At 45.2% G+C, this 57,067-nt stretch carries 64 protein-coding genes, 1 pseudogene and 1 riboswitch (2 of these 66 only partly in view); of the genes and pseudogenes, 9 read left to right on the top strand and 56 right to left on the bottom strand.

Annotation, left to right across the window (positions count from 1 at the left end; genetic code table 11):
* Together sleB and prsW are read right to left on the bottom strand one after the other, a co-directional pair.
* Positions 1–390 carry the 5' end (the start) of a spore cortex-lytic enzyme gene (gene sleB, locus ACXADE_RS10550; protein WP_474980427.1) on the bottom strand. 450 nt of this gene lie to the left of the window's left edge, so the window shows 390 of its 840 coding nt (coding positions 1–390); the start codon lies at positions 388–390; the stop codon falls past the left edge of the window.
* A gap of 181 nt (positions 391–571) precedes the next feature.
* Positions 572–1,231, bottom strand: coding sequence for a glutamic-type intramembrane protease PrsW (prsW, locus tag ACXADE_RS10555; RefSeq protein WP_474980428.1), 660 nt, complete (start codon positions 1,229–1,231; stop codon positions 572–574).
* Positions 1,232–1,322: 91 nt separating this feature from the next.
* Between prsW and ACXADE_RS10560 the strand changes: the two genes are divergently transcribed.
* Positions 1,323–2,291 (top strand): asparaginase, encoded by a 969-nt coding sequence (locus ACXADE_RS10560; RefSeq protein ID WP_474980429.1) that lies wholly within the window; start codon positions 1,323–1,325, stop codon positions 2,289–2,291.
* Positions 2,292–2,347: 56 nt separating this feature from the next.
* Here ACXADE_RS10560 and ACXADE_RS10565 read toward each other — a convergent pair whose 3' ends face one another.
* The 7 genes from ACXADE_RS10565 to ACXADE_RS10595 all read right to left on the bottom strand — a co-directional run bounded on the left by ACXADE_RS10565 (position 2,348) and on the right by ACXADE_RS10595 (position 9,785).
* Positions 2,348–3,322, bottom strand: coding sequence for a YpdA family putative bacillithiol disulfide reductase (locus tag ACXADE_RS10565; RefSeq protein WP_474980430.1), 975 nt, complete (start codon positions 3,320–3,322; stop codon positions 2,348–2,350).
* Between the two features lie 238 nt (positions 3,323–3,560).
* Positions 3,561–4,847 carry a Glu/Leu/Phe/Val family dehydrogenase gene (locus tag ACXADE_RS10570; protein WP_474980431.1) on the bottom strand — a complete coding sequence of 429 codons (1,287 nt, stop codon included), beginning with the start codon at positions 4,845–4,847 and terminating at the stop codon, positions 3,561–3,563.
* A gap of 129 nt (positions 4,848–4,976) precedes the next feature.
* Positions 4,977–5,921: a D-alanine--D-alanine ligase gene (locus ACXADE_RS10575; RefSeq protein WP_474980432.1), complete on the bottom strand. Its 945-nt coding sequence runs from the start codon at positions 5,919–5,921 to the stop codon at positions 4,977–4,979.
* A gap of 280 nt (positions 5,922–6,201) precedes the next feature.
* Entirely contained in the window at positions 6,202–6,783 is a 582-nt protein-coding gene (locus ACXADE_RS10580) for a genetic competence negative regulator (protein ID WP_474980433.1), read from the bottom strand.
* Positions 6,784–7,206: 423 nt separating this feature from the next.
* Entirely contained in the window at positions 7,207–8,106 is a 900-nt protein-coding gene (locus ACXADE_RS10585) for a MerR family transcriptional regulator (protein WP_474980434.1), read from the bottom strand.
* A 64-nt stretch (positions 8,107–8,170) separates the two neighbouring features.
* A complete protein-coding gene (locus ACXADE_RS10590) occupies positions 8,171–8,956 on the bottom strand; it encodes a metallophosphoesterase (RefSeq protein ID WP_474980435.1) in 786 nt (261 codons plus the stop codon).
* A gap of 190 nt (positions 8,957–9,146) precedes the next feature.
* Positions 9,147–9,785, bottom strand: coding sequence for a CBS domain-containing protein (locus ACXADE_RS10595; protein ID WP_474980436.1), 639 nt, complete (start codon positions 9,783–9,785; stop codon positions 9,147–9,149).
* 125 nt (positions 9,786–9,910) lie between these two features.
* Between ACXADE_RS10595 and ACXADE_RS10600 the strand changes: the two genes are divergently transcribed.
* From ACXADE_RS10600 to ACXADE_RS10610, 3 genes are read left to right on the top strand one after another with little or no spacing between them, the layout of a single operon-like run.
* Complete coding sequence (locus ACXADE_RS10600) at positions 9,911–10,132, top strand: spore coat associated protein CotJA (RefSeq protein WP_474980437.1); 222 nt, start codon at positions 9,911–9,913, stop codon at positions 10,130–10,132.
* Positions 10,129–10,398 (top strand): spore coat protein CotJB, encoded by a 270-nt coding sequence (locus ACXADE_RS10605; protein ID WP_474980438.1) that lies wholly within the window; start codon positions 10,129–10,131, stop codon positions 10,396–10,398. The genes ACXADE_RS10600 and ACXADE_RS10605 overlap by 4 nt, the downstream gene beginning before the upstream one ends.
* Positions 10,399–10,431: 33 nt before the next feature.
* Positions 10,432–11,001 carry a manganese catalase family protein gene (locus ACXADE_RS10610; protein ID WP_474980439.1) on the top strand — a complete coding sequence of 190 codons (570 nt, stop codon included), beginning with the start codon at positions 10,432–10,434 and terminating at the stop codon, positions 10,999–11,001.
* A 3-nt stretch (positions 11,002–11,004) separates the two neighbouring features.
* On the opposite strand, the gene ACXADE_RS10615 is transcribed toward ACXADE_RS10610, so the two are convergent.
* Genes ACXADE_RS10615 through ACXADE_RS10630 form a run of 4 tightly spaced genes read right to left on the bottom strand, consistent with a single transcriptional unit; the run spans position 11,005 to position 14,479 of the window.
* Positions 11,005–11,322: a hypothetical protein gene (locus ACXADE_RS10615; protein ID WP_474980440.1), complete on the bottom strand. Its 318-nt coding sequence runs from the start codon at positions 11,320–11,322 to the stop codon at positions 11,005–11,007.
* On the bottom strand, positions 11,315–11,911 hold the full coding sequence (locus ACXADE_RS10620) for a lysostaphin resistance A-like protein (RefSeq protein WP_474980441.1): 597 nt from the start codon (positions 11,909–11,911) through the stop codon (positions 11,315–11,317). The genes ACXADE_RS10615 and ACXADE_RS10620 overlap by 8 nt, the downstream gene beginning before the upstream one ends.
* Positions 11,908–13,419: a RecQ family ATP-dependent DNA helicase gene (locus tag ACXADE_RS10625; RefSeq protein WP_474980442.1), complete on the bottom strand. Its 1,512-nt coding sequence runs from the start codon at positions 13,417–13,419 to the stop codon at positions 11,908–11,910. Before ACXADE_RS10625 ends, ACXADE_RS10620 begins: the two co-directional genes overlap by 4 nt.
* Positions 13,409–14,479 carry a YpbB family protein gene (locus ACXADE_RS10630; RefSeq protein ID WP_474980443.1) on the bottom strand — a complete coding sequence of 357 codons (1,071 nt, stop codon included), beginning with the start codon at positions 14,477–14,479 and terminating at the stop codon, positions 13,409–13,411. Before ACXADE_RS10630 ends, ACXADE_RS10625 begins: the two co-directional genes overlap by 11 nt.
* 133 nt (positions 14,480–14,612) lie before the next feature.
* On the opposite strand from ACXADE_RS10630, the gene ACXADE_RS10635 reads away from it, so the two are divergent.
* Positions 14,613–14,864 (top strand): ferredoxin, encoded by a 252-nt coding sequence (locus tag ACXADE_RS10635; RefSeq protein WP_474980444.1) that lies wholly within the window; start codon positions 14,613–14,615, stop codon positions 14,862–14,864.
* A gap of 40 nt (positions 14,865–14,904) precedes the next feature.
* Here ACXADE_RS10635 and ACXADE_RS10640 read toward each other — a convergent pair whose 3' ends face one another.
* From ACXADE_RS10640 to ACXADE_RS10715, 16 genes are all read right to left on the bottom strand, one after another.
* Positions 14,905–15,354 (bottom strand): helix-turn-helix transcriptional regulator, encoded by a 450-nt coding sequence (locus ACXADE_RS10640; RefSeq protein ID WP_474980445.1) that lies wholly within the window; start codon positions 15,352–15,354, stop codon positions 14,905–14,907.
* A 105-nt stretch (positions 15,355–15,459) separates the two neighbouring features.
* A complete protein-coding gene (locus ACXADE_RS10645) occupies positions 15,460–16,692 on the bottom strand; it encodes a hypothetical protein (RefSeq protein ID WP_474980446.1) in 1,233 nt (410 codons plus the stop codon).
* Positions 16,679–17,221, bottom strand: coding sequence for an RNA polymerase sigma factor SigX (gene sigX, locus ACXADE_RS10650; RefSeq protein WP_474980447.1), 543 nt, complete (start codon positions 17,219–17,221; stop codon positions 16,679–16,681). Before sigX ends, ACXADE_RS10645 begins: the two co-directional genes overlap by 14 nt.
* Before the next feature lie 186 nt (positions 17,222–17,407).
* Positions 17,408–17,920, bottom strand: a complete 513-nt coding sequence (locus tag ACXADE_RS10655; RefSeq protein WP_474980448.1) for an ECF transporter S component — start codon at positions 17,918–17,920, stop codon at positions 17,408–17,410.
* Between the two features lie 5 nt (positions 17,921–17,925).
* Positions 17,926–18,327 carry a DUF4430 domain-containing protein gene (locus ACXADE_RS10660; protein ID WP_474980449.1) on the bottom strand — a complete coding sequence of 134 codons (402 nt, stop codon included), beginning with the start codon at positions 18,325–18,327 and terminating at the stop codon, positions 17,926–17,928.
* 205 nt (positions 18,328–18,532) lie between these two features.
* Positions 18,533–18,713: riboswitch (cobalamin riboswitch) on the bottom strand.
* Between the two features lie 45 nt (positions 18,714–18,758).
* Positions 18,759–20,537: an ATP-binding protein gene (locus tag ACXADE_RS10665; protein ID WP_474980450.1), complete on the bottom strand. Its 1,779-nt coding sequence runs from the start codon at positions 20,535–20,537 to the stop codon at positions 18,759–18,761.
* Entirely contained in the window at positions 20,537–21,253 is a 717-nt protein-coding gene (locus tag ACXADE_RS10670) for a response regulator transcription factor (protein WP_474980451.1), read from the bottom strand. The genes ACXADE_RS10665 and ACXADE_RS10670 overlap by 1 nt, the downstream gene beginning before the upstream one ends.
* A 94-nt stretch (positions 21,254–21,347) precedes the next feature.
* Positions 21,348–22,535 (bottom strand): c-type cytochrome biogenesis protein CcsB, encoded by a 1,188-nt coding sequence (gene ccsB, locus ACXADE_RS10675; RefSeq protein WP_474980452.1) that lies wholly within the window; start codon positions 22,533–22,535, stop codon positions 21,348–21,350.
* A gap of 17 nt (positions 22,536–22,552) precedes the next feature.
* On the bottom strand, positions 22,553–24,184 hold the full coding sequence (gene resB / locus ACXADE_RS10680) for a cytochrome c biogenesis protein ResB (RefSeq protein ID WP_474980453.1): 1,632 nt from the start codon (positions 24,182–24,184) through the stop codon (positions 22,553–22,555).
* A 28-nt stretch (positions 24,185–24,212) separates the two neighbouring features.
* Positions 24,213–24,764 (bottom strand): thiol-disulfide oxidoreductase ResA, encoded by a 552-nt coding sequence (gene resA, locus ACXADE_RS10685; RefSeq protein ID WP_474980454.1) that lies wholly within the window; start codon positions 24,762–24,764, stop codon positions 24,213–24,215.
* Positions 24,765–24,818: 54 nt separating this feature from the next.
* Positions 24,819–25,547: a pseudouridine synthase gene (locus tag ACXADE_RS10690; RefSeq protein ID WP_474982221.1), complete on the bottom strand. Its 729-nt coding sequence runs from the start codon at positions 25,545–25,547 to the stop codon at positions 24,819–24,821.
* A gap of 139 nt (positions 25,548–25,686) precedes the next feature.
* A complete protein-coding gene (locus ACXADE_RS10695) occupies positions 25,687–26,202 on the bottom strand; it encodes a spore maturation protein (protein ID WP_474980455.1) in 516 nt (171 codons plus the stop codon).
* Positions 26,199–26,789 carry a nucleoside recognition domain-containing protein gene (locus ACXADE_RS10700; protein ID WP_474980456.1) on the bottom strand — a complete coding sequence of 197 codons (591 nt, stop codon included), beginning with the start codon at positions 26,787–26,789 and terminating at the stop codon, positions 26,199–26,201. The genes ACXADE_RS10695 and ACXADE_RS10700 overlap by 4 nt, the downstream gene beginning before the upstream one ends.
* Positions 26,777–27,838 (bottom strand): D-alanyl-D-alanine carboxypeptidase family protein, encoded by a 1,062-nt coding sequence (locus ACXADE_RS10705; RefSeq protein ID WP_474982222.1) that lies wholly within the window; start codon positions 27,836–27,838, stop codon positions 26,777–26,779. The genes ACXADE_RS10700 and ACXADE_RS10705 overlap by 13 nt, the downstream gene beginning before the upstream one ends.
* A 1,268-nt stretch (positions 27,839–29,106) precedes the next feature.
* On the bottom strand, positions 29,107–29,703 hold the full coding sequence (gene scpB / locus ACXADE_RS10710) for an SMC-Scp complex subunit ScpB (RefSeq protein WP_474980457.1): 597 nt from the start codon (positions 29,701–29,703) through the stop codon (positions 29,107–29,109).
* Positions 29,694–30,449 (bottom strand): segregation/condensation protein A, encoded by a 756-nt coding sequence (locus ACXADE_RS10715; protein ID WP_474980458.1) that lies wholly within the window; start codon positions 30,447–30,449, stop codon positions 29,694–29,696. The genes scpB and ACXADE_RS10715 overlap by 10 nt, the downstream gene beginning before the upstream one ends.
* Before the next feature lie 188 nt (positions 30,450–30,637).
* On the opposite strand from ACXADE_RS10715, the gene ACXADE_RS10720 reads away from it, so the two are divergent.
* Entirely contained in the window at positions 30,638–31,102 is a 465-nt protein-coding gene (locus ACXADE_RS10720; protein WP_474980459.1) for a DUF309 domain-containing protein, read from the top strand.
* Positions 31,103–31,156: 54 nt separating this feature from the next.
* On the opposite strand, the gene ACXADE_RS10725 is transcribed toward ACXADE_RS10720, so the two are convergent.
* The 25 genes and pseudogenes from ACXADE_RS10725 to ACXADE_RS10845 all read right to left on the bottom strand — a co-directional run bounded on the left by ACXADE_RS10725 (position 31,157) and on the right by ACXADE_RS10845 (position 51,424).
* Positions 31,157–31,522: a GNAT family N-acetyltransferase gene (locus ACXADE_RS10725; RefSeq protein WP_474980460.1), complete on the bottom strand. Its 366-nt coding sequence runs from the start codon at positions 31,520–31,522 to the stop codon at positions 31,157–31,159.
* Positions 31,523–31,788: 266 nt separating this feature from the next.
* Entirely contained in the window at positions 31,789–32,217 is a 429-nt protein-coding gene (locus ACXADE_RS10730; protein WP_474980461.1) for a M50 family metallopeptidase, read from the bottom strand.
* Positions 32,218–32,264: 47 nt separating this feature from the next.
* Positions 32,265–32,699: a peptidylprolyl isomerase gene (locus tag ACXADE_RS10735; protein ID WP_474980462.1), complete on the bottom strand. Its 435-nt coding sequence runs from the start codon at positions 32,697–32,699 to the stop codon at positions 32,265–32,267.
* Between the two features lie 14 nt (positions 32,700–32,713).
* Entirely contained in the window at positions 32,714–34,009 is a 1,296-nt protein-coding gene (gene lysA / locus ACXADE_RS10740; protein WP_474980463.1) for a diaminopimelate decarboxylase, read from the bottom strand.
* Positions 34,010–34,123: 114 nt separating this feature from the next.
* Positions 34,124–35,593, bottom strand: a complete 1,470-nt coding sequence (locus ACXADE_RS10745) for a spore germination protein (RefSeq protein WP_474980464.1) — start codon at positions 35,591–35,593, stop codon at positions 34,124–34,126.
* Between the two features lie 24 nt (positions 35,594–35,617).
* Positions 35,618–35,968 (bottom strand): stage V sporulation protein AE, encoded by a 351-nt coding sequence (gene spoVAE / locus ACXADE_RS10750; protein WP_474980465.1) that lies wholly within the window; start codon positions 35,966–35,968, stop codon positions 35,618–35,620.
* Positions 35,965–36,981, bottom strand: coding sequence for a stage V sporulation protein AD (gene spoVAD, locus ACXADE_RS10755; protein WP_474980466.1), 1,017 nt, complete (start codon positions 36,979–36,981; stop codon positions 35,965–35,967). Before spoVAD ends, spoVAE begins: the two co-directional genes overlap by 4 nt.
* 12 nt (positions 36,982–36,993) lie before the next feature.
* Positions 36,994–37,452, bottom strand: a complete 459-nt coding sequence (spoVAC, locus tag ACXADE_RS10760) for a stage V sporulation protein AC (RefSeq protein ID WP_474980467.1) — start codon at positions 37,450–37,452, stop codon at positions 36,994–36,996.
* Positions 37,453–37,464: 12 nt separating this feature from the next.
* Entirely contained in the window at positions 37,465–37,875 is a 411-nt protein-coding gene (locus ACXADE_RS10765; protein WP_474980468.1) for a stage V sporulation protein AB, read from the bottom strand.
* Entirely contained in the window at positions 37,862–38,479 is a 618-nt protein-coding gene (locus tag ACXADE_RS10770; protein ID WP_474980469.1) for a stage V sporulation protein AA, read from the bottom strand. Before ACXADE_RS10770 ends, ACXADE_RS10765 begins: the two co-directional genes overlap by 14 nt.
* A gap of 308 nt (positions 38,480–38,787) precedes the next feature.
* On the bottom strand, positions 38,788–39,534 hold the full coding sequence (gene sigF / locus ACXADE_RS10775) for an RNA polymerase sporulation sigma factor SigF (RefSeq protein ID WP_474980470.1): 747 nt from the start codon (positions 39,532–39,534) through the stop codon (positions 38,788–38,790).
* 10 nt (positions 39,535–39,544) lie between these two features.
* On the bottom strand, positions 39,545–39,985 hold the full coding sequence (gene spoIIAB, locus ACXADE_RS10780; RefSeq protein WP_474980471.1) for an anti-sigma F factor: 441 nt from the start codon (positions 39,983–39,985) through the stop codon (positions 39,545–39,547).
* On the bottom strand, positions 39,970–40,335 hold the full coding sequence (gene spoIIAA, locus ACXADE_RS10785) for an anti-sigma F factor antagonist (protein ID WP_474980472.1): 366 nt from the start codon (positions 40,333–40,335) through the stop codon (positions 39,970–39,972). The genes spoIIAB and spoIIAA overlap by 16 nt, the downstream gene beginning before the upstream one ends.
* 94 nt (positions 40,336–40,429) lie before the next feature.
* Positions 40,430–41,605 carry a D-alanyl-D-alanine carboxypeptidase family protein gene (locus tag ACXADE_RS10790; protein WP_474980473.1) on the bottom strand — a complete coding sequence of 392 codons (1,176 nt, stop codon included), beginning with the start codon at positions 41,603–41,605 and terminating at the stop codon, positions 40,430–40,432.
* A 909-nt stretch (positions 41,606–42,514) separates the two neighbouring features.
* Positions 42,515–42,901, bottom strand: a complete 387-nt coding sequence (locus ACXADE_RS10795) for an HIT family protein (RefSeq protein WP_474980474.1) — start codon at positions 42,899–42,901, stop codon at positions 42,515–42,517.
* Between the two features lie 11 nt (positions 42,902–42,912).
* Positions 42,913–43,149: a hypothetical protein gene (locus tag ACXADE_RS10800; protein ID WP_474980475.1), complete on the bottom strand. Its 237-nt coding sequence runs from the start codon at positions 43,147–43,149 to the stop codon at positions 42,913–42,915.
* Positions 43,150–43,277: 128 nt separating this feature from the next.
* Positions 43,278–44,578, bottom strand: a pseudogene (locus ACXADE_RS10805) (pyrimidine-nucleoside phosphorylase).
* Between the two features lie 59 nt (positions 44,579–44,637).
* Positions 44,638–45,459, bottom strand: a complete 822-nt coding sequence (locus tag ACXADE_RS10810) for a purine-nucleoside phosphorylase (protein ID WP_474980476.1) — start codon at positions 45,457–45,459, stop codon at positions 44,638–44,640.
* Positions 45,460–45,475: 16 nt separating this feature from the next.
* Complete coding sequence (deoB, locus tag ACXADE_RS10815; RefSeq protein WP_474980477.1) at positions 45,476–46,654, bottom strand: phosphopentomutase; 1,179 nt, start codon at positions 46,652–46,654, stop codon at positions 45,476–45,478.
* 97 nt (positions 46,655–46,751) lie between these two features.
* Positions 46,752–47,642: a site-specific tyrosine recombinase XerD gene (gene xerD, locus ACXADE_RS10820; protein WP_474980478.1), complete on the bottom strand. Its 891-nt coding sequence runs from the start codon at positions 47,640–47,642 to the stop codon at positions 46,752–46,754.
* Between the two features lie 3 nt (positions 47,643–47,645).
* On the bottom strand, positions 47,646–47,864 hold the full coding sequence (locus tag ACXADE_RS10825) for a DUF4227 family protein (protein WP_474980479.1): 219 nt from the start codon (positions 47,862–47,864) through the stop codon (positions 47,646–47,648).
* 549 nt (positions 47,865–48,413) lie between these two features.
* Positions 48,414–48,893, bottom strand: a complete 480-nt coding sequence (gene fur / locus ACXADE_RS10830) for a ferric iron uptake transcriptional regulator (protein ID WP_474980480.1) — start codon at positions 48,891–48,893, stop codon at positions 48,414–48,416.
* Positions 48,894–49,004: 111 nt separating this feature from the next.
* Positions 49,005–49,640, bottom strand: a complete 636-nt coding sequence (spoIIM, locus tag ACXADE_RS10835) for a stage II sporulation protein M (RefSeq protein ID WP_474980481.1) — start codon at positions 49,638–49,640, stop codon at positions 49,005–49,007.
* A gap of 81 nt (positions 49,641–49,721) precedes the next feature.
* Complete coding sequence (locus tag ACXADE_RS10840) at positions 49,722–50,882, bottom strand: endonuclease Q family protein (RefSeq protein WP_474980482.1); 1,161 nt, start codon at positions 50,880–50,882, stop codon at positions 49,722–49,724.
* Entirely contained in the window at positions 50,879–51,424 is a 546-nt protein-coding gene (locus tag ACXADE_RS10845) for an NUDIX hydrolase (protein ID WP_474980483.1), read from the bottom strand. Before ACXADE_RS10845 ends, ACXADE_RS10840 begins: the two co-directional genes overlap by 4 nt.
* 95 nt (positions 51,425–51,519) lie before the next feature.
* Between ACXADE_RS10845 and ACXADE_RS10850 the strand changes: the two genes are divergently transcribed.
* Positions 51,520–52,446: an aldo/keto reductase gene (locus tag ACXADE_RS10850; RefSeq protein ID WP_474980484.1), complete on the top strand. Its 927-nt coding sequence runs from the start codon at positions 51,520–51,522 to the stop codon at positions 52,444–52,446.
* A gap of 158 nt (positions 52,447–52,604) precedes the next feature.
* Here ACXADE_RS10850 and ACXADE_RS10855 read toward each other — a convergent pair whose 3' ends face one another.
* Complete coding sequence (locus ACXADE_RS10855; RefSeq protein ID WP_474980485.1) at positions 52,605–53,648, bottom strand: dipeptidase; 1,044 nt, start codon at positions 53,646–53,648, stop codon at positions 52,605–52,607.
* 116 nt (positions 53,649–53,764) lie between these two features.
* Here ACXADE_RS10855 and ACXADE_RS10860 point away from each other — a divergent pair, with 116 nt between their 5' ends.
* Entirely contained in the window at positions 53,765–55,549 is a 1,785-nt protein-coding gene (locus ACXADE_RS10860) for a M3 family oligoendopeptidase (RefSeq protein WP_474980486.1), read from the top strand.
* Between the two features lie 99 nt (positions 55,550–55,648).
* Here ACXADE_RS10860 and ACXADE_RS10865 read toward each other — a convergent pair whose 3' ends face one another.
* Complete coding sequence (locus tag ACXADE_RS10865) at positions 55,649–56,173, bottom strand: DinB family protein (RefSeq protein WP_474980487.1); 525 nt, start codon at positions 56,171–56,173, stop codon at positions 55,649–55,651.
* Between the two features lie 617 nt (positions 56,174–56,790).
* On the opposite strand from ACXADE_RS10865, the gene ACXADE_RS10870 reads away from it, so the two are divergent.
* Positions 56,791–57,067, top strand: partial view of a glycosyltransferase family 4 protein gene (locus ACXADE_RS10870; RefSeq protein ID WP_474980488.1) — the start only. 869 nt of this gene lie beyond the right edge of the window; the window shows 277 of its 1,146 coding nt (coding positions 1–277); its start codon is at positions 56,791–56,793; the stop codon falls past the right edge of the window.

Genomic DNA, 57,067 nt, shown 5'->3' on the forward strand with positions numbered 1-57,067 from the left:
TTGCTGAGATTTTGGCGTTCCTCCGTAATGGGTGAAGTCGTTCCCTTTACGAATCTGTTCCTTTACATATCCTTCATCATAGTTGCTCGCTTTCTTTAATTTGTTTTTTACTTCTGTACCCACAAGCCCATCAATCTCAAGTCCAAATTCATACTGGAAGTTTCGGACCGCCCAGTAAGTACCCCAGCCGAATACTCCATCGATGGCTCCGTTGTAAAATCCTAAGTACTGTAACCTGGATTGAAGTTCAATGACATCGTCCCCCGTAGCTCCCTGTTGTATAATTTGATTCGAGAAACCGTTAACTGGTTTGACATAGCTCCACTCAGATAAAGGGAACACCAACAAGGACAGGCCCAAAAAAACGACCATCGTCTTTTTCCATAACATCCAACATACACCCCTGACCCAATAGTTTAGTTATAGGGGTAGTTTTTAACAGAAACCGCAGATTATTCATGGGGACCTTGTACACTTTATCCATTACATCGACTTTGATTCAGCACAATCCAGTCCAGCTTAGACAGTCCTATCAAAGCTCATAAAAAAAGAACAGCCTGGAGGCTGTTCTTCAATGTTTGAGCATTTTTTCGTGATGTTGATTCGCGATTTTGATCTTCCTGATTCCGATGAACCACAACACAATCATGAATGGAGTGATCCAAAACATCCAGGTCATCTCTTTCACGGTTATAATATAGTCATACAGCACGTGCAACAAAACAGGTACGAGCAGCCCCCAGGCTAAACATAAGTTCGAACGGTTCGTCCGGAACTTCGCTTTCCCCATATAATAGCCCATAATAATACCGAATAATGCATGAGATGATACTGGGAAAACGGCTCTTAGTATGGCAATTTCAATTCCATTTTGAAAAAGGTAAATGATATTTTCAATCGTCGCAAAACCTAAACTGACAGCCACACCGTAGATGATTCCATCATAGTGGTGATCAAAATCAGAATGTCGGTAAGCGACAAATAATAAAAAGAACCATTTAAAAAACTCTTCAAGTAATCCAGCTAAGAAAAAAGATTTCAAAAAAGATGAATGAAAGACATTTTCTGTTTCGAAAGCATACTGGATAAACATGATTGGAAAAACCATGATGACTCCTATGATAAACATGCGGATGATCAAGGGCAGCGGCTCAAGTTCGATTCTCTTGCTTAAATATATAAATGTCATGATGGCCACAGCAGGAGATATTGCAGCAGTCAAAATGGCCATAATTCTCAACCCTCTCTCTTTCTTTCACCTACGTTTCATCGTATCATGAAGGTATGAGAAAAGGAACATTTGAATGGAAGATGGTGTAAATATGAAACGAATATTAGTCATTCACACAGGTGGCACGATATCAATGAAAGAAAACAAGGAAACAGGTGAAGTGAATACTTCATCCAAACACCCTTTGGATGAAATCTCAACGATGCTCAAAGGAAAGACATTGATCGAAGATGAGATATTATTCTACCTTCCTTCCCCCCACATTAGACCTGATCACATGCTGAAGTTAGGAAGATCTATCCACGAGAAAATGGCAAGAAAGAATTATGATGGAATCGTCATCACTCATGGGACAGATACATTAGAAGAAACCGCCTATTTCCTCGATTTGTTTTTGCAGACCCGAAAACCAGTGGTCGTTACCGGCGCCATGCGTTCCAGTAATGAAATCGGCGCCGATGGGTTATACAACCTTCTCAGTGCAATAAGAGTTGCGACTTGTGATGAGGCCCAGGACAAAGGGGTATTAGTGGTCATGAACGATGAAATTCATACGGCAAAGAATGTGACGAAGACGAGTACAAGCAATGTAGCAACGTTTCAAAGCCCTCAATATGGCCCCGTCGGTATTACCACGAAGACGGAAGTTTTCTTTCATCATAAAATGACCCGGCGTGATTCGTACCCTATACAAAGCATAAGCAAGCATGTCGCACTTATCAAAGCCTATGCCGGCATGGATGGCTCCTTGATCGACGCGGTCAGAGAAAGCCAGGCAGACGGCCTCGTCATTGAAGCCTTAGGGCAAGGAAATTTACCTCCAGAAACTGTTGATGCTTTAAAGCGGATGATTGATGACCAAATTCCAATCGTCCTAGTGTCGCGATGTTATCAAGGCATCGTTCAGGATACATATGGATATCCAGGAGGCGGGCGGCAGCTGAAAGATATGGGCATCATTTTCGCGAACGGCCTCACTGGACCGAAAGCTCGCATTAAACTCATGGTGGCACTGGAACTGACGGCGAATTTAACCGAACTCGAGCATATGTTCAGTTAAGTAACTCCCATTCCCATAGAAAAAGCCTGGAGCATAGAAACTCCAGGCTTTTTCATTTACTCGTCCTTCATTGCATTGGCAATTCTACCACCGTGGTGGCGTCCGTTTTCAATGAATATTTCATTATTGTTATACCCGGCTGCAATGACCCCGGCGATGAATATTCCCGGGATATTCGTTTCCATCGTGTCTTCATTAAAGGAAGGACGTCCAGTCTCATCATCCATCTCCACACCCATTTTTGTAAGGAAGCTGTGGTCCGGTCGATATCCGGTCATAGCAAAAACGAAATCATTATCGATTCGTTTTTCCTCTCCTTTACATTCGTAGATGACTTCATCTTCAGTGATTTCCTTTATATCTGCACAAAATTCCATGTCGATGATTTCTTTTCTGACTAATGCTTCAAATTGTGGTAAAATCCAGGGCTTAATGCTCTTAGAATAATCTTCTCCACGATAAAGCACTGTGATATTGGCTCCTGATTTCTCCAATTCCAGCGCAGCATCTGCAGCTGAATTTTTCCCACCGACAATCACGACGTTTTTCTTATAATAAGGGTGACCTTCTTTGAAATAATGCATGACTTTCGGCAGTTCTTCGCCTTTAACATTCATATAATTCGGTTGGTCATAATATCCGGTAGCAACTACGATCTTTTCTGCACGGTAAGCCTTCGCTTCCCCACCTTCTGGTTGAGTGCGTACAACAAAACCGCCTTTTTCCTGTTCTACTTCCATTACCCGCTCAAACGTGTTTACACGAAGGTCTTCCCTCCCTGCGACAGCTCGGTAATAAGCAAGAGCCTCATTCCGAACAGGCTTTTGACGTTCGGTGATAAAAGGTATATTGCCTATTTCCAATTTTTCACTCGAACTGAAAAACGTCTGGTGAGTCGGATAATGGTATATTGAATTCACAATGTTCCCTTTTTCAATGATCAGGGGTTCCATTCCTTCTTTTTGCAATTCGATGGCGGCACTCATTCCGCAAGGTCCGCCACCGATGATGATGACTTTTTCTTCTTGCACGACCAACACTCCTCTTTCCCTTTACATTAAACCTTTACTTTTTATGTTCGATGATGTGGTATGGTTTCCATATTCATGCATGTGATGTAGGGAATCACCTACGTTCTTTATTTCATCAACTTCTTAAACCCCAATGGATGTTATAAACGTTAAAGGGATAAAACATCACAGGATTGAAAAATCCTAACAAAAAATGAATCTCCTACCATAACCATGATAGGAGATTGCATTCTTATAATCAAGTTGATATCCATCCACGGAATCTTGAGGCTTCCGCCATTTTTCTTACACCGACCATATATGCGGCAAGACGCATATCTACACGACGTGTTTCTGCGGTCCGATAAACATTGTCAAATCCTTTGATAATAACTTTATGAAGTTTCTCCTCTACTTCTTCCTCGGTCCAATAGTACCCTTGGTTGTTTTGGACCCATTCGAAGTAGGAAACCGTCACTCCACCAGAGGATGCAAGCACATCAGGAACAAGAAGAATTCCACGTTCCGAGAGAATTCTTGTTGCGTCTAATGTTGTCGGTCCATTTGCTGCTTCTACGACGATGGATGCCTTTATGTTATACGCATTATCTTCTGTAATCTGGTTCTCAATCGCTGCCGGTACAAGGATATCACAATCAAGTTCCAACAGCTCTTCATTGGTAATCGTCGTTTTGAATAAATTCGTCACCGTGCCGAAGCTGTCACGGCGGTCCAGTAAGTAATCGATATCAAGTCCGTCCGGATCGTGCAGCCCGCCGTAGGCATCTGAAATTCCGATAACCTTAGCACCGCGATCATGCATAAATTTGGCAAGAAAACTTCCGGCATTACCGAATCCCTGCACGACGACTCTGGCGCCTTCGACGTTGATTCCTTTTTTCTTAGCCGCTTCTTCAATACAGATGGTAACACCTTTGGCTGTGGCCGTTTCACGACCATGAGAGCCACCGAGCACAATAGGCTTTCCTGTAATGAATCCTGGATTGTTGAATTCGTCAATCCGGCTGTATTCATCCATCATCCAGGCCATGATCTGTGAGTTAGTGAAGACATCCGGTGCCGGAATATCTTTTGTAGGGCCAACGATTTGACTGATTGCGCGGACATAACCACGGCTGACTCCTTCTAGCTCACGGAAAGACATTTCACGGGGATCACAGATAATACCGCCTTTACCTCCACCGTATGGAAGATCGACAATCCCTGCTTTCAAACTCATCCAAATCGACAAGGCCTTCACTTCTTTTTCCGAAACGTTGGGGTGAAAACGCACGCCCCCTTTGGTGGGACCAACGGCATCATTATGCTGGGCACGATAGCCGGTAAAAATTTTGATCTGATCGTTATCCATACGAACAGGAATTCTTACGGTCATCATTCTTACAGGTTCTTTCATCAGTTCATAGACTTCATTGGGGTATCCTAATTTATCAAGTGCTTTCTTGACCACCGTCTGAGTGGACTTCAACACGTCAAGTTTTTCGTTGTTTTGGTTTGCAGAATCTGTTGGCTTATCGGCTACCATCCATTTACCTCCTATATCAATCCATTCGATTAGGGCTCGTTCTTCAGTGAATAGTATACACGTTCACTACCAATTAGGAAAGCTGAAACCGGCTTTTTCTAACCGTTTTCAAAGAAAAAATGTAAACGTTTACACCTGTGTGTCCATATCCAGTGATGAAAGCTCTACGAATCGTCCGATCAAGTCATCGTAACTCAACCCGATCGCCTGAGCAGAATCCGGGAACAGACTGGTCGGGGTCATCCCCGGCAATGTATTCACTTCCAGAATGACCGGCTCATCGTTTTCATTGATTATGAAGTCTACGCGAGAATATACATCGCATCCCAAAAGCTGATGAGCCAATACAGCAGATTGCTGCAACTGTTCAGTCAGTTGATCGCTCACTTTGGCAGGTACGATATGTTCACTGCCTCCAGGTTTATATTTTGAGTCAAAATCATAATAATCATTCTTAGGAATGATCTCGATGACTGGGAGGGCCATTTCTTCGCCTTTGCGCCCCATAACAGGCACTGTCACTTCCCGGCCTTTAACATAGTCTTCGACTAGAATCATAGAATCAGAACCTGCAGCCGTCTGAATCGCCTGTGGGATGTCCTTTGCATCTTTTACAATCGTCAGACCTAAAGTAGAACCTTCCTGATTCGGTTTAATGACGAACGGTACTGAGAATTTCTTGTTAATTTCTTCTTCAATGACAGAAAATTGTTCTTGATGGGTCACATCAAACACTTCACTTTTCGCTGTATGAAGCCCATTCAACGAGAAGATATGCTTGGATTTCGCTTTGTCCATAGCAAGAGCTGAGGACAGGACGCCGGAACCTACATATGGAATACTGAGCATATCAAGAAGGCCTTGGATTTTGCCATCTTCACCGAAGCGGCCATGCAGTCCGATAAACACAAGATCCACATCCAAATTCAGCACTTCTTCTATTTTTTCAGGAGAAAAGTCGATAGATGTGACATCATGGCCTCTATTCTCCAATGCTTTTATGATTCCCTTACCGGTAGAAAGAGAAACTTCCCGCTCCCCGGATGTTCCACCATATAAAACCGCAATCTTCATTCGTTACACTCCATTTCATAGAACACTCTATAATTTACTAACACCAACTCTTATCTTAACATGTTCCCTTTCATGCATCTATTCAAAAATCAAGCGGAAAACGATTGATCTATCACAAGTTTAGAAGGAATACAGCTCCCCCATCAAAAAGACGCCTAATAAGGCAACGAGACCTGAGAAGTGTTTATAAACCTGACCTTAGGAAATGAATTTCTTACAACAAACGTACCAGCGCCCAATAAAAAAAGAACGACTCTTAATGAAGTGTCGCTCTTTCAGTTTATGAGAAGTGTTTATAGATGGTTCGACATGCCTCTTTGTCCATGATTTGTTTTCCATATTCCAATAATCGATGGGACGTTGCTGCTGTAGCAGAAGCATATTCAGATAATAAAGCAATCACTTGATCTTGATCGAGATGAGAGATGTCCTCATCCTCAAGAAGCATATAGTAAGATCCTTCGTAAAGGAAAACACGCCCTCCGAATACATCAAGTTGATTCAATTGAAGCCCCGCTTGAATGACGTGTTCAAAATCATCAAAGAAGAACATCATTTCTTTACTTTCATCCAACGTGACTTTCATTTCAATATAGTCTTCATCTTCTTCAATATCTGCAGGCTCCGTCTTTGTTACGACGACCAGCATTCCTTGGGCCTGAAGAAGATACACCTGCACTAATAGAACACCTGACAGTTCTACACCAAGTTCAATTCCAGCATCATACATCATATCGCTGAAAATCCGGTGGACCCTGGGCAAGTCACTCCACAGTTCTTCCCGGGATAATCCCCGATCCATCAAATCATCAAACGTTAGGAAAATTTTAAATTTCTCATTGGTCATTCTTTCCACTCGCACATGATCGCCCCCTGTCACGATGTGTTATCTATATCTTATGATGACCGATGCGATTATGGCACCTTTTTTCAAATTATATCGGACGATTTGGACGTGGGCAAACATTTTTCAACTCCTGCCTAACTTTGTTTACAGTCCAACCTCTTTTTTCTTTGTCTCTGGTAAATTTTATTTTTGATGTTTCTACTAATACATGAATTTCAAAATGTTTGAATAGGTTCAGGCCTTAGGGAAAGGGTTCGCTGTCCACGGGGCTCAATCGGTCTCTCGAAACGAATGCTTTTGCAAGGAACCCTTCACCTTGGTAAACGGTTAATTCTTGAATCATACAACCCAAGGGCACTGAGGACATAAAAAAGAACGGCTCCGATATGAAGGGTCCGTTCCGGTAAGGTTCGATCATCCAGTATTCATTTTAAGAGATCAACTCATCTCCAGCCAGCGTTCCCACGCTTTTTTAGAATTCCCAACAATGAAGGGTTGGATCCGTTTTTTATCAAGCTCAGATAAGCGATCATAGGCATAGCCGCCAAGTCCAATTTTCAAATCCGGATATTGACTCTGCAAGGACTCCGCAAGCCTCAGTGTAATCGGAATATTCTTCTTCAGGGTACAGGACATAAACATATACGTCGGTTCGATTTCATCAATTACAATATCGATATCTCCACCTGCAATGCTCTGACCAAGATAAATGACATCGTACCCTTTCCGTTTTAAAAACAAGGCAAAAATAAGCAGTCCTAATTCATGACGCTCGTTAGGTCCACAAACAAGAAGGGCTTTCGGAAGCATCCCGTCCGTGGGAATAGACAAGAGCATCATCCCGATCCGAGAACGGATGAATTGACTGGCGAAGTGTTCGTGAGCACTCGTAATACGGTTTTCTTCCCATAAGTCACCAACTTTAACAAGAATCGGACCGATGATGTCAATCGCGACCGTTTCTGGTGTAAATAAGCTGAACGCATGATCCAAATGGCGCTGAGCATCATTTTCATTGAAAGAAAGCAGGCTGTTCAACAGCTCATCCCCGATTTTGTCCAGTTGGGACTTATGTTCCGTATGGTCTGTATTCGTGACAGCCCCCTCGCTGTTTTCCAATAAGGATACCGCCTGAGATATGGTAAACCCTTTATTTACTTTTTCCATCAACCATTTCAAAATTCGCACATGCTCATCCGTATAAAGACGGTGGCCAGCTTCATTCCTGGAAGGGCGGATCATTTTATACCTTCGTTCCCAGGCACGGAGCGTACCCGGCTGAATACCCAGCAGCTGTGATACAGCTTTAATATTGTATTTTGCTTTCGTCGTAGCCATACGTCTGCCACCACCTGTCTATTTTTTTCTATTATATAAGATGCTTTGAATGCGTGTAAAATTTCTATATGCTATAATGTTCTCCTTCTTTTGGGACCAACTCTATCCAATGACATTCTGCTCTCGTTCCGAGACGAAGGGGCAGCAACGATGTACCATATCCTTCACTGACTAGAAAGGATTGTTCATTTGAAAATTCCCAACCGCCTCGTTTATAGGGGCCGAAACCTAGGATACGGATTTGTCCACCGTGGGTGTGGCCGCTCAGAACGAGGTCGAACCTCTTTTTTGCACCTGCATTCATCTTTTGAAAGACATAAGGATCATGGACACAAAGAATCTGAAGACATTGGGAATCTTCCGGATGGGATGCGTTCCGGTTCGGCTTCATAAAATACGGATCAAGAGCACTTACTACGAAGGATGTCCCTTTTCCATGCTCAATATAAGTATCCTCATTCGAGAGGGGAAGGACGCATTCTTTTTCCAAATCCTCAAGGAACGAGCCATATTTCCATTCATGGTCGTTGTTACCGGGTATGAAGTAAATAGGAGCCCCCCATTGTTTTAATATAGAAAGGTTCTGTTTCAGCCGTTTTTCAGATGTGCGTTTATCTACCAGATCCCCGCCAATGATAACGATATCCACCTCGCGGATTTCCTCGAACGTACTTTCCTTTAGACGACGGTTATGTATGTCGCTGATGAATAAAAGCTGAATGTTGTCTCTCCCAGATAGCCGCGCACATGGAAGAGACGTTATCCGAAGGTGGTCCTTTTCTGATAAAGAATACATATAAAAAAAGATAATAGCACCTGTAATAAAGACCGTTAATAATAGCCAGATCATGTCGGTTCACCTCCGCTTCAGTAATCAAATCATTATATTACCACAAAATAACCAGTCACGAAAAAATATTTATACGAGAGTGCTTTTTATAGAGAACGATGAAGGTATTGGTGTAAGACAATTGATTGTTGGATAGCCATGCAAAAAACCGCTCAGGGTAGTCCCTGAGCGGTTTTTATAAAATCCGTATTTACACATGTTTAACGCTTAGTATTCGGAATCCGGACTTTTCCAGTTTTTTCGTGAAAGCATCGATATGATCGTTGTCTTCGATCTTAAGCACAATTCTCCTGGCAAGCTTATCGGTTTCATCAAACGTAGCAAGCGAAATGACATTTCCCTGGTAGTTTTTAATGATATCCCCGAGCCTTTCGATCCTTCCGACGGATTCTTCAGAGGTAAAGGCGATTCTTACCCCTTTTTTCCTTACACCGAAGGCACTTTCAAACTGCTCGATGACATCAAACCTTGTAACTAATCCAAGGAATTTTTTCGTATCGTCGACAACAGCAAGTACGGAGAAACCTTTAAACATCGGAAGCGTACGTTCGAACACTTCTTCATCATGAATATAGAAATCTTCATGGCCAGCGACTTCCCCCACCGTGGTTTCTTTCAAAAATGTCGTGCGGTCGATTCCTTTTTCTGAATTGAAAAAGGCCTGGTAGATCATTTCCTTAGAAACCATCCCTCTGAACCGACCGTCTTCTAAAACCGGTACAGCTTCAATGTCCTTATCATTAAGCACGGTTAGCACTTCAGATAAGGATGCTGATGCTTCAGCCGTAAAAGATTTGTGGACGGGTTTCATAATCCCTTTAACAAACATACACTCACCTCTTCCATTGATTTGCACTCGTATTATTTCGCCAAACAGCTTTGGATATCCTGCCTGAATCGAATAGGACGAGCAAACGACACATAAAATTCCATGAAAAAGGATGTGATCTTAAGATGTATACACCGATAAAATGCTACAAACCTTACCACGGTCCCTTTGATCCATGCCCGCCAAGGGGAGCGGCCTGTTATCAGACGCCGCCGAACCTTTATTTAGGTTTTCAGCCGCCCAACATGCAGCAGTTTCCGATTCAGGAGGCTTTATACAAAGGGACCCTTTGGCCAGTGTTATACGATCCCTATCCGACCCCGATGGAGAAAGGAGCAAAACGATGAAACAAGGGGCCGATCCGGTAAAAGAACGGTATGCATTGATGGAGAAAATTCAGATGGTTGATTTTGCTCTGGTGGAACTGACGCTTTACCTGGACACTCACCCACAGGACACACAGGCGATCCAGCAGTTCAATCAGCTGGCTGTAGAAAGCCGTGATCTCAAATCAACGTATGAACAACAGTTTGGCCCTTTACGACAGTACGGAGGAAGTTTTTCAGGGTATCCATGGAATTGGGCGGACAGTCCCTGGCCCTGGCAGTTTTAAAGCCTTGCAAATGAAAAAAACGGGAGGGCGCGTATGTGGTATTATGAGAAAAAATTACAATATCCTGTAAAAGTAACGGAATGCAACCCGAGACTTGCCAAATATTTAATTGAACAATATGGAGGAGCCGACGGAGAACTGTCAGCGGCCCTTCGTTATTTGAATCAACGGTATACTATTCCTGACAAAGTGATCGGTCTGTTAACCGATATTGGAACAGAAGAGTTCGCCCATCTGGAAATGATCGCGACGATGATTTATAAATTGACCAAAGATGCGACCCCGGAACAAATGAAAGAAGCAGGGCTTGGAGCTCATTATGCCAACCATGATCACGCCCTGTATTACAATAATGCTGCGGGCAGCCCATGGACAGCTACTTACATCCAGGCGAAAGGAGATCCGATTGCAGACTTGTACGAAGATATAGCTGCTGAAGAAAAAGCAAGGGCAACCTACCAATGGATTATAAACATGTCGGATGACCCTTGCTTGAATGATAGTCTGAAATTTTTAAGGGAAAGAGAGATCATACACTCCCAAAGGTTTAGAGAAGCTGTTGAAATCCTTAAGTTTGAGAAAGACCGCAAGCAGTTCTTCTAATTATCACCGCTCTACTGTGACTTGCTCATGGTAGGGCGATTCTTCTAAATACGTCGGTTCAGGGAACGTTCCACCAAACCAATCATCCCAGTAAGGATAGGAGAGAATGACGACGATTAAAACGAGGAGGATGATGAAGAGGAACCTCATCCATATCGCATGGAACTTCCATTTTGACTTTTGATTTTTTGTTTCGTGCACGTCCCTGCGTGGAGGCAGGTCAAGAACATCGAATTCTTTTCCAAAACCGCCTTCTTCTGTGTATCCTCTTAATTTCCCCGCCTGGTCTTCGGTTTGATGTTGGTGATCATGTTCACTCATTGCCTTCCTCCCATTTTCCAAATCGTATCCAAAAAGCGAGCACAACATCGATAAGAAAATGTGCCAGGATAGTGACAAGTAAATTTCCGGTCAGCTCATACATATAGCCGATAAAAAAGCTGACGAACAGTACAGATACCAATAGAACAATTTTTGTTAAATAACGGATGTGCATGATGGCAAATAGAACGCTTGCCACCACATACCCGAATTCTGCATGCAGTACGCCGCGAAATAAAAGTTCTTCACTACACGCCACCAGCAGCGTCAGGCCGATGATTCCTTTAATGGAGCGGTTTTCAAAAACTTTTTGGTTAATGCCGCCATCATCATACATCCTATGTGGTAAACGATACACGAGGAAAAGGTCAATGAGAAGCACCATAAGTCCCGGAATGAATCCATAAACGAACAGTTCACCACTGTTAAAAGCGAACTGGCTGCGCCAATCGGACCAAAATTCATCAAAGAGGAAAACACTGCCGATGAGAGCTATGAAAAAAATACTTAATTGGGTGAGCACTAATTGTAAGGTAATTTCCCGATCATTCATTTGCATGATTAATTCGGTTTGAGATTTACGGGTCATGAATGACTCCCTCTTCCGAAAACCATTTTCAGCCTTTCTTCCCATCCAGCCTTTTCCATATGATAATGCTCCTCCTGCAGTGCCAAAGCATCAATGTTGAAGTCACACAGGTCACAGCACGGGACAGAAGGTGGCCTGACGATCGCCTGGAAAGGACGATACAGCGTTTCTCTCCGGCAGTCGGAGGTATGGATCCACTTCATCATCTCATTCAATTTGTTATGTTTATACACCCACCGCTCTTCTAAATGCCGGCTGATGGTCCATTGCTGTTCCACCTCGACCTTCTTTAAGATCCCAGCACTGGTGATTGCTTCTTCCTCCAATTGGAACTTGATGAAGTTCCATTGGGATTCCGATAATTCAAACCGGTCGATCATGACCTCATCTTCCGGTATGGCTTTCCCTTCTTTTTGTGTTAAAAAGGAGAAGACCCGGTTCAAATCCTTCTTATCCGGAAGTTCACTTTCAATCAGCCTTTGGGGAAGATAATGGTCCTTTCTTGTATAGAGAAGCAGGCTTACCGCATGTCCCCCGTCTCTTCCTGCCCTTCCGACCTCCTGGATGAATGATTCCAATTGGGGCGGCAGGTGGAAATGGATGATGATGCGAATGTCCTTTTTATCGACTCCCATCCCGAATGCACTGGTACAGCAAATGATATCCAACTGGTTGTTCATGAATTGCTGCTGCACGAGCATCCGGTCCGTCTGCTCCATGCCACCGTGATAGAAGGCCACCCGTTTATCAAGCTTTTCCCTCAAGGCAAAACTGACTTTTTCCGCCCATTGCCTGCTGGAAAAGTAAATCATGGTAGGAGCATCGTTTCTTTTAAGTACTTGCACCATTCGATCCGTTTTTTCTTCAGGGCTCCCACACTCTTCCACAGCAAAACTGATGTTCTGTTTGTCCATGGGGTAGACTCTTTTTTTCATAAGGGGGCGCTTCAGTTTTTCCATAATATCCTGCTGGACTTCAGGGGTAGCAGTTGCGCTGAGAGCAAGAACCGTCGGATCTCCCATATTCTCAATGGATTGATGAAGCTTCAAGTAATCCGTCCGGAATTCATGGCCCCACTGGGAAATGCAGTGAGCTTCATCAATGACGAACAAACGGACATCCAAGCGGTCCAAACCACGTTGAAACCACTCATTCTGCAACATTTCAGGAGATATGTAGATGAGGGAATAGTGTTCGAGGTTCTTCATGACCGTTTTTCTTTCGAACTGATCCATGAAGCTGTTCAAAGCGGTCACGGATTTGTATCCGGTAGCTTTCAACTGCTTTACCTGGTCCACCATCAACGAAATGAGAGGGGATACCACAATCGTCGTTCCATCGATCATTCTGGCCGGCAGCTGATAGCACAGTGATTTTCCTGTCCCGGTGGGTAAAATCCCGAGAACATCCTGTCCATTCAATACATCTGTGATGACTACTTCCTGGCCTTCCCGGAATTGATCGAATCCAAAATGTTTTTTTAGTACCGATCTTAAATCATACTTCATCCTGTGTAAAACCTTCCTTTGTTCGATGTTGGCCTTTCGCCAGGGCAAGGCGCAATTCAAAATAGTCGTACTTTCCATGCAAAGCTTCATGGATTTGCTTTAGCTTCTTCGTATCAAGACGAGCCGCTACATGATTGATCGCTTCTACATCTTCCCTTTCCAAAAAAGGATCAATAGGAAAATCCGGGATGATCAATGCTGATTCGACGATGTGATCCTGAATCGTACTCTTTTTCAACCGGCGGACCCGGATGATTTCCTGTAACCCCAGCCCTTGCTGTAAATAATGGTACGTCTTTCTGGCTGATCGCGTAATCAAATGGCTCGCATCGAGCCCTTTTGTACACAAGTGGAGCACAGGGAACCGGACATTGTCTTTTTTCGCTTCCAAAAATAAATAATAGGCCGTATGTTGGAGCAGAAGATGGATATTTTCCGGTTCTTCATCAAATTCCCTCGCCAACTGATCCAGCGTCATCCCGATGACAGAACCTCCGGTCAGCCGGTGTACGAATATATCCGCTTCTTTACGATTGTGGGAGCACATGAGTGCCTGGATCTCTGTATATAATGACTCGATGATCTTGGGTATTTTATTTTGAAATTGTACATAGACAGCACGCGCCCACTTCTGTGTTTGAAAATCTTCAACGATCGGGACATAATGATAAATGCCTGATTGATGATTTGTAATCATTTGAATCAAGAGGGTCATTCGCCGGACAAAAACCGGGATGACCTCATGCCAGACCATTCCTTTAAAGAAATGAAGCTCCTGATCTGGAAAGGTGTAAAGGTGATCCACTCCTTGATCCGTGAGAAAAGGAAAAGATTTTTCATTCAGTCGGATGAGGTTCCGTTTCTCGAGGGAGTGAATCATCCGTTCCAATGGTTCCCTTTCAAGAGAGGGGTAAATCCCGAAATAATCATCCAGTTCATATCCTTTGGCGTCCTGCATCGTCTGAGATGACCTTTTGCCGGTCAATAAATGATAGATGCCTGAAACGGTGCGTTCTCCACCCAGCCTGTCCAGACACACGAGAATCAAATGCTCGAACATTTCACCCCCTCCTTTCCGTCTTGGTCAGCCTCATTCAGTTGAAAACAGAGAAGCTGAGATTTACAATAAATGTTGTACTTCTATATCGATTGTACCGAGTTTTTACATCGCTTCATTGAAGGAGGTCGAATTTATGGCCAAATATACAATCGTCGACAAAGAGACATGCATAGCCTGCGGGGCCTGTGGCGCTGCTGCACCTGATATCTATGACTACGACGACGAAGGGATTGCTTACGTAGTCCTTGATGATAATGAAGGAACAGAAGAAGTTCCTGAACTGTATGAGGAAGACATGGAAGACGCTTATGATGGATGCCCCACCGATTCAATCAAAATTTCCACGGATCCTTTTCACGGAGATCCATTGAAATTCGAAGAATAATCGTCACCCGGAGAAAAGCCCCTAAATACTAGGGGCTTTTTTACTTGACCAGTCCTTCAAACCGAATTTCAGCTTCTTCCCGGTCCATGGTCGAAAATATCCGGTAATCCTCTGAATTGATAATGCGATAGTGTTGACTGATCACATTCTGCTGGAGGATGTATTTTTCTCCTTCGGCAATGTTCTGCCACCACACTTTCCCGCCGAGCGTTTTCGTTCCTTGCGGTTCCACGTGTTTATGAGCGATCGTCTCGACAATTTCGACGGGTGAATCACCCAAAACCCCTTTTAACACATCACTCTCTTGAAACAAGGCACAAACAGCAACAGCCGTCGTCCAGCCTGCCATCGTTCGTTGCTTTTCTATTTGGACGAGTGTTTTTTTGGATAGTCCCAGGATTTCCGCCATCCGATCCTGTGTATATCCATGCTCGACGCGTATCAATTTCATCTTTTCCGATAATAACTTTCGAACTTCATTTTGATCCATACCCTATCGACCCCTTTTCTACGTTCCTTTATTTTAACATGAGGGGAAGGGTCAATCCTATCAAAAAGACCCCCCTGCTATTTCTTACAGGGAGATCTCCACCAATCATTTTTGTATTGGATTTACCTTTTCCGGGACTGGGATCGGTTTGTCAAGGTCGTACGTGGAAAACGTCTGAACATCGATGCCGTTGAATTGAACTTCTTCAAACCCAAATTGTCCGGCAGAAGCCATGACCGCTTCCATCATCATGAGAAGCTGTTGTTCACTTTCCCAGGCTCCATGTTGCAGGTTGATCTGCACACTTCCCCCCTCCGATGTCACCGAGGTGAACTGTACATGCTCAGGGACAGCAGGAGTCAAATGGAGCCCTCTGCCTTTCTCTTTCATCATAGAAAGAGCCTCTTGGAAGGTAGGGGAACCATTGAGTGGAACGGGTGCCAGCAGCTGGTTAGACGAATCTTCCGTTTGATAGAGGTGGTATACGTATTCCCCTGATTGGATGACTGGTAGATCTGTCATTTCTCCATAATTCCCGAGAGGAACTGGGTCACCGGATGTCGTTTGTAAAGTGATTTTATCCAAAGGGAATCCTTCTAAATCCCACCGGATGGATTCAACAATCATTTGAACCATAGCTGTGCCGCTTGCATTAAATTCATCAGGAAAAATGGCGACCGCTGTTCGTTCATTCTCATCAACTTCATACTCGAGTTCTTCAACCAATCTTTCCGTCAAACCATACGTTGCAGGATCAAAAGTTTGGGTCTCATCATCACGTTGATAAGTGGGAATGACGACTTCTGCATTCTTCCCCGGATAACTGAGCGTCGTGTGATGATCTAACGTTTCCGCAACAACATACGAGTCCAGATCCGTTCCCTGATCCTCTTTAAGTTCAGCAGGTTCTGCCCCGGATTCATCTGTATCCTTTTCCGTTCCAGATTCTAAAGAAGGTGGCTCTTCTTCAGTCGTTGATTCGGCCTGATCGATCTCCTTCGATTCTTCTCCATCGTCAGCCGTTGACGATTCAGATGATGGGTCACTTTCTTCAGATGACGCTGAAGATTCCGCCATTTCTTCCTGGGTACTGTCCGCTGACTCTTCGGTCGTCGACATCCATCCATTGTTCGTAAAAAAGACCGGGATGAATACAGCGAGAACAAGCAGCACGGCAATAGTAGCCATTCCGGGAAACAACCAAGGAGCCACTTTCTTTTTCGAAGGTTGAATACGTGCTGAGACCCTTTGATAGAGCTGTTCTTTAGACTGACGGTCTTCCATTGCAGGCAGTTTCTCCAACCGTTTTTGGATGTCTTCTTCATTAGGCTTCTTCATGGTGTCCCCTCCCTTCTTCCATCTCTTCCAGAATCGTTTTCAAGGCTTTCATGGCCCTGTGTTGGGTCGTTTTCACTTTACTCTCACTCCAACTAAGAATTTCTGCTGTTTCTTTGATCGACATTCCCTGGATGAACCGGAAAATCAACACACTGCGCTGATCCACCGTGCATTGGTCCAGGGCTTTATAGACGGCACGGATTTCATCATTCTGGACAGCAATCTCTTCCGGCATTTGGTTTTGATCTTTAAGTTGTTCGCCCTTTTCTGTCCAATCGAAGAATTCCATGATCCGGTTTCTCTTTCTTTTCTGTTTGCGGAAATAATCGATGGCCACGTGTCTCGCTATAGAAAACAGCCATGTCTTCTCTGAGCTATTTCCATGGAATGAATCATATGATTTCATGACTCTCACATACACATCCTGGACGAGATCTTCAGCAAGACCGCGGTCCTTGACCATGTAGATGAGGAATTGAAAAAGGTCATGATGGTAATTGTCGTATAGTTCATCAAAGAACGTTCGCAATGGGTGTACCTCCTGGGTCATTATAGTAGTCGTTTTATGTAGAGTAAAAGTTACACCTTCTATCTTAATATGCAAAAAAAGAAAAAGGAACCGCGTTTAGAAAAGAATCCGCTTACCTTCGCTTTCACCTGAATATTTCCTATGTAGTAAAACGCCAAAGAAAAAAACTGCCCACTGGATGGGCAGCTAAGATGCATTCATTATTGCGTTCCTTTTAACATAACGTTGGAATAGTTTTCCGAGTACTGGTGAAAGAACAAGGATAAACACCGTGTTGGAGATGGCGTGATTCATATCCATCGGCAGTCCGGCCAGATAATAAGCCCAAAACGGTTGTCCGACAGCCCTCATCGTCAAGGAAAGAATCAAGCCGAACAGCAGCCCGCTGAAGAACCCATAAACGGATAAAAGCCAAACCGGCATGTTAGCCCAATACTTTCCCAAAATCCCGGCAAAAACACCAATGATGGACCATGCAATGATCTGCCAGATCGTCCAAATCCCCATGCCCAAGAGAACATTGGAAACGAACGTAGTGAGCAGGGCGATAAGAATTCCTGCAACGGGGCCGAGCCAAAAGCCTGCAATGATGATGATAGCAGTCACCGGCTGGATATTCGGCAAATGAGCAAGCGCCATCCTTCCGGCAACAGCGAGTGATGCCAGCATCGCGATCAGCGTAAGTTTATACGTGTTCATCTCGATTATTCCCAGGAACTGTAATCAAAAACGATTTCGTCTCCATCCTCAATTTCGTATTCATTCGCACCAACCATCGCTTCTTCCCCGTTAATGGTGTACATCCATGCCATTTTCTCTTCCTGATCCCCGGCAATCCCTTCGATACTGTTGATGAATCCGTCCGATTGTTCGACCTCATAATTGTTTTCCATCACTTCCATGAGTGTCGTTCCTTCTTCGACAGTGAATTCATCTTCTGCAATTATTTCTTCCCCATTGTTTTTAGACAATTGCATATCTACGGTAACTTCCTGTACTTCTTCTTCTTGTGTTGCCGTTGACTCACTGCTTCCCTCAGATCCGCACCCAACAAGGACACCTGCTGAGAGAATCAAAGCCACCAATACGGAATACCATTTTTTCATAAGAACCTCTCCTTTACTATTCGTGTTTCAGGCTTCGCGGAGAGGAGATTGAGGACCACAATCGGTTGGTTCCTTCAGTAAGGTTTACGACGATCACGAAAAAAAGCCTGCCCCTCTAAAGGGCAGGCTTAAAGACAATCGAAAGGATAAGAAGCATCAACCACGTTCTACCGATCGGTTGTCTCAAACGCTCAATCCCCGAAGCTTTGAAACAATGGATCAGGCAGGTCTACTGACTTGTGCGTCATCCTAATCAGGATCCTTCCCATGTCTACAGACACAGTGGATGTTCCCTTTCGTCTACACATACAGTTGCGAGGACAGTTCTGGTTTTGCACCAGATTCCCTATCAAGTCTTTTCAGACACCTGAATCCTCTTCATATGAAGTTTCCATAGATAAGATTACAACAATTTTTTGAATATAGCAACATTATTTGTGAGAGAATGGAATTCGGAATGTAAAGGTAGTTCCTTCCCTCAATTTACTATGAACGCTGATCGTTCCTTCGTGGGCATCCACGATATTTTTCGCAATCGCCAAGCCTAGACCTGTGCCTTTTTTGTAATTTTTATTTTCCCGTTTCCTGGATTTATCGGCTTTATAAAAACGTTCGAATACAAAAGGAAGATCTTCTTCTGCGATGCCAAAGCCGGAATCTTTTACACTTGCGACCCAGTCATGATCATCTTTTTCAAGAATCACACGTACTTCACTGCCAGGATCCGAATGACGGATCGCATTATCAATCAGATTCGTAAATACCTGTTCGATACGGTCAGGATCGAAGGTTAGATTGCCAAACTCCGCAAGTACCTCCAAATGAAGCTCCACTTCTTTTTCTTTAGCGATACCACTGAATTTCCGGACAATTCTATTCAAGAACGCCTCCACATCAACAGACTCTTCATTCAATTGGATATGCCCTGCTTCCATACGGGCAAGATCCAACAGTTCATTAACGAGCCGGCCGATTCTCAAAGATTCATCGTGAATGATCTGGGCCAGTTCGTTTTTGTCTTCCTTCGATTCCGCAATATCATCCACAATCGCCTCACTGTATCCTTGAAGCATGGAAATAGGCGTACGAAGTTCATGTGACACGTTGGCAATAAAATCCTTGCGCAATTTGTTCAACCGTCTTTCTTCTGTCATGTCCCTCAACACAGCGACAGCGCCGCGGACTTTTTCTTTATCATATAAAGGGGTCATGATGATAACCCATGATCTTCCTTGGAGAGACATCTCGACCATCGATTCATCTTCATCTGTGATGACCTTTCCAAACAACTCCCGAAGCGGCTCGGGCAGCGATGCCTGGTTTTCAGAATCCTGAGAAACATTCTGATCGAACATATACGCCTCTAAGAACTGTTGCGCTGGAGGGTTAGAAATCAGCACATGTCCTTTCCGGTTAAACGTAATGACACCGTCCGCCATCGACCGCAAAATCCCGGATAGTTGTTCTTTTTCCTGATTTAACGCATTGATGTGGAATTTTAACTCCCGGCCCATTCGGTTGAAGGCCATGGCAAGCTCTCCGATTTCATCATGGGTCCGAATCGGAATTTTCGTATTGAACTCCCCTTTAGCAAGTTCAAGCGCTCCTTCTCTCATTTTTATCAGAGGAGCCGTAATTCTAGTGGAAAGGAAAAAAGCGAAGATCGTCGTCAATACAATGGCAATACCCGCTCCCAAGAATATGATCTTGGTCGTTTGTTCAGACGTTTCTTCGATTGTATCCAGGGATTGATAGACATAAACAGCTCCATCTTTATTGTTTAATGGGGTCCCGACAACCATGATCCCTGTTTCCCCATCCCCTAAGTCTGCGACTTTTTTTACATCGGCTCCTTCACTAACGACCGTCGCCAAATCTTGATCGTTTTCAAACCAAGACTGGTCGAGCACCGGAAGCGCATCTGAATCACTCTCTGATACAAGTGGCTCCCCTTCCCCTTTCACGATGACCGCTCGACTGGCCGGGTCTTTCACGAGAGCTGTCGTCGACAGCAGCAGCTCCTCTTCCTTTTCATAACGGTCCACCACATCCGAAATCCTGTCTGCCGTCTGGAGCAAGTGCCTTTCCGCTTCCAGCACATGATAATTTTGAAAGAACTCCAACAGGAGAACCGTCAAAATGAACAGCACAAAACAGACTAATAGCAGAATAGTGAACCATAATTTCCCAACAACACTACGCCAGAACATCAGTCACCTGATACCTCAAACTTGTAACCGATGCCCCATACCGTAACAATCATCCCTGCAGCTTCCGCTGATACTTTACTCAGCTTTTCACGGAGACGTTTGACATGGGTATCCACCGTCCGGAGGTCACCGAAGAATTCATACTGCCATACTTCTTTCAATAACTGTTCCCGGTCGAAAACTTTGTCCGGGGATTGTGCCATATAGTGAAGAAGTTCGTATTCTTTCGGTGTCAAGGCCACTTCTTTACCATCCGCTGTTACACGGTGGGCATCGTTGTCGATGGTCATATGTGGGAAAACGATGACATTCCGAGCCGAGGTTTCCGTTTCCAGAAACTTTGTAGATGAAGAGCGACGCAGGAGCGCTTTCACACGCAGAACCACTTCTCTTGGACTGAAAGGTTTGACGATATAGTCATCGGTTCCGACTTCGAACCCTTGTACACGATTCGCTTCCTCCCCTTTTGCCGTCAGCATGATGACAGGGGTGGCTTTCTTCTCACGAAGTTCCTTGCATACCTCAATCCCGTCTTTACCCGGCAGCATTAAATCAAGCAGGATCACATCATAATCGTTCTGAATCGCTTTATCTAAAGCTTCTTCGCCATCTTCCGCCTCGTCGATAACGTAATCTTCTCTCTCTAAATACATGCGGATAAGCCTGCGGATTCGTTCTTCATCATCCACTACGAGCACCTTTGCTTCTTGATCCATATAAAACCCTCCATATCAATAAAAATTGAACGCTTTCAATTGATTTCTAAACAAAGGGCAGGCCGAGTCATGAGTCCCGCCTGCCTGTTGTGTCTTATGCATAAGAGTGTAAACCTGAAATGATCAAGTTGACAGCGATCAAGTTGAACATGATGATTCCGAAGCCACCAACCGCCAGCCAGGCGGACTTCAACCCCTGCCATCCTCTGGAAAGGCGCAGGTGAAGATAAGCAGCATAAAAGAAAAAGGTAATCAAAGCCCATACTTCTTTCGGGTCCCAACCCCAGAATCTATCCCACGCCTGCTGTGCCCAAATCATAGCGAAAATAAGGGCTCCAAGCGTAAACACAGGGAATCCGATGGCAACCGCACGGTAGGAAACTTCATCGACAAGTTCAGGATTCACCTTTTTATTAAGGAGCGGTTGCAAAGCAGCCGCGACCCTTTTTCTTAAGATCAACCGCGTTCCACCATAAAGAACTGCTCCACCTAACAGAGCCCATAAGAATGTATTGAATTTCTTCGCGGCATCCTGTCCACGCATCCATTCTGGTGCCTCAAAAAGAGGGGCCATCGCTTCTTCATTCATCATCACACCATCATACGGACCTGCAATGGCCGGCATTTCGTACGTGATCTCCGCTTGTTGTCCTTCCACTGGTGCATCAAATGTCGCCTCATAATTCATAGCGCTGAACGTTGAAGAAACGATGATGAACGCTAAAGTAGCTGCGATGATATAGATGACAAACTCAAGCCAAATGGTATGTTTGGAACGACGGCTTTGATCCACTTGACTGATCAGGAAAATCAAACCTGCCACAAAACTGACAGATAATATCCCTTGTCCAAGGGATGCAGTCGTTACATGGATGTAGAGCCAATGAGACTGCAGCGATGGAACAAGAGGGGATATTTCAGTCGGGAACATGCTGGCGAAAGCGATCAGCAGCAAAGCGATCGGCAAAGCGAACAATCCCAACAGATCAACCCTGTAAATAAAGTAAAGAACAATGAATGCAAAGACCAGCATCATCCCGAAAAATGTCGTGTATTCAAATAAATTACTTATCGGTGCATGACCGCTGGCAAACCATCTTGTAATAAAATAACCGACTTGTGTAAGGAACCCTACGATTGTGATCGTAATTCCGATATTCCCTGCCAAACGGCTCTTTCCCTTCTTCTTATCACGAATGGTTCCTCCGAAAAAGAAGGTTGCAATTAAATAAGTAAAAAAAGCAATGTAGAGCAGATTGCCACTAATGGCTGTCCAATCCATCCTTCATCCTCCTGACTCTATGATTTCATTTCATACTGATCCTGAGGGGCATCGATATGAGTGCCTTCAATGGATTTTTCAATATCCATTCTCAAGGCATACCAGTTTTTATTGGTGTGTCCGGCAATCCAGGCTCCATCCGGTCTTGGCTGCAGCCAGATTCTGCGGTGGTTCCAGTACATTCCCTGAATGACACCAATCATGAAGATAGCTCCACCGAGCGATATGATCCACAAGGTGTGATCCTTCTTGACCGTGAGACCCGTCACGTCCCGGGTGTCAAAACCTGTCAGGCCTATTTTGTACTGATTCGAATCCCCGGCATCTATATTCGCTCCAATCCCTAGGAAACTCGTTTCAGCTGTGTCTTCTCCAGGTGGGTAAACGTTAAATACAAACGCCGGGTTTTTCGGAAATTTAGAAACTGAAGCCGGTTCCCCGTCCTGCATTTCGTATTCAGGGAAGTAGTTGACGATTTCCACTCGGAACCCACCATCGAGCTCATATGTAGATTGAGGATCAGTCAAATCAACGGTGAACGCTCCATAGTTCGTATCCTCATCTTCCTTATCATGGATTTTAAAGGACATCTCTTTGAATTCATCCAGCTGGTAGCTCGCCTGATACAAGGCAAAGTCGTCAAACTTCAAAGGATTGTTCAATGTGGAGGCTCCCTCTTTGATCGGCTCGAGCTCCGCTTCAGCACCAGCAACATCCGGGTTCGTGCGCTGATAAATCACTGCATCCGTCCGGAATGTTTTCGGAATGGCCCCTTCCTGGTTTTCGATGGCTTCTTTGAATTTGGCATCCTCAGGATCATCTTTGTCATAGGTTTCTAGAGTAAATGCCTCGTTCTTGATATAGTATTCCCCTTCAGTGCCGGGGATCAGTGTCGTCTCGCCTTCCCTCACCCATACGTGTTCATCGACATGGAACGCAGGGAGAAACCTTAATAGAGTACCGAGAAGGAATATAATGAGACCGATATGGTTCACATAAGGCCCCCACCGGGCAAATCGGTTCTTTTCCGCCAACACATGTCCCTCTTGTTCGTGGACCTTGAAGCGCCTCTTTTTTAAATTGGCTTTGAATTTCTCGTAATCAATGGCTTCTGCTTTTGTTTCCCCGAATACACGCTGCTTTTTCATGAAAAGTTCATGGCGCTTCGGCTTCTGCCGTTTCAATGTTTTGTAAAGGGGAAAGAAACGGTCAATGGATGCAATGACGATGGATACACCAATGAGAGCAAGTAAAAGCATGTACCACCATGAACTGAACAGATCGTGAAATCCTAGTTGATAATAGATCTGCCCTGCCAGACCATACTGATCTTCATAATGAATGGCAGGATCCGCTCCCCTGATAAATTCTTCCTGTGGAAAAATCGTCCCGATGGCTGATGCCACGACCGTAATGAATATGAGGGTGACCCCCACTTTTACTGAAGAAAAGAAATTCCAGATTTTATCCACGATCGTTCGGTTATAGGTTTGTGACCGGCGGGCACTTCCATCATAACGCATATTCAGGAGTTGTTTGCCATCATTGCCATCAATATGCTGGTTTTGATCCACCGGCTTTCCACAGGCTTCACAAAGGACCGTACCTTCCGGGTTCACATGACCACATTCACAGGTAATCTCTTTCATAGTAAAACCTCACAATGTCAAGTAGACTCTATTCCTCGGGTGAAATATCCTGCAGGTGGCCTTCAAGCTTATCCAACGTAAGCGGGCCAATGACCTGTTCTTCAATTTCACCTTCCGGATTGATGAAAAGCGTAGAAGGAATCGGACCGATGTTATAAAGATCCATCACCTGTCCATTCTTATCCTGAAGAATAGGGAAAGAGAGATTGTATTCGTTCACAAAATTCTCGACAACAAGTTCCGTAGAATCCAAGTTGACAGCAAGAATTTCGACCCCTTTTTCTTTATACTCCGGATACAATTCTTCCATATAAGGCATTTCATCTTTACACGGCTTACAATACGTAGCCCAAAAGTTGACCATGACACCCTTTCCTCTAAGATCGCTCAATTGGACGGTTTCTTCCGTTCCGAATTTCTTCAATTGGAAGTCAGGTGCCTTTTCTCCTTTAGCGATGACTGATTGCTCATCCTTGTTGTTAGCGACTAGAGCGAACACGACCAGCCCGACCATGACGGCAAGCATAGCGGTTCGGAAAACCAGGCGCTTTCTTTTTTTCTTCAAGGTGTTTTCCTTCATATTGACTCACTCCCAAACCATTATAACATTGATCGAAGTGGATAAATTTGAACGTTATTCAACAGTTTTTTCAGCAAGGGCACGCAATTGTTTCACTTCGAAAGGTTTCAAAGGACGAGAATCACCTGCATTCATCCCATGCAGATCGAGAGAGCCGTAACGTTCACGCTTCAATTTATCGACAGGATAGCCAAGAGATTCAAACATGCGTCGGACTTGACGGTTCTTTCCTTCGTGCAGAATGATCTGTACAATCGCTGTATTTTTCTTCGAATCCGTAGAATTGATCTTTGCATGGACAGCCTTCAAATATTCTCCATCCACCGTCATTCCCTTCTTCAACTGTTTCAATTGTTCCTGAGAAGGAATGCCTTTCGTCTTGGCAATGTACACTTTGTCCACTTCATGGCTCGGGTGCATCAATAAGTTCGCGAACTCCCCGTCATTCGTCAACAAGATCAAACCGGACGTATCATAGTCCAAACGGCCGATCGGAAAGATCCGTTCCTGGACTTCCGGAAGAAAGTCTGTGACAACTTTACGACCTTTATCATCGCTCACACTTGAAATGACTCCGCGTGGTTTATATAACAAATAGTAGACAGGGGCTTCTTTATCAATCGGTACACCTTCTACTTCGACATCATCATTTTTACCTACTTTCGTTCCGAGCTCTGTAACGACCTTTCCATTCACGGTCACTTTACCATCCACGATCATTTTTTCTGCTTTTCTTCGTGATGCAACACCTGCGTGGGCGATCACTTTTTGTAGTCGTTCCATATCTGCCATACGACCGTCACCAACTTTCTTTAAAATCACTCATTTTTTCATGAAACGGAGCCACGCTCACAAAGCGCGGCTCGTCAGTTCATCTACATTATACACATTCTATAAAGATTTGAACAAAAAAACCATCCTATTAACCAAATAGGATGATTACAATAACAATTGAGGCAATTATACCAACAAGGTCCGCCATCAGTCCAACTTTCAAAGCATCCCCCATCCTCTTAATCCCCACAGCTCCGAAATAGACCGTTATGATGTAGAGCGTCGTATCCGTACTCCCCTGCATGACTGAGGCGAGATGACCGATGAAAGAGTCCGGTCCAAATGTCCGAATCAACTCTGTGGTCATACTGAGTGCTGCTGTTCCTGAGATCGGCCGGATGAAGGCGAGAGGAAGTATATCCGCCGGAGCACCGACAAGGGACAGGAGTGGCTCGAACACTTTCACGACAGCCCCCATAGCCCCGGAGGCCTGAAATACGGCAATCGAAACCATCATCCCTAACAAGAACGGAAGAAGACTGATGGCAATTTGGATTCCTTCTTTGCTTCCTTCTACAAATGTTTCATAGGATGGAACTTTTTTGAGAGTGGCTGTCACCAGAACGAGCAGAATGATGGATGGAATGAGCCAGATGCTGATCATAAACGCATCGCCCTTTCCCTCTTGTAATGGAAGTAACGGTCAATCAATAATGCAGCAATGGTAGAAATGATCGTCGCTAGAATCGTCGCCCCTACAATGGACGTCGGCTCTTCAGAACCATATTTCATTCTAATCGCGATAACAGTAGTCGGAATAAGGGTAAGAGAGGATGTATTGATCGCTAACAAAGTAATCATCGACCGGCTCGCTTTATCTGACCCTGACAATTCCTTCAATTCTTTCATCGCCTTCAAGCCCATAGGTGTCGCCGCATTTCCTAACCCGAACATGTTTGCAGTCATATTAGAAAGGATATAGCCAAGCGCTGGATGATCGTCAGGAACTTCGGGGAAAATTCGCTTCACGATCGGTCTGAATAATTTGGCAAGACCAGCAAGCAGTCCGGCCTCTTCTGCAATTTTCATAAGACCGAGCCAGAAGATGAGAACACCTGCTAGGCTCAATGTAATCATGACCGCCTCATCCAAAGTCGAAAATATCGCTTTGTTTACATCCTCCATCGTCCCATTGAAGGCGGCATAAACGATGCCTGTAATGGCGAGGAACGCCCAGATCAGGTTGACCATGGCTGAACCCCCGCCATCCGGTTCAAGAAAGCTTTCACTTCAGTGAAAAAAGAACGGGTAGGACGCTCATTCCAAACTGGCGCTTCTACGAGAGGCTCGTTTCCGACCATGAAATACGTGACTCCTGCCAAATTCGTATCCGCTCCTTGATCATATCGATAAAAGGATGCGTGAAGGTCTTCCTTTTCAGACAGAGTAAGAGGAAAATAGATATCCCTTGGAATATACAGGGTACGCCCATTCACTTCGACACTTCCTTCGCTTTGCAGCTTCACTGTCTCAAAATGATCAAATCCCCATTCGAACATATTCGTGTGGTCATTCCAATCATCAGGAGCATTTAAAGTGACAGCAATGAGCTCCATCCCGTCTTTTTCAGCACTCGTCACCAGCGTCCTTCCTGCCGCCTTGGTAAATCCTGTCTTCCCGCCATTTGTCGGTTCATAATACTGAGTGAGCATCTTATTTTTGTTCTTCCAGGAATACTCACGATTTTCAGAACGATACATTTCACTGCCTGTCACTTCACGGAATGTATCATTTTTCATCGAATAGGCCATCAACAATCCAAGATCATAGGCACTGGAGTAATGGGTTTCCCCATCCAATCCATGCGGGTTTTCAAAATGGCTGTTATTCATTCCGAGCCAGGCCGCTTTTTCATTCATCATCTGTACGAATCCTTCGACACTCCCGCCGACATGTTCGGCAATTGCGACGGCAGAATCATTGCCTGATCTTAGCATCAAACCATACACCAAATCCTTCAAAGGGATTTTTTCTTTTTCGGTTAAATAAATGGAAGACCCCTCGGTATAGACAGCCCTTTTACTTACCTTCACTTTTTCTTCCATCATTCCGGATTCAATAGCGATGATGGCTGTCATGATCTTTGTCGTGCTTGCAATCAACGTGGGATTATAGGCGTTCTTTTCATATAAAACCCGCCCGGATTCCGCATCCATTAAAACGGCCCGCTCTGCAGAAACCGATAGATTAGGATTCGCTTGTACGGGGTCCACCATAAAAATTGGAAGTAGTAAAGTCATGGCCACTGCCACATAAAAGAACCTTCTCAAGAGGACTTCCTCCTATTCACATCATTTGCTTCAACTTATGCAAAAGCGTACAAGCTTATGAGTAAGGCTCTTTTAAAGTTCAGCATCAATACTCCCAACAGGAAAGCCTTTACTGGGAGACTCCTGCGATAAGAGATCATTAACAGGACAACAGTTTGCGGAGGCCAAACACCCACTCAACCCAAAGAGATGGAATGTGGAATTTCTCCAGGAAACCAACAACTTTTTTTCAGAATGGCTCTGTTAAAGTTTAGTGTTGATATTCCTGCAAAAAGGAACTTCCAATTTTATAGAAGTTCCTTTTTTTATATTTGGCTTATTCAACGAAAGCTCCCTTTCTTGAGGATTCAGTTTCGGGATTTTTGTGGTAGTTAGGAGCTGCGAGGGATGACTCGCTTTCCGCGGGAGCGCGGTGAGCCTCCTCAGGCTTACGCTTTGCGGGGTCTCACCAAGCACTCTTTTCCTCGTAGATATCCGGTTTCTGCGCCTAGCGAGACTTCCCTCGCTTCTGTACGATAAATCAACATCGAATCCCTTCGTTCTTCGTGTTTCCTTTATCTCCTCCAGTCCAGTCCATACGCCGCTGAACGAGGCGCCTGCACACTTAAGATAGGAGTCTCGCCATCCCCCTCCGCCCCTTGGCTAGATCACGGTCTCGAAACCCCTTCATGAATCATTAACTATTCTAGTTGATGAGATGATAAGGATCCTATTTCAAGCCGAGGTACTTGCACACAGAAAGCTTGATACATAGCGTTTCTTGCGTAGAACAATCACGTTAGTAGAAGACCATCCAACGTTGGTAAAGGGGTTTGTTCCCCCCTCTTGGAATAGGGGGGGTGGGAAGCTGGGAGACTCCCGTGGCAGAAAGGAGATCGGCGAAATCCCGCAGGGCGTAGCCCGAGGAAGCTCGGCACTCCCCCACAGGAAAGTGAGTAGCTTCCCAGCCGCTCCTGGCACTCAACACGATAACGAACCCCAAACCATCTCGAATCGGAGTCTTCAACAATCCTGCCTTTATGCTCTTTAGTGAAAGGCTCCGTTTCGAAATAATAATCCAACAAGATTCAATGGTTGAATCGTGAAAGGACATCTAAAGGTTTCGACACTTAGAAATATATTCCCTTTTACCAGCCTACCGTTCATTGTCACTTCCATCCGTTGATGCAAATATCAATATTGAACATTAACAGAGCCACAGAATAAAAAAGCTGTTCCCCGGAAGAGGAACAGCTTTTTTATTCATCACTGAATGGATCTTCATCATCATTGAATTTTTCAAAGAAAAGGTCCGGATCTCCTTCTTCGCCCTCTCCCTGCTTGAGCTCGGATAAAGGCGGAAGTTCTTCGATTGAGGTCAAACCAAAATAAATAAGAAAATCTTTGGTCGTTCCATACAATATTGGCCGGCCGATGGCGTCTTTCCGTCCTTTTTCTTCGATCAACCCTCTATTAACCAGGGTCTGGATGGCACGGTCACTTTTAACACCGCGCAGATCATCGACCTCAATTCTTGTGATCGGCTGCTGATAGGCGATGATGGCCAGCGTCTCTAGAGCAGCCTGGGAGAGCCTTGTAGACCCTGGTGAATCCAGGAGCCGCTTATAGTAGGAAGCGTGCTCAGGTTTGGTCGTCAAATGCAGTGTCCCTTGCGACTCCATAATTGTCAAACCTCTATGTGTTGATTCATATTCGGTCATCATCTCTGTAAGCAATGCTTTTACGGTCTTTGTATCCAGTTCCAGTAAATCCGTCAGCTTCTTTTTTGTGATTCCTTCTTCCCCCGCAGCAAAAAGCAGGCCTTCGGTAATGGCTTTATATTCTTCTAACTCCATGGTGCATCCTCCGTCTTGTATACGATTAGTTCATCAAAATGTTGTTGTTGGACACACACGATGTCGTTGCTTTTCATCAACTCCAGCAAGGCGATGAAAGTAACGACGATATGCGGGCGTGTACGTTGCTCAAATAACCGATGAAAAGGAGTACCACCTGATCCGACTTCGATTTTCCCGAGGATTTCTTCCATCCTCATCTGAATCGGAATTTCATCTTTCCGGACTTTCGCTTCCTGTGGCTTTTCGGTTTTGGCCCTTTTCAGCAAGTTCCCCATCGCCTGGATCATATCATAAACGGATGCTTCCCCCGGGCGGACTTCCGGCATTTCGTCTTCCCAGCCTTCCATATTCAATGGAGGGCGTGTGTAAATGCGATTGGCATCGAGTTCCTTTTCTTTCAATCCCTCAGCTGCCTGTTTATATTTGCGGTACTCAATCAGTCGTCTCATTAAGTCCTCTCGAGGGTCCTCTTCCATGCCCTCTTCATCAAATTCATCTTCAATATTCTGGTTCGGGAGGAGCATCTGACTTTTCATAGCGAGCAGAGTAGCAGCCATGACGAGATACTCACTGGCAAGGTCCAGTTCAAGTTCCTGCATCGTATGGATATAATTCATGTATTGATCTGTTATTTGAGAGACAGGAATATTATAAATGTCTATTTCATATCGGTTGATCAAATGTAAAAGAAGATCAAGAGGCCCTTCGAAACCTTCCACTTTCACTTGGTAACTTTTTTTCATAACAATCTTCCTTTACGTTCCATTGGTCTTTTCTTATGGTATCAAAAATCGTTCCGCTCGGACAGCACGTATTTCAGCCGAGGGAGCTGTTTTTTCGATCTCAGGCATACATTGAGGTATAATTGAGATATCATGGAGTACATCAACAACCACAGGAGCAGTGGTTGTACCAAAGGAATGGATCTAATATGTATCCTAAAGCTTATATTGAGTTCCTCGCCCATTTTCACGGAACGAGGGATTATTTCGAGTGCCACGAAGTTCTCGAAGACTATTGGAAAGACACAGAGCCCCGGAACCGCTCTTCCATATGGGTTTGGCTCATCCAAATCGCTGTAGCCATGTATCATGACCGGAGAGGTAACCAAAATGGTGCCAAGACCCTAGTGAAGCGGTGTTTGAGAAATTTCCCCGATCCTAACGATCTGGATGAGATCGGTTTGGACGGAGAACGTCTCGAGAGTCAGCTTCAAGCCTTCCAAAAACGTCTGGACATAGGGGCAGCTTATCGAAGCTGGAACCTCCCGATTACCGATCAAGAACTGTCCGGGGAAGTGCATCATTTGTGTCAGCAATGGGGCGTCGCTTACGGATCCCCGAGCAATATGGACGATGAATACCTGGTTTTCAAGCATAAATTGAGAAGAAGCTGATTTTTTCCTTAAACGTAACAAAGGAGGTGTCGATCCACGACACCTCCTTTTTCTTTATAACTGTGAAGAGGCACTTTCTTCATCGCATTTCTCAATGAATGATTCTGTGGCAACGTCCGCACACACGTGGCATTCCTCTTTGAAATGGTCACGGACGCGGTGGATCATCTGCCTGCCTATCCCAGTATTCCGATGGGAAGGGTTGACGGATACATGCTGGATGACAGCTTTCCCGTCTTCCAAGCGAACACCGACCGCTCCGAGAATATCTTCCTCTTTCCACAAAAATAGATTCCAATCCGGATTGGAATCGTATTCCTTTATGATGTCCTGAAGAGTTCTCACATCGGAAACCTCAGGCATGAAAGAAAGCAAACCCATCGCAATCTTTTCAAATGATTTTTTATATCGAATTAACATATTAACCCCTCAATTATGAAAATAACTTTCCTAGATTTCCAGATGATCGCCAGACCTACCGAAAAAGAAATTGGTTACTTTCAATCATTGTCTATTTATTTCTGCCTGTCAAGTTTACATGACGATGACGAACCAATAGTATAAACCCCAGCCGATGCTGAACAACGATAAAAACGTCAGCAGCATCCAGTTTTTCTTTCTCATTATACGTTGCCCCCGGTGTTTCGTGATTTGCCCCGTTCTATAGAATATAGCATAGCGGGGGATTATTCAAGCCTGTCCAAGCGCCTTTTCACCATGGACCAGAGATGATACCCGTCAGATCCCTTTCCTCTGATCGTAAACGGAATGAGGTTGATGACGGCAAGATACGTATTGAAAAGAAAGGATAGCCGCAGAAGATCACCACCGGTGTCCTTATACCATACGTACAGCAAAGCGGCTGTCAACCCATTGAATACAGGGCCGCCGATACTGATCCATACTTTTTCAAAATCATTGAAAGGAGGCTTCCGTTCGTTCAGAGAATAAGCTCCTTGAAAGAAAAGCAGATGAATATATACATAAACTCTCGCGACTTTCCATCTTCCGATCACCTTCCCCCTGCCCAGGTGCAGCACGCTTTGATCCGCACGGAAGAAACGGCCAGGGATAAGGTGACCAGCCTCATGGATGAGTAAGCTTAAGGGTGCCACGAATAAAACCAGCTCGATCAGTGTGACAATCATGAAGGGTCTAACGATTATTTATCTTCGACACGAACCTTTTGCATGACGTCCCCGACACGAACCCGGTCTACCGTATCCACACCTTCGATCACTTTACCGAACACGGTGTGGCGTCCGTCCAAATGCGGTTGAGGGGAGTGGCAGACGAAGAACTGGCTGCCGCCTGTATCTTTACCAGCATGGGCCATGGAAAGAGTTCCACGCTCGTGTTTATGAGGGTTACCCTCTGTCTCACACTTGATGGTGTATCCAGGACCGCCTGTCCCACGGCCATCCGGACAACCGCCCTGGATGACGAAGTCAGGGATGACACGGTGGAAAGTCAAACCATCATAAAATTCATCATTGGCCAGTTTCTCAAAGTTTTCTACTGTATTCGGAGCGGCTTCATCGTAAAGTTCGATCACCATTTTTTCTCCATTTTCAAATTCAATTGTACCTTGTTTCATTTCTCATACCCCTCTCATTTTTCATAAGATAAATCGTGCCGAGTCATCTCCTGATAACTCTCTCTGCGTACGACAAGCTGATGCTTTCCATTTTCGACGAAAACCACGGCCGCTTTTTGAAAGCGGTTATAATTGTTTGCCATAGCATAACCATACGCTCCCGTGCTGAAAACTGCAAGTCTGTCTCCATGTTCCACTTGAGGAAGCGCCACATCCCATATTAGCATATCTCCTGATTCACAGCACTTTCCAGCTATGGAATATTCATTTTCTTCCTTTTGATCCATCTTTTCCGTAAGGGCCGCTTCGTATTTCGCCTGATAAAGGGCCGGCCGGATGTTATCGGTCATCCCCCCATCGACAGACACATAGGTCCTTACACCTGGAACTTCCTTGATCGAGCCTATAGTATAAATGGTCGTACCCGCTTCGCCGACAATCGAGCGCCCGGGTTCAATCCAAATTTCAGGCATTGGGTATTCATGCTGTGAGGAAAGTTCCTTCACTTCACGGATAAGCGCGCGGGCATAATGATCCAGTTCAAGAGGAGCATCATCTTCCGTATATTGGATACCGAAACCGCCCCCTAAATTGAGAACCTCCGCTTCATAGGCATACCGGTCACGCCAATCAATCAATGTTGTAAAAAGTTTCCTCGTTGCCATTTCAAAACCATTTGTCTCAAAGATTTGGGAGCCGATATGGCAATGAAGACCGGCCATCTGTATATTTTCATCATCCTTCACTTTCAGGAACGCCTCTTCTGCCTGGCCGCTGCTCAAATCAAAGCCAAATTTAGAATCTTCCTGCCCTGTCAAAATATAATCATGGGTATGAGCTTCAATACCCGGTGTAACACGGAGCAGCACGTCCATCGTTTTCTTTTGCTCAGCAAGAATAGCCTGAAGGAGTTCGATTTCATAAAAGTTGTCGACAACGATACAGCCGATTTCATATTCTACAGCCATCTCCAGCTCCCGGATGCTCTTATTATTGCCGTGCATGTGTATGTTCTCTACGGGAAAGCCTGCTTCAAGAGCCGTATGTAATTCCCCTTCTGAAACGACATCAAGACTCAACCCTTCCTGTTTAGCCACTTGCAGCATAGCTACGGAAGAAAAAGCTTTGCTTGCATAAGCGACTTGAGCCTGCACATCATTTTCCTGGAAAGTCTTCACGAAAGCTCGGGCTTTTTGCCTGATTTGATCCACATCATATACATAAAGAGGGGTCCCATATTGATCGGCCAGTTCTGCCGCCGGCACCTGCCCAATCATTAACTGCCCTTGTTCATTGATCGTATGATTCATCGTAACCCACCTTTTTTAAACGAAGAAATGATAAAAAGAAAATGCCCCTTGGCAAACAAAGGACATTCAAGATTTATTTTAATTTATCACATTGCTAAAGAACGGGCAATACGATTATTTCTGGCGATGATTGTTCTGAGGGTGAACGACACTCGGCCGTACTTTTAGAGAGGGCATGCTGAGCCTGAGAATGATTTGCACCGCTGCTTTCGCATTAAATGGAAGAAACGGCCACAAATAAGGCGTGTTCAATGATTTCGTATTCGCCAATAGAAGAACGTAAGCTAAGAAACCTAGCATCAACCCTTTAATCCCGAACAACGCGACTAGAATTACAAACAGAACACGTGCCATTTTATTGGCCACAGACAATTCATAACTCGGCGTGGAGTACGAACCAATGGCTGCAACGGCGACATAAAGAATAACTTCCGGGACGAACATGCCGACATCGATGGCAATCTGCCCAATCAGGACGGCGGCGATCAGCCCCATTGCAGTGGATAACGGGGTCGGCGTGTGGATGGCTGCGATTCTGAGCATCTCCAGCCCTAAATCCGCAATCAGGATTTGAAAAATGATCGGTATACTGCTCTCTTCGTTCGGCCCGATAAAAGCTAATGGTTCAGGCAGAAGATCCGGCTGCGTGACAAACAGCATCCATAGCGGGAGTAGAAAAACGGAGGCGAAAATCCCGAAAAACCTTACCCAACGCACAAATGTTCCTACTGGTGGAGATTGACGGAATTCTTCAGCATGCTGGACATGATGGAAGTATGTCGTCGGCGTAATGATCGTACTTGGTGATGTATCCGTCATAATGACGACATGACCTTCAAACAAATGAGAGGCTACAACATCTGGGCGCTCGGTATAACGGACAAGCGGGAACGGATTTCTTCCTTGATTGACAATGTATTCTTCAAGACTTTTATCCGCCATCGACAAACCATCAATATCTATGTCCTGAATTTCTTTTTTCAGACGTTCGACAAGACCCGGGTCCGCCACATCTTTGATATAGGAAATACACACATCCGTTTTGGACCGGTTCCCTACCTGCATAATTTCATTTCTCAACCGTTCATCACGAATCCTGCGCCTCGTAAGAGCTGTATTCTCAATGATATTCTCGGTGTATCCATCCCTTGAACCTCGAATGACCTTTTCCGTATCCGGCTCTTCAGGCGTTCTTCCCGGATAGGTCCTCACATCGACGATGAACGCTTCTGTTTCCCCGTCGACGAAAATGACCATCAACCCTGATAGCATCTGAGTGATACAGTCCTCAAGATTAGCCGTTGTTTCAACCTGTTGGTGAGGAATTTCATCTTTGATCTGTTTGAATACAGAATTGACGTGTTCTTCATTGTCATTCATTTCCATTAACTGACGCATTACTTCAACGACAATCGGGGTTTCCACCAAACCGGTGACATAATAGAAGTTCACTTCCACTCCAAGCAGCGTCAGTGTTCGGAAACCAGCATCAAATGACTGGTCTACGCCGATCCGTTCGTTCATCGTCCTGCGATTTTGGTCAAGCTTCATGACGATGGGCGTTTCTTTTTTCTGCACAGGCATAAACCAACACTCCTTGATTGCTTTTTATCCTTTCGGCTTAAAGAAGACAGCTACAATAAAACCGAACAAAATAGCCGAGGCGATCCCTGCTGATGTAAGCTCGAAGATTCCGATGGCGATTCCGATAATTCCGTGCTCCTCCGCCTGCTCCATAGCCCCATGCAAGAGGGAATGGCCGAAGCTTGTAATCGGAACAGTCGCTCCTGCACCCGCGAATTCTATCAGGTTATCGTAAAGGTCGAACGCATCGAGCAAAGCTCCCGCTACAACGAAAGACGACATGACATGAGCAGGGGTAAGTTTAAAGACATCCAACAAAATCTGGCCGATGACGCAAATGGCACCGCCTACGATAAAGGCCCACAAAAAGGTCATGACATCCCTTCTCCTTTCGTCAGAACGACAGCATGAGCGATTCCTGGAATCGATTCCTTCTGCTGAAGCATCATCGGGCTCATGAGAGCTCCGGTCGCTACAATCAAAACCCTTTTGTATTTTCCTTTCTTCAAATCCTGAACGATTTTTCCGTAAGTGACGACTGCAGAACATGCGCAACCGCTTCCCCCCGCAAAAACTGGCTGATCACTGTGATAAACAAGCAATCCGCAATCTTTATGCACATCACTAATGTCATACCCATCCTGCTTCATTAAATCCCTGAGAATCGGTGTGCCTACAGCGGATAAATCGCCAGTGGCGATAACATCGTAATCTCCTGGAACACGTCCCATATCTTCGAGATGCGTTTTTATCGTACCCCATGCAGCAGGTGCCATCGCTGAACCCATGTCGAAAGGGTCTTTGATGCTGTAATCCATCACTTTTCCAATCGTTGCTGCTTCTACCTGGATATCAGAAGGTGTCTTTGAAAGAAGAGCTGCTCCACTGCCTGTGACCGTATAGGTGGCTGTTTTCGGTTTTTGACCGCCATATTCCGTGGGATAGCGGAACTGACGCTCAGCTGTACAATTATGGGAACTTACAGCTACGAGTGCCTGCTTTGCGTATCCGGAGGAAACGAGAGCTGCACCGGTAGCGAGCGTCTCCATACTTGTTGAGCAAGCGCCAAACATTCCAAGGACAGGCATACCGAGCTGTCTTGCCACATAGTTCCCCGTTACATTTTGATTCAACAAATCGCCAGCGAGAAACAAATCAATGTTGGATTTATCTGTGCCAGCTTTCTGCAGGCAGCTGTTTACCGCGTCTGTCATCAACTTCCGTTCGGCCAGTTCCCAGTTGGATTCTCCGCAATGAAGTTCTTTATGAACAATGTCATAGGTCTCTTTCAGCGGTCCTTCACCTTCCATAGGCCCAACAGCTGTCCCGGTCGATTGCAAATATACTGGATCTGTAAATGTCCAGGATTGAGTTCCAGTTTTAGCCATTTCATTTTCCTCCTAAAAGATCAGTGACCACGTATATCGTATGATTCCGAAAACGTATGCAGCTACGACACCAAATACAATGACAGAGCCTGCCAGCTTGAACAGGTTGGTGGCCACCCCAAGTACCAGCCCTTCGGATTTGTGCTCAAGCGCTGCAGATGTGATCGAATTTGCAAAACCCGTCACCGGGACCGCGGACCCTGCACCTGCAAACTGTCCGAGCTTATCATACACACCAAAACCTGTCGCCAGGGCGGACAGAAGAATCAACGTCGCAACCGTTGGATTGGTGGCGTTTTTTTCACTAAAATCAAACCAGTGGATATACATTTGAGTGAGCAGTTCACCGAAAACACATATGAGCCCACCTACGATGAACGCTTTGACACAATTCATGACGTAAGGCGGTTTCGGCTGATAATCTTTCCTCGCCTTATCAAAATTCTTTTGCGTCAGTTTCTGTTTAGCCATCATCCATCCTCCTTAACGTACAAATATCAACCATTGAAACAGTGATCCAGCAATTTTCCCAAGAACGAGAGCCATTAATAGAGTAAAAAGAAATCCATCTACGCCGATCCTTTTAAATAACAAGGGGAATACATTCAGCACTTCCGTCAGAGCTGCAGCTAGCATACCGATGAAGACCCCATGAAAAAGCCCCCAAATCATGAGACCAACTACTGTCATCTTGATCGGAACGTCTCCGAAAGAAAGATAAATCCCAGCAAAAACACCTAAGATAACTGCCCACTCATAACTTCTCAATTTAGATTCGGAATGGCTCAGCTGCATGAGGCGGGGAACGATTCCAAGCACAGTTAAAAACGCGACGAACCCTGTCCCAACAGCAATTCCTGAGGCTAATCCTATGAGAGCTTCAACGATCCACATCCTGTTTTTCCACCTTATTTTCTTTGATCGCTACGTAATGATCCAGGTCTTCCTGATAATTAAAAATTTCCACTTCCATGGGGCTCGGCTCTTCATTGAAACGTTTCTGGAACCAATGATTGAAAAACAGGATCATACCGATGCCGAGCCCGATGGAATAGGGAACCTGAATCCACAGCGGGTGTTCCACCTCTTCGCCTGTCAGCATGAAGTGAAGCTTCTGCTGGACCTGCTGCATGCTCACATCATAATGGAAGTTCATGATCGCCATGGCCGCTCCTATGAAAAGCAAAATCCATATCCCACTGATCAATAGCGGGGACGGCTGTTTTTGATGCTTTTCAACGTGCACCACACATTGATTGGGACCGATCATTTCTACATCGAGATCCGGGAATTTCCCGATCACTTGCTCGACGATCATGAAGGAGTCGATGACTACGATGTTCCGGTCCTGCTCTGTAACTTGATGCAGTATCATTTGTTCCATCGATGGTTTATACTCTTCGTGACCGGTGATCCGCGCTACATCCTTAAGCCGGATCTCGGTCAGGGGCTGGACATAAATCGATTGCTTAGTACGTATATAGACAGGAGTCGCCATCCTTTCCGCCTCCCCTGTGTAGATTTTCTTAGACTTATTATGCGACTCAAAAGAAAAATCATACGGATTCTCCTTGTATATTCCAATTCCATTAAAAATCGACGTCTTATTATAGATAGGGGTGGTTGGGAAGGAGGAGACTCGCATGGAAGACGGGAGCAGGCCAGTCCCTACATGGCAGAGCCAGAGGAGGCCCTGGCGGTAAGCGAGCCCTTCCTGCCCTGTGTATGACTATGTATCAAAACACATCTCTTTTCGTCACCTTTTACCGAAGCAACAAAAAAGCTGTACCTCCTCAGGTACAGCTGTCAGCTTGTATCATTCATCGTTTCTTTCATATCAGCAAGGATTTTCTTTTCCAATCGGGAGACTTGGACTTGGGAGATACCCAGACGTTCGGCGACTTCCGTTTGTGTCTGATCCTTGTAATAGCGGAGATAAATAATCAGCCGCTCCCGTTTATCCAATTTACTCATCACATCCTGAAGGGTCAGATGATCGAACCAATTGTTGTCTTCCTCCGCAATTTGATCGACGAGAGTAATCGGATCCCCTTCATTCTCATAAACGGTCTCATAAATTGACTGCGGCGTCCGTCCCACTTCCTCCGCCTGGACGATTTCTTCAGTCGTAAGGTCCAGTGCTTCCGCCAACTCATTGACCGTCGGTGAACGTCCATACTCCTTCAATAATTCTTCTTTCTTAGCACGGACTTTATGATTCAATTCCTTCAGACTCCGGCTCACTTTCACACTGCCGTCATCCCTGATGAAGCGCTGGATTTCACCAATGATCATCGGAACCGCATAGGTCGAGAAACGCACATCGTAACTCAGATCGAATTTATCGATGGATTTCAATAATCCGATACATCCGATTTGATACAGATCATCCTGATCGTAACCACGCCTGAGATATCGCTGGACGACCGACCATACGAGACGAGTGTTCCGTTCAACCAGATAGTCTCTAGCTTTCTGATCACCCGCCTGGCTCCTTTTGATCAGATCTTTGACATCTTTATCCGACAGACGTTCTTTCGTCGTATCGCTCATAAGCGCGGCCTCAATTGCACAAAGCGCGGGTCGACGTCAGCTGCTTCGTCATTCGGATCGTCGTTCCGACCCCGGGCTCCGAAGTAATGTCTACGCGATCCATGAAGTTCTCCATAATCGTAAAGCCCATTCCTGAACGTTCCCATTCAGGTTTTGACGTATACAAAGGTTCTTTGGCGATTTCAATGTTTTCGATTCCGTGCCCTCGGTCCTGGATGATCAATTCGATTTCACCGTCATCGATGGCACACGTAAGCCTTACCTTTTCATCCGCCTTCTCTTCGTATCCGTGAATAATTGCATTCGTAACAGCTTCCGATACGACGGTTTTGATATCGGTCAGTTCTTCCATCGTCGGATTGATCTGACTGACGAAAGCGGCTACTGACACCCTTGCCAGCGATTCATTCTCACTCACACTCGTAAATTCCAAGGTCATTTCATTTCGCATGATGCCACCCCCAACATCTCAAGCGCGGATGCCTCATCATCCACAAGCTTCATGATTTTGAACATGCCCGACATATCGAACAGCCTCCGGACTTCTGGAGAAATTGAACAAATCACCATTTCATTGCCTCTCGCCTGTACCTCTTTATAACGACCGAGCATCACACCAAGGCCTGAACTATCCATGAAGGACAGCTTTTGTAAATTGACAATCACGTGATCCACTGCATGATTGGAAAGCTCTTTCTGCCATGCCTCCCGAAGGCTGGTGGCTTCATGATGATCAAGCTCTCCATTTAGACGAACGAGCAGAACGTTTTCTCTGACAGCAAAATTAACTTGAAGACTCAAGTGAATTACCTCCTCTGACTTTATAAGAGTCACTATGTCTTTTCGGACTTTCTGCTGTCATATCCTTCTGAGAAACAGAACTAGTGGCAAAATGCTAAAACCTCTGAAAGCTCGTCAAATTCTTCCAAGACTGTTCCCATAAAGCCGGGAATCCTGCCTTCTCTACCGGTTCAGACGTTTCCAGCCGGACTTTAGCCACTTCCTGATCCCCATTCTTCACGATTACCCACCCCATGTGGGCCCCTTTTTCCAATGGAAGGTTCGATTTTTTCGCAACTTTCACTTCTGTTTGGTACTCACTCTTCTTGTCATTCTTCTTCTTCAAAACGACGACATCCTTTTCCGGAGAGAGGTTCAATTGAAGAGGTTTCCCTCTCGTCATCTTCAGGGATTTCAACGTGTCATCCTTAGAGTACAGCTTCACTCCTTCATACTGACTGAATCCATAATCCAGAAGGCTGGTTACATCCGCATTACGCATTTTCGGATTTTCTGCTCCCATGACGACAGCGATCATATGCATGTCCTCCCGTTTTGCAGAAGCTGTAAGGCAGTATTTCGCTTCACTTGTGTAGCCCGTCTTCAGACCGTCCATCCCCGGATAATTTTTTATCAACTTGTTCGTGTTGACGAGCCAGAATTCATTTTCCTGGCCTTTCCGGAGATAGTCATCATAGATTTTCGTATAATTCGTTACTTCATCGTGAAGGAGCAGTTCTCTGGCCATGACAGCCATATCATGAGCAGTACTGTAATGCCCTTCTGCCGGGAGACCGGTAGGGTTTTGGAACTGCGTATTCTTCAACCCCAAATCCTTGGCTTTCTGATTCATTTGGGAAACAAATTCTTTTTCACTTCCTGCGATCCTTTCAGCCATAGCGACACTTGCATCGTTTCCGGATGCTACTGCAATACCTTTGAGCAGGTCTTCGACAGTCATTTCTTCTCCTGCTTCAAGAAAAATCTGTGACCCTCCCATAGATGCAGCATGTTCGCTGATCCGTACTTTTTCATCAAGCTTGATGCCGCCTTTATCAAGCTCTTCCATGATCAATAACAGGGTCATAACTTTTGTCATGCTCGCTGGAGGGAGCTTTTTGTTTGAATCTTTATCAAAAAGCGTCATCCCGCTGTTTTTTTCCATCAATACCGCGGATTTCGCTGAATTTACGATTTCCGTCGATTCTTTTTCTTCTGCAAAACTTATATTCACTGGTAAGAGTGAAAAGACTAAACAAAGAGCGAGAGTCGCACTTATCAATTTTTTCATAACCTGAACCTCCCATTGCTTTAAGTGACCCTAGCTTTCCCTTACCATCATCTTCTATACATAACCCACTGTGCTCTATATAAAAGTCAAATTAGTTCTCCAAAACCCATAAAAACCGCCGGTTCATCAAACCAAGACTTTTTCTCTACATAAAGGCCTCTGCTATCCGTAACGTATGTTGAATCATTCTAATAAAAAGGCTCTGTTAAAGTTCAGTGTTGATATTTGCATCAACGGATGGAAGTAACAATGAATGATAGGATGGTAAAAGGGGATTTATTCCAAGTGTCGAAACCGAGCCTTTCGCTAAAGCGCAGGATTGTTGACGACTCCGTTTCGAGACTTTTGTTGAGTGGATGGGGGCTACGGGGAATAGTCGCTTTGCCATATAAGTGTCTCGAAACCATTACTTGAAAAATCAGCTTGTATGGGTAAGAGAAGTGAATGATATGATATCATCTCTACCCCATTAACGTTTAGCATACGTAAATGCTTGATACTACGCACGATTGCCCGCCTGGGGGAGAAGAATTGGAAACTTGCTAATCCATACAGATGTTCGAACCTCAACCATTCAAGCTACCCTTTTTAAAGTGGATTCGAGACACTTATAAGGTCAAAGGGGCGGAGGGAAACGGTGAGACTCCTAAGGGACGTGTGGGACAGGTGAGACCCCGGAAGGCGTAGCCTGAGGAGGCTCACCGCCCGCCCCATGGAAAGAGAACCTTTTCCCGGAGCCCCTAGAATCACCCAAACATCTCGAAGCTGAGTCTTCCACAAACGGGAGCTTTCGTTGAATAAGCCAACTATAAAAAAAGAGGAACACCATAAAAATGGTGTTCCTCTAGTGTGGATAAAAATTTAAACCCTGCGTATTTTTTTCATAGAAACAGCACCTGAATGGGGAGGTTAGATGTAGCGTTTATTTTCTTCCTGCTTGAGCCAGTGACGGATTCCCTTGCCTGCATGCGGTTCGTCCTGGAAGCGTGGGATGATGTGCAGATGGGCATGAAAAATGTGCTGCCCACCGGTTTCATAACAGTTGTAACCGATGTTGTAGCCATCTGGTTTCATCGTCTCATCCAGCCAGCTTTTAACCTGATGGATCATTTTCTGGGTATCCAGCCATTCATCCTCAGACAGATCGAAAACAGTTGTTTTATGTGATTTCGGAACAATCAGGCCGGACCCCTTTAGAATGCGCTGATCTTTTTGGACGAAATAACAATGATCATTCTCAAAAACGACGCGCTGATTCTCGTCCTTTTCCGGTGAACACAGAACACATGAATCCATGGGGTTCCCTCCTATGTAATCGGTATGATGCTTTCCAGGGATACGAAAGCTAAGAAAGAAGCGAGGATGAGAAGAAAACTTCCTCTTAAGAGGCGGTCATCTTTCAAATATAGAAATCCTTGAAAAAAGTACATGAATGCCAACACGAAAGCGACATTTATAAAACTGACGTCCATCGGGGATAACCAGATAAATATCAGAGCGAACAATGATCCCCAAGCCACGGTTATTTCCAGGCGGCGTAACATGACGTACCTCCTTTTATCAGCATCATATCATGAACATTGGTGGATGAACATGTAAAGGAGAAGCGATTTTCAGAAAATATCAGAAAAAACGAGCCGCCTGACAGTACAGGCGGCTCGACTATTCACTCTTATTTGATGATGTTGTGAATTAACGTAGGTTTTTCAACTTTTTCACCAGAGATGGTGTACGCTTCTTTCACTTTATTGATGGAATCTTCCGGCTGTTCATCATCACTGATCAGCACGACAAGGGCTTCTCCTGCTTTAACAGGATCACCGATTTTCTTCTTCAGGCTGATTCCGACACCGTGATTGATTTGATCTTCTTTTGTTGCACGGCCGGCACCTAGATACATCGCTGCAATTCCAATGGATTCAGCATCGATCGCTGAAACGTATCCGTCTTTATCAGCGGTTACTTCAATTTCGTGGGCCGCTTTTGGAAGCTTGTCCAGATCGTCAATCATGGACACATCTCCGCCTTGAGACTCGATAAGTGTTCTAAGGGATTGGAATGCTTTTCCATTTTCGATGTTCGCTTCGATCGCTTCGTAAGCTTCCTCGTAAGTGGAGAACTTCTCAGCAAGGACAGCCATATGGGAAGCAATCTCAAGGGAAAGCTTGCGCAATCTTCTACGTTCTTGCCTTTAAGAATTTCAGCAGCTTCTTTGATTTCGTTGGCATTCCCGACTTCGAACCCTAGCGGCTGGTTCATGTCACTGATGACAGCTACCGTGTTACGGCCAAGGTTGTTTCCGATGTTCACCATTTCACGGGCCAGCGCTTCTGAATCTTCCAGCGTCTTCATGAAGGCACCGGATCCTGTTTTCACGTCAAGGACGATACTATCAGCACCGGACGCGATTTTCTTACTCATGATTGATCCTGCAATAAGAGGAAGGGAGTTTACTGTACCCGTCACATCTCTTAAGGCATAAAGCTTTTTATCTGCAGGAGCAAGGTTACCTGTTTGACCGGCTACGGCCAGCTTGTGCGTGTTGACATTCTCAATGAATTTCTCTTTGGACATTTCGATTTCAAGTCCTTTGACCGATTCAAGTTTATCAAGCGTACCGCCTGTGTGACCCAGGCCGCGGCCGGACATCTTGGCTACCGGGATCCCGACAGATGCCACCAATGGACCTACGATGAACGTAACTTTGTCCCCTACTCCGCCGGTAGAGTGTTTGTCGACTTTCTTCCCTTCAATCGCTGACAGGTCGATCGTTTCCCCGGAGTCTACCATTGCCTGTGTCAATGTCGCCGTTTCTTCAGGTGTCATGCCCTGGAAGTAGATGGCCATGGTGAAAGCTGAAGCCTGGTAATCAGGAATCTCCCCTTTGGTATAACCTTCCACGAAAAATTCGATTTCTTCTTTCGTCAATTCTCCGCCATCGCGTTTCTTGACAATAATGTCGTACATTCTCATCTCGATCACCCTTTACTGTAGATTAAGTAGGAAAGCGTCTCTAAGAGACGCTTCTATTATTAAGCTGGTAGAGTTTTCAAAAGCTCTTTGACAAATCCGAGGAAGTCCTCGCGTACTTGAGCTGTCGTTTCAATTACTTCGTCGTGGGTAAGCGGCTGGTCAAGGATCCCTGCAGCCATATTGGAAATACAAGAAATTCCGAGAACACGCATGCCTGCGTGGTTGGCTACCATGACTTCCGGAACCGTGGACATGCCGACAGCATCTCCTCCAAGAGTACGGAGCATGCGGATCTCAGCACCAGTTTCATAAGCCGGCCCTGTATTCCCTACATAAACCCCTTCCTGCACTTGAAGATCAAGACGTTCAGCGGACTTTTTCGCATGTTCAACAAGATCACGGTCATAAGCTTCGGACATGTCAGGGAAACGAGGTCCCAAATCTTCGTCGTTTGGTCCGATCAACGGGCTGTCCCCCATATTGTTGATATGATCATTGATGATCATCAAGTTGCCCGGCTTGAAGCTTTCATTGATTCCACCGGCTGCGTTGGTAACAAACAACGTCTCAACGCCCAGAGATTTCATAACGCGGACAGGGAACGTCACCTGCTTCATATCATATCCTTCATAGTAGTGGAAACGCCCTTGCATCGCGATTACCTGGCGCCCTTCCAATTCCCCTACGACCAACTGACCTTTATGACCGGAAACCGTAGATTCAGGAAAATGGGGCACCTCAGAATAAGAAATCGTCGTCGGGTTTTGAATTTCATCTGCAAGGACACCCAAACCGGACCCGAGGATCAAGCCGACGGTCGGTTCATTCGATAGTTTCCCCTGGATAAATTGTGCTGCTTCTTGGACTTGTGTCTGGTTCATAGTTTTTCTCCTCCCCTTATTGAATATCTTTCAAAAAGCTTTTGCCGTGTTCCGGCATTTTAATGGAAAAGTTCTCAGAAACGGTCGCCCCGATATCTGCGAATGTCTGGCGCTGATCGATTTCCTGACCTTCTTTGATGCCATTATGATAGACGATCAATGGCACAAGCTCCCTCGTATGATCCGTCCCGTGGTGGACTGGGTCATTGCCGTGGTCGGCTGTAATGATCAAAAGATCATCATCGCGCATGTTTTCCAACACTTCAGGAAGACGAGCATCATATTCCTCGAGCGCTTCTCCGTATCCTTGAGGGTCACGACGGTGGCCGAATTTGGCATCGAAATCAACAAGGTTGAGGAAGCTCATGCCTGTGAAGTCTTTATCCAGGGTTTTCACAAGCTGATCCATTCCATCCATGTTGTCCTTCGTACGGATCGCTTCCGTCACACCTTCTCCGTCATAGATATCTGAGATTTTTCCGATAGCTACGACATCAAGGCCTTCGTCGGCCATCTCATTCATGACGGTACGGCCGAATGGCTTCAACGCATAGTCATGACGATTGGAAGTACGTTCAAACGCTCCCGGCTCTCCGACAAACGGGCGGGCGATCACTCGGCCGACCATGTACTTTTCATCTTTCGTAATTTCCCGGCAGAACTCACAGATTTCATATAGCTCCTCAGGAGGAATGACATCTTCGTGAGCAGCAATCTGCAATACAGAATCGGCAGACGTGTATACGATCAAATCACCGGTGTTCATATGGTGTTCACCAAGCTCCACGAGGATTTCTGTCCCGGATGCCGGTTTATTCCCTACAATACCGCGGCCGGTTTTCTCTTTAATTTGATCCAGCAGTTCATCTGGAAATCCATCCGGGAATGTACGGAACGGCTGGTCGATATAAAGACCCATGATTTCCCAGTGTCCGGTCATCGTATCTTTTCCGTTTGAAGCTTCCACCATTGTCGTATAGTGGGCTTTCGGCGTTTCTGCCTGTTCGACCCCCTGGATCTTGTGGATGTTGCTCAAACCAAGGCTTCCCATGTTCGGCATGTTCAAACCGTTCATGTGCTCGGCAATATGGCCGAGGGTATGGGCTCCTTTGTCATTGAATTTCTCTGCATCTGGAGCTTCTCCAATACCTACAGAGTCCATGACTACTAAAAATACACGTTTGAATGAATTCATCAAAAATCCCTCCTAAAGTTTAATTTCCCAAATTCGTGAAAAACTACCCCACATTCTTAAGATGTAGGATGTCAGACAACTAAAAACACAAAAGGGTTTATGCCCGTGGGTGATACGAGCGATAAACATCTTTCAACCTTGTTTTGGAGACGTGGGTATAAATCTGCGTCGTCGAGATGTCTGCATGTCCAAGCATTTCCTGGACAGCTCTCAAATCCGCTCCATTTTCAAGCAGATGGGTAGCGAACGAATGCCTTAATGTATGGGGCGTCAACTCCTTATGAACACCCATTTCCTTAGCAACCGCTTTCAACACCTTCCAAAAGCCTTGGCGCGACAAAGCATTTCCATGGTGGTTCACAAACAGTTCTTCTGTCTGCTTCTGCTTGACCAATGCACCACGCCCCACCTCCAGGTAATTCTCCACAGCGGCTTTGGCCATATCCCCAAGAGGTATGATCCTCTCTTTCGACCCTTTACCGAGACATCGGACAAAACCCATCGTGAGGTGCAGATCGGTCACTTTCAGCGAAACGAGCTCCGTCACCCTGAGTCCTGTCGCATAAAGCATTTCGAACATCGCTTTATTCCGGGCTGAAAGAGGATCCTTTGCATGAATATTCAACAGCTTGTCTACATCGTCTGAAGAGAGCACTTTCGGAAGCTTCCGTTCTTTCTTCGGTGTCTCTATATGTAAGCTTGGGTCATGCTCAGTCACCTTTTCACGGATCAGAAACTGATGAAAAAGACGGATGGACGACAACAATCGTGCAACGGTCGATGAGGAACGCCCCTGATCATTCAAGTGGTGAAGGTATTGCATGATGTGGGACCGGCTCATCTCATCCCAGGTCTTGATCGCCAGCTGTTCCTGCAGGAAATGCTGATATTGGACCAGATCCCTTTTATAGGAATGAATCGTGTTCGGAGACAAGCCACGCTCCACGGTCAAATAGTGAAAAAAATCTTCCAGCGCATGCTGCATCACCATCTACTCTCCTAATCGAAAAAATATCGACAGACGATCCGTCCATGTCTGTTCGAGCGGTTGATAGACTTTGACCGCTGTACCACCAGGCGGATCATATCGATGTTGGCGCTCGTATTCTCCATGCACCATTCGTAAAGCCATATAGAAAACACATGTACAAACAGTGAAGACAATCAGGACTTTGATTAAATCTCTCAAACTGGTCCTCAAACGGATCATATCGATCCCTCGCTTCCGTGTCTTTTGTAAAGGATATGCCTAAATTCCTTACAAATATACGTAGAAAGCAGACAGAATCATTGAATGATGTTGTCTGAAACCAGCACAAGTCCCATCTAGCATTAACGTACACGATTTTCATTCATTTGTAAATAAAAATACAAGAGTCAGAGATTTTAAAAAATGGCGCGATTAAGGTTTCGCCCTGCTGCTTCAGTAAGTTGGACTACAAGAGGAGTTTCCATCCCTTGCCTTAGCCATCACTCTCTTAAGAAAACTCCGTTTAAGTTAATGGTTGATACTTATAATCCGAATCCGGTGCCTGAATCTTAGGACCCAACAGTTGAAAGTCGTATTTCGAGCAGTTTGTTGACGGTGGGAAAGGAAGATACTCCTTTGGGACGCCCCCCATGGAAAGCGAACCTTTTCCCAGACCTCTCCGTCTATCAAACACTTTGCAATAGAGGCTTCTTTTTATATGTAATCAACGCATAACTTTAACAGAGCATATGAAAAATAAAAAGCCACTATGAACTCATAGCGGCGGCTTTAATTGTTCTCATTTGATTTTGCAGAGGTTGTCCCAACCGCCTGTTTCTGACAAACACGGCAGATTCCATGGAACGTCAGACGGTGGTCTTTCACTTCAAAGCCCCACTGTCCTTCCACAATTTTTTCTACATCCCCTAAGAGATCTTCATCAATTTCTTCCACAGATCCACACTCAATGCATACGAGATGATGGTGAAAGTGTTCGGCACCTTCTTTTCTCAAGTCATACCGGGAGACGCCATCTCCGAAGTTGATTTTATCGACAACTTTCAATTCTGATAAAAGTTCCAATGTACGATAGACGGTTGCTAGACCAATTTCTGGTGCTTTCTCTTTTACGAGGAGGTAAACATCTTCCGCACTTAAGTGGTCTTCTTCATTTTCCAAAAGTACCCGGACTGTGGCTTCACGCTGCGGCGTAAGCTTGTAGCTCTGGGAATGCAGCTGCTTTTTAATTTTATCTATACGGTGTTCCATATCGTTCGTCCCTCCCTCGTAATACCAACTTCATTATAATCAGAGACAGAACGAGTGTCAAATTATAATTATTTTAATCTGTTAACGATAATCATTATTAAATAATACCCACTACTTATAAATCCATTTTAACACATACTCTAAAAATGTATTGCTGAGAAAGACTTCTACCAAAGACGATACCATTAAGATGGCGATCAGGATACCGAATAAAGCACTGTACCGTACAAATCCCTTCATGATCGGCTGATGCACCCGTCGGATGAACAGCTGCTTGCACAAGGTCAGGGAAAAAATCAGCGCAAGGGAACCTGCAATAAGATAGACAGGAATGATGATCACATTCTGAGGCGCAATGGATACAGAAGAGATCAATAAACCATACCACCCCATCTGGTTGACGAGGAAACCGACGGAAAACCCAATCACCAGTCCTTTGATGAAGAGCAGCACGGTAATAATCGGCATGCCGATCACAGAAATCCCCAACAGGAATAATAACAGCATGTATTTTAAATGATACATGACGCTGTCTTTCCAGAGGGTCGCCTTTCCTGTTCCTCCAACCGTCTGCTGTTCAAAGAATTGTTTTAAATAGAAGAAAAGATCCTGCTTCTGGACGAAGTTCATACTATTCACGATGACTGCTCCGAAGATCATCCCCATGATGAAAAGCACGAAGATGAACACAAAAATATTCATATGGGTTTGGACGTCATTTTTTACCATTCGCATGCCCTGCTGCATCTTATATCCACCTTTCTCTTCACCGGTCTATGACCAATCTATGAGAGAGGTGGAAAAAGTAGACCAAATCCAGCTCAGTTTCTATTGAATCCTTCCATACCTTCCGCCCCCACCTGCTTGGATGGAAAGGCTGCCTGTTCTCATGGCCATGATCCGTTCAGCGAGATGGGCAGGAATGACAGCCGTCAGCTCCTCTACTGAGGCTTCATGAATGATCGCCATTTCTGTTCCGAAGGCGTCTATCAATTTTTCATAGGTTCGTGGCCCTATTCCTGGAAGGGAAGATAGAGGCACTTGATAGACATAAGGAGGACGTTCTTTCATCTGGGAGATCGACGATAATTCTTCGATGCGGTCTTTCACCCCTTTGACGATTTTTTTGGCCCCACAGGCTTCACACCGCGAGGCTGAACTCTCAGCAGGAGTGAGGCATTTGGCACAAACCGTCTCATGATATTTCCCCATGGCAGGACTCATTCCATAATTAGTGAGCACTCTTCTTCCCTTCTCCTGGTGCAAAGCAAGTCTTAATTCTTCAAAATTCAATGCTTCCATAGCCACCTGCTGGTATTCCCGGGCGAGTTTCCCCAATGAATGGGCATCCGAATTGGTTACATACGTATAGAGCTCAAGCTCCTTAATCGAATCCGCCATAGAAGTGTCAGCACTCAGTCCAAGTTCGACGGCATCGATGTTGGAAGGATCCAGCACTTCGCGCAATGTCTCTTTCACTCCTTTACCATACAGGCTCTTAAATGGAGTGAAAATATGCGCGGGAATGAAAAGACCATCATTTTCTTTTACATACTGCTGAAGTTCCCGGGCGGTTCCATAAAAACGTTGCGAACTCAAATTCACATTTTTCATCTTTAAGCCAAGCCAGGTAGTGAACGCCTTCATTTTATCCAAGCTCGGAAAATAGCAAAGCACATGAATGGGTCCAGAACAGGCAGCATCATACACTTCGACCTCAGAACCAAGAAGGAGGACGGTATCTTTATACCGGACGCCTCCCTCCTTTAATTCAACAGCTTTCCCCCGGTTGATCAAATCGAGCATTTCTTCCTGCACTGCTGGGGCTTGGGCATCGATGACCCCGACCATATCCAAGCCTTTTCGTTCCGATGCTTCTTCGAAGATCTCAGAAAGAGTCAAAGACTTGGACCCTGTAATTTTGACAGGCTTTCCGTTCCAATCTCTGCCGATGTGTATATGTAGATCGATGAAAAATGAATCCATCATCCCGCATTTCTCAACTTCATATATAGGATGGCATACGCTGTTTTTGCATCATGGATCCGCTCCTCCTTCTGCAAAGCTTCAGCCTCTTCCACCGTAAGCTCCATCTGTTCAACAAATTCATCCTCGTCCCCATCCGGCTGTTCTTCCAAGGATTGGATCTGATCAGTGAAATAGAGGTGAACAATTTCATCGGCAAAGCCCGGGGATGTATAAAAAGACGTAATGAATTCAAGATTTTCCGATGTGTATCCGGTCTCCTCTTCGAGCTCTCTTAAGGCACATGTTTTCGGATCTTCTCCAGGCTCCAGCTTCCCGGCAGGTATTTCGATAATGCTTTTCTCCATCGGCTTCCGGTACTGTTCGACACAAACGAGTTTCCCCTCATCCGTAAGAGCAATGACAGCTACAGCCCCCGGGTGGCGGATGAGCTCTCGTTTAGATGTGTTCCCATCGGGTAAAGTAACACTATCGATATCTAATTGGACAATTTTACCTTTATAAATGGTTTTTGTTTCATAGGTTTTCTCTTCAAATTTTTTCATTCGATACACCCTCTCTGGTTACTACCGCCATTTTATCACAGGAGTAGCCTTGAACCGGAGGAATCCGCTACACTTATATTGGAAAGGATGATTACATGAACAAACGACAATTAGGATCTTCAGATTTATACGTATCGGAAATCAGCCTGGGGTGTATGTCCCTCGGCACCGACCCAAACAAAGCGAAAGACATCGTCGACCAGGCCGTTGAGGCTGGTATCAATTACTTAGATACAGCAGATCTCTATGATTTCGGTGCCAATGAAAAAATCGTCGGTGAAGCGATCAAAGGCAGACGCGATGACCTGTTGATCGGTACGAAAGTTGGTAATAACTTCTCGAAAGACAAGGAAGATTGGTTTTGGGACCCTTCCAAAAAGCACATCAAAGAGGGTGTGAAAGCAAGTTTGCAGCGGTTAGGACTCGACTATATTGACCTTTACCAACTCCATGGAGGAACGATTGATGACCCGATTGAAGAAAGCATCGAAGCCTTCGACGATCTCAAGCAGGAAGGCTTGATCAGAGAATATGGGATATCATCCATCCGACCGAATGTCATAAAAGAATACATCGAAAAATCCAGTATCGTCAGTGTAATGATGCAATACAATGCACTCGACCGGAGACCTGAAGAGGAGATCCTGAACCTGCTCGGCGACCATGAAATCAGCGTACTGGCGAGAGGTCCGCTGGCGAAAGGGATGCTATCCTCCAAGGGCCGTGAAAAAGCCCATGATAAAGCGGCTGACGGTTTTCTCGAATACAGCCGGGATGAAGTTTCGGAAATCGCTGAAAAATGGCAGGCGTTTACAGACAGAGATCGTACCGCCGAAGTTCTGGCGCTTCAGTATGTCCTGAAACATCCGACCGTTGCGACAGCCGTCTTCGGTGCAAGCTCTGTGGAACAGCTGGAAGACAACCTTCGTTATATGGACTCCCCAGCCTTGAACGACCATACGTACAAAGAAATGCAGGCACTTACGAAAGAAATCACCTACCAAAAACATCGATCGAAATAATTAAGAATACGCGCTGCGAAGTCATGAGTGATATCCCTTCACGCGAAGGGCATAGTTGCTTTAGAAGCTTCGTCCGTATTCAATAAACATCCTCACCAAAACCCAAAAAGAAGAAGGCGGATCTTTCCGCCTTCTTCTTTTTCTTACCTTATGAAAACTCACCAAGTAGCCTCTAATACACGCATCCAGTTTTTGTAAGCGATTTTTTCAAGATCGTCTTCTTCCCATCCGTCTTTTTTCAAGAGGTCGAAAATTTTAGGGACACCGGTTACATCTTTAAGAGCTAACGGCACACGAGTACCGTCGAAATCTGATCCTAAGGCGACATGATCGATCCCAATCCGATCCGCAATATAGTCGATATGCTGGATGATATCCACTAGAGAAGCTCCTTCATTATTGGCTCCATCAGCTGTCACCATATTCGGGTTGATGCTGTATGTGACACCGATCAGCCCATTCGACGCTCCGATCGCATCGATTTGCGCATCGGTCAAATTGCGGGTGACCGGACAGATACGGTGGGCATTGGAATGTGTTGCGACCAGTGGAGCATCACTGATGGAGGCGACATCCCAGAACCCTTTCTCATTCAAATGCGAGAGGTCGATCATGATGCCGAGATGGTTGCATGCCTTCACTAAGTTTTTTCCATCATCTGTAAGACCTGGTCCCGTATCTGGAGTCGAAGGGAAACGATAAGGGACCCCCTCTCCGAATGCGTTCGCTCTGCTCCATACGGGACCTATCGAACGCAAGCCTGCTTCATATAAGACAGGGAGAGCATGCAGATCTTCGTCGATCCCTTCAGCCCCCTCCATATGAAGAATCCCCGCCATGAATTCTCCATTCAACGCGCGGTCCAGATCAGCTACCGAACGTGCCATTCGGAATTTTCCACCGGACGCTTTTTGCAATTGGAGAAAGCGGACCATCATTTTGTCCGCATACTTTCGAGCATATTCATAAGTTAAGGGACGAGGGAGAGGCTTTTCATACCCGTTTTCCGTTTTGTAAGAGACGGGAAGCGGGTCACTCGCTGGATTAGGGGAAAAAACGGCGAAAAATCCTGCCGCAAATCCTGATCGGTTTCCTCTCGGCCAGTCAATGTGACCTTCATTCGTTCCCTCAAAGAATGGCTGTACCCCGTGCTCAAATTTCATCAATGTATCATTATGCCCATCAATAAACGGCATTTTCATTACAACATTCCTCCCTATCACATGTAAAAAAATAACAGATCCCCGCCTCTGGACGGATGAATATTTTTCCAAAATCTATTACACTTATACTATCAAAAACACAGGAGGGATCATACGTGAAGAAAACACAATCGAAAAACTGGGAACTGGATCGACTTTTTCCAAATGGTTTAGATGGTGTACATAAGCAAAAACAAGAAGAAATCGAACAGCTGTCATCCAGACTGAAAGCAGCTGGCAAAACGGAAACGCTCGAGGAATTCCTCTTCATCACAGAAAGCGTGCAAAAGCTTTATTCAGATGTGTACGAGATTGAAGAATACGCCATATGCGTCTCTTCCGAAGATGTACAGGACCCGGAAGGCCAACGGGTTATGGACCAAAGCCAGCGTCTGAAAGCAGACTTGGATGCCGTAATGCTCGCTTACAAACAATACCTTGCTGGCATCGATAAAGCTTCATGGAAGGTTTGGATCGATGCTGAGGAACTGACCGGCATCCGCAACTTTCTTTTGGAACTACGGAAAAAAGCAGAAGATCTCTCCCTCCCTGAAGTGGAACATGCCATCCAAACACTGTCTAAGAACGGATTTGATGGCTGGGAAGACTTGTTTGAGTATGAATTCACCCAATTGCGTGTCCCAGTCGATTTGGATGGAAAATCCCATGAATGGACGTTTGATCATGCTTTCATGAAAGCTATGCTAACGCCCGACCGTAACGTCCGTACCTCCATTGCCGCATCACTTATGGATGTATGTAGAAAGAACAAGGACCGTTTTGCCCTGATTCTCAATCATTTTGCGGGTTTCCGGAACGATCGCTATGCCTTGAAAGGGTGGAAAAACCCACTGGAGGAAATGTATACTCAAAACCGCATCTCAGAAGCGTCCGTCAGCCAGATGATGGATGTTTTGCACGACCGTAAACGCCTGCTTTACCGGTTTCTTGAAAGGAAAGCGGAGATCGATCAGCTTCCGAAACTGAACTGGTATGATTTATATGCCCCTTCCTTTACCTCTAAGACTTCCCTTACATATGAGCAGGCGACAGAAATCATTACCAAGCAGTTTTCCGAGTACAGTCGAAGGCTCGGCGATTTTGCCCAGCAAGCGTTCAATAAAGGCTGGGTGGATGCGGAACCCCATGAATCCAAGCGTCCAGGCGGGTTTTGTGCCTCTCTTCCGAATGCTAAAGAAAGCCGCGTACTCTTTTCTTTTCAGGGCAGTTACCAGGATGTCGTCACCCTTGCCCATGAACTTGGCCACGCCTACCATAATACACATCTTCACGAACAACCCGGGTTTGCCCAGCATGCGGGAACAGGCCTGGCAGAGACCGCTTCCACTTTCGCAGAGAATCTCGTCCTGGATGCTGCGATCGATCACGCTGAACGTAAGGAGGACGCCCTCTCTCTACTCGAAATGAAGATTATCAATGGACTGAAGTATACGACTTTCATTCCGTCCAAATTTGAATTCGAAAAAGAATTTTACGTGGAACGTATAAACGGGAAACTCTCATCGACTAAAATCACTGAAATGATGGAAGCGAAAGAAAGAGAGTGGTTCGGCGATCATCTGGAACAAGTGAACGGCTATCACTGGATGACCATCCCTCATTTCTATGATACCGAGAAGGCCTTTTACAACCTTCCTTACACCATCGGCTACTTGTTCAGCAACGGCATCTATGCTCAATACAAAGCGAATCCAGAAGGTTTCCCTGAAAAATATGATGAGCTGCTGCGTCATTCAGGGGACATGCCCATGGACAGGCTATGTGCGGATTTCCTTGGCCAGGACCTTACCCGAGAGACGTTCTGGAAAGATGCATTCCGCCCTTTGGAAGAAGCGATTGAAGAATATTTGGCGCTGACTGAAAAATACACGATGGTGTGAAGATCTCCCACACCTCTATGCTATGGAAAAAAGAACCGACGCAGAGGTCGGTTCTTTTCTATTGTCATTTTTCAGAAGTCATGACCATGATCGAGCGGCTCACACCCTGCTCTTCTGCTTTTGGGCACGAATCATCGAACGGATCTGGCCCCGGTGATTGATCTCATCCTCCATGACATGGAACCATAGATAATAAGGGTTATATCCCACCCCGTTTGGCCAGGAACGTTCTTCATATAACCACTCATCGCTCTCATCTTTCATCATTTCAAGAGTGGTATCCCGTGTACTTTCCAAAAGATCCAAATAATCGTCCACAGAAAGGGAACGGTATTTCTGACGGGCAGGGTCGCCGAGCTCGAGCGCCACTTCCCATTCTTTCTTCTCCTCTTCATTCAGATCCCGCTGTTCAAAACATATGACCTGATGGACAAATTCGATGGCCGCCATATGGGAAAGAAGCATCCCGATAGAGTTTCCGCCGGTTTCGCACTCATCAAGTTCTTCCTGTGTGAGATCCGCTACTTCCTGGATCGTCACCGCACGTACGTGCTCAAGCATGCATACGAGTTCCCCGATTTTCTCCGAAAAACCTTTTTCTGATAGAACTTGATAAGAAATCATGATCCCTTCCTCCGTTTCTTTTTTTACATTTGCTTGGATGATGAGTTTAAATCCAAGGTTTTCCTACACGTTCAATGAACATATTCGACACATCTCTCCGCAAACCTTCCTGGAAGGGAGCACACCCGCGAATATTGTAGATATTTTTGTTGTTTAAATTGGCTGAAATGACGGTATATGCTAAGTATGAACAAAGCGGTGATGTCTGTTCGTCAAAAATTTGCTTGCCCTATAACATTTAGAGGAGGAAAAAACGATGAACATTAAAGTGGGCATTTGGAACAAGTTGACAAACCAAGACAAGATGACTCTATTAAAAGCCGTAAGTCAACACGCTCTTGCAAAAAAATCTGCGTAATTATACACAGTCTTCCACGATCTTCTCTTCCTACCACCACTATACCTTCCATCCTGCTAAACGGCCGCGCCTTCATATTCTTCTGACAAAACCTGCATAGGCAGGTTTTTTTGTCGTTCCCATCTTTTTTATTGTCAAGCGTATGTAAATTTACGTCCCATTCCCCTCTCCCCCTGCATAAACACTATTTTCACCGAATAGATAAGTAGCGAAGGACAGGACCGGAGGATACCTGAGAGCAGACAGGGAGGAATGGAAGATGAAGGTTGCCATCTTTTCAGATACTTATGCCCCACAGGTCAATGGAGTTGCCCGGACACTACAGCGATGGGCCGCTTACCTTGAAACAAATCGCATTTCCTACCGCGTGTTCGCACCTGCGATGAAATCCAGGAAAGAATACGTCGATGCCTCCATCCAGCGGTTCAGCAGTTTTCCGTTCTGGCTGTACCCAGAATGTAGGCTAGCAATGCCGAATCTAATCAGAATCAGGAAAGAGCTCGACGATTTCCAGCCGGACATCATTCATATCGCCA

The organism is Halobacillus sp. ABR2_026 (genome assembly GCF_056158545.1).

Coding starts and splice junctions, on each gene's coding strand:
- ACXADE_RS10865 (WP_474980487.1), bottom strand. CDS start 56,173: ATGATTTCTTATCAAGTTCTATCAGAAAAAGGTTTTTCGGAGAAAATC.
- ACXADE_RS10595 (WP_474980436.1), bottom strand. CDS start 9,785: ATGTTTGTTAAAGGGATTATGAAACCCGTCCACAAATCTTTTACGGCT.
- ACXADE_RS10770 (WP_474980469.1), bottom strand. CDS start 38,479: ATGGCGACTCCTGTCTATATACGTACTAAGCAATCGATTTATGTCCAG.
- ACXADE_RS10660 (WP_474980449.1), bottom strand. CDS start 18,327: ATGAAAAAATGGTATTCCGTATTGGTGGCTTTGATTCTCTCAGCAGGT.
- ACXADE_RS10795 (WP_474980474.1), bottom strand. CDS start 42,901: ATGGATTCATGTGTTCTGTGTTCACCGGAAAAGGACGAGAATCAGCGC.
- ACXADE_RS10715 (WP_474980458.1), bottom strand. CDS start 30,449: ATGAAAAAAAGTTACCAAGTGAAAGTGGAAGGTTTCGAAGGGCCTCTT.
- ACXADE_RS10635 (WP_474980444.1), top strand. CDS start 14,613: ATGGCCAAATATACAATCGTCGACAAAGAGACATGCATAGCCTGCGGG.
- ACXADE_RS10720 (WP_474980459.1), top strand. CDS start 30,638: ATGTATCCTAAAGCTTATATTGAGTTCCTCGCCCATTTTCACGGAACG.
- ACXADE_RS10600 (WP_474980437.1), top strand. CDS start 9,911: ATGTATACACCGATAAAATGCTACAAACCTTACCACGGTCCCTTTGAT.
- ACXADE_RS10790 (WP_474980473.1), bottom strand. CDS start 41,605: ATGAAAAAATTGATAAGTGCGACTCTCGCTCTTTGTTTAGTCTTTTCA.
- fur (WP_474980480.1), bottom strand. CDS start 48,893: ATGGAACACCGTATAGATAAAATTAAAAAGCAGCTGCATTCCCAGAGC.
- ACXADE_RS10625 (WP_474980442.1), bottom strand. CDS start 13,419: ATGAAGTATGATTTAAGATCGGTACTAAAAAAACATTTTGGATTCGAT.
- ACXADE_RS10800 (WP_474980475.1), bottom strand. CDS start 43,149: ATGTTACGCCGCCTGGAAATAACCGTGGCTTGGGGATCATTGTTCGCT.
- ACXADE_RS10615 (WP_474980440.1), bottom strand. CDS start 11,322: ATGAGTGAACATGATCACCAACATCAAACCGAAGACCAGGCGGGGAAA.
- ACXADE_RS10825 (WP_474980479.1), bottom strand. CDS start 47,864: ATGATCCGTTTGAGGACCAGTTTGAGAGATTTAATCAAAGTCCTGATT.
- ACXADE_RS10605 (WP_474980438.1), top strand. CDS start 10,129: ATGAAACAAGGGGCCGATCCGGTAAAAGAACGGTATGCATTGATGGAG.
- ACXADE_RS10690 (WP_474982221.1), bottom strand. CDS start 25,547: ATGGAACGACTACAAAAAGTGATCGCCCACGCAGGTGTTGCATCACGA.
- ccsB (WP_474980452.1), bottom strand. CDS start 22,535: ATGGATTGGACAGCCATTAGTGGCAATCTGCTCTACATTGCTTTTTTT.
- ACXADE_RS10630 (WP_474980443.1), bottom strand. CDS start 14,479: ATGTTCGAGCATTTGATTCTCGTGTGTCTGGACAGGCTGGGTGGAGAA.
- ACXADE_RS10695 (WP_474980455.1), bottom strand. CDS start 26,202: ATGATCAGCATCTGGCTCATTCCATCCATCATTCTGCTCGTTCTGGTG.
- ACXADE_RS10585 (WP_474980434.1), bottom strand. CDS start 8,106: ATGGCTACGACGAAAGCAAAATACAATATTAAAGCTGTATCACAGCTG.
- spoVAE (WP_474980465.1), bottom strand. CDS start 35,968: ATGACCTTTTTGTGGGCCTTTATCGTAGGCGGTGCCATTTGCGTCATC.
- ACXADE_RS10655 (WP_474980448.1), bottom strand. CDS start 17,920: ATGAACACGTATAAACTTACGCTGATCGCGATGCTGGCATCACTCGCT.
- ACXADE_RS10725 (WP_474980460.1), bottom strand. CDS start 31,522: ATGTTAATTCGATATAAAAAATCATTTGAAAAGATTGCGATGGGTTTG.
- ACXADE_RS10570 (WP_474980431.1), bottom strand. CDS start 4,847: ATGGTAGCCGATAAGCCAACAGATTCTGCAAACCAAAACAACGAAAAA.
- ACXADE_RS10810 (WP_474980476.1), bottom strand. CDS start 45,459: ATGAACCAGACACAAGTCCAAGAAGCAGCACAATTTATCCAGGGGAAA.
- ACXADE_RS10700 (WP_474980456.1), bottom strand. CDS start 26,789: ATGGTCAACCTGATCTGGGCGTTCCTCGCCATTACAGGCATCGTTTAT.
- spoIIAB (WP_474980471.1), bottom strand. CDS start 39,985: ATGCGAAATGAAATGACCTTGGAATTTACGAGTGTGAGTGAGAATGAA.
- ACXADE_RS10590 (WP_474980435.1), bottom strand. CDS start 8,956: ATGATCTGGCTATTATTAACGGTCTTTATTACAGGTGCTATTATCTTT.
- ACXADE_RS10855 (WP_474980485.1), bottom strand. CDS start 53,648: ATGAAAATGCCGTTTATTGATGGGCATAATGATACATTGATGAAATTT.
- ACXADE_RS10665 (WP_474980450.1), bottom strand. CDS start 20,537: ATGTTCTGGCGTAGTGTTGTTGGGAAATTATGGTTCACTATTCTGCTA.
- spoIIM (WP_474980481.1), bottom strand. CDS start 49,640: ATGCAGCAGGGCATGCGAATGGTAAAAAATGACGTCCAAACCCATATG.
- ACXADE_RS10670 (WP_474980451.1), bottom strand. CDS start 21,253: ATGGATCAAGAAGCAAAGGTGCTCGTAGTGGATGATGAAGAACGAATC.
- ACXADE_RS10850 (WP_474980484.1), top strand. CDS start 51,520: ATGAACAAACGACAATTAGGATCTTCAGATTTATACGTATCGGAAATC.
- ACXADE_RS10620 (WP_474980441.1), bottom strand. CDS start 11,911: ATGACCCGTAAATCTCAAACCGAATTAATCATGCAAATGAATGATCGG.
- resB (WP_474980453.1), bottom strand. CDS start 24,184: ATGAAAGAGATTACCTGTGAATGTGGTCATGTGAACCCGGAAGGTACG.
- ACXADE_RS10610 (WP_474980439.1), top strand. CDS start 10,432: ATGTGGTATTATGAGAAAAAATTACAATATCCTGTAAAAGTAACGGAA.
- scpB (WP_474980457.1), bottom strand. CDS start 29,703: ATGGAGTTAGAAGAATATAAAGCCATTACCGAAGGCCTGCTTTTTGCT.
- spoVAD (WP_474980466.1), bottom strand. CDS start 36,981: ATGGCTAAAACTGGAACTCAATCCTGGACATTTACAGATCCAGTATAT.
- ACXADE_RS10575 (WP_474980432.1), bottom strand. CDS start 5,921: ATGAAGATTGCGGTTTTATATGGTGGAACATCCGGGGAGCGGGAAGTT.
- sigF (WP_474980470.1), bottom strand. CDS start 39,534: ATGAGCGATACGACGAAAGAACGTCTGTCGGATAAAGATGTCAAAGAT.
- ACXADE_RS10560 (WP_474980429.1), top strand. CDS start 1,323: ATGAAACGAATATTAGTCATTCACACAGGTGGCACGATATCAATGAAA.
- ACXADE_RS10645 (WP_474980446.1), bottom strand. CDS start 16,692: ATGAAGAAGCCTAATGAAGAAGACATCCAAAAACGGTTGGAGAAACTG.
- ACXADE_RS10845 (WP_474980483.1), bottom strand. CDS start 51,424: ATGAAAAAATTTGAAGAGAAAACCTATGAAACAAAAACCATTTATAAA.
- ACXADE_RS10745 (WP_474980464.1), bottom strand. CDS start 35,593: ATGCCTGTGCAGAAAAAAGAAACGCCCATCGTCATGAAGCTTGACCAA.
- ACXADE_RS10765 (WP_474980468.1), bottom strand. CDS start 37,875: ATGTGGATCGTTGAAGCTCTCATAGGATTAGCCTCAGGAATTGCTGTT.
- ACXADE_RS10640 (WP_474980445.1), bottom strand. CDS start 15,354: ATGGATCAAAATGAAGTTCGAAAGTTATTATCGGAAAAGATGAAATTG.
- resA (WP_474980454.1), bottom strand. CDS start 24,764: ATGAAGGAAAACACCTTGAAGAAAAAAAGAAAGCGCCTGGTTTTCCGA.
- ACXADE_RS10735 (WP_474980462.1), bottom strand. CDS start 32,699: ATGAAACAAGGTACAATTGAATTTGAAAATGGAGAAAAAATGGTGATC.
- ACXADE_RS10705 (WP_474982222.1), bottom strand. CDS start 27,838: ATGACTTTACTACTTCCAATTTTTATGGTGGACCCCGTACAAGCGAAT.
- prsW (WP_474980428.1), bottom strand. CDS start 1,231: ATGGCCATTTTGACTGCTGCAATATCTCCTGCTGTGGCCATCATGACA.
- deoB (WP_474980477.1), bottom strand. CDS start 46,654: ATGAATTCATTCAAACGTGTATTTTTAGTAGTCATGGACTCTGTAGGT.
- spoVAC (WP_474980467.1), bottom strand. CDS start 37,452: ATGGCTAAACAGAAACTGACGCAAAAGAATTTTGATAAGGCGAGGAAA.
- lysA (WP_474980463.1), bottom strand. CDS start 34,009: ATGAATCATACGATCAATGAACAAGGGCAGTTAATGATTGGGCAGGTG.
- ACXADE_RS10840 (WP_474980482.1), bottom strand. CDS start 50,882: ATGATGGATTCATTTTTCATCGATCTACATATACACATCGGCAGAGAT.